Annotated in this window: 55 protein-coding genes, 1 tRNA gene and 1 riboswitch (1 of these 57 running past the window's edge); of the genes, 31 read left to right on the top strand and 25 right to left on the bottom strand. The window is 60.9% G+C overall.

The annotated features are described in order from the left end of the window. The 4 genes in view from purC to dapA are tightly spaced (at most 28 nt apart) and all read right to left on the bottom strand, a layout consistent with a single transcriptional unit that may run on beyond the window. Window positions 1-214, bottom strand: the 5' end (the start) of a protein-coding gene (purC, locus tag SOP85_RS08625; RefSeq protein WP_274073525.1) for a phosphoribosylaminoimidazolesuccinocarboxamide synthase. 500 nt of this gene lie to the left of the window's left edge; only the first 214 of its 714 coding nucleotides appear in the window; it begins with the start codon at window positions 212-214; its stop codon lies beyond the left edge, outside the window. 28 nt (window positions 215-242) lie between these two features. Beyond that, window positions 243-1,001: an MBL fold metallo-hydrolase gene (locus tag SOP85_RS08620; RefSeq protein WP_274073524.1), complete on the bottom strand. Its 759-nt coding sequence runs from the start codon at window positions 999-1,001 to the stop codon at window positions 243-245. A 4-nt stretch (window positions 1,002-1,005) separates the two neighbouring features. Further along, a complete protein-coding gene (gene bamC / locus SOP85_RS08615; protein ID WP_274073523.1) occupies window positions 1,006-2,121 on the bottom strand; it encodes an outer membrane protein assembly factor BamC in 1,116 nt (371 codons plus the stop codon). Window positions 2,122-2,138: 17 nt separating this feature from the next. After that, on the bottom strand, window positions 2,139-3,017 hold the full coding sequence (dapA, locus tag SOP85_RS08610) for a 4-hydroxy-tetrahydrodipicolinate synthase (protein ID WP_110752523.1): 879 nt from the start codon (window positions 3,015-3,017) through the stop codon (window positions 2,139-2,141). A 330-nt stretch (window positions 3,018-3,347) separates the two neighbouring features. On the opposite strand from dapA, the gene SOP85_RS08605 reads away from it, so the two are divergent. After that, window positions 3,348-3,908, top strand: coding sequence for a glycine cleavage system protein R (locus SOP85_RS08605; protein WP_008055980.1), 561 nt, complete (start codon window positions 3,348-3,350; stop codon window positions 3,906-3,908). Window positions 3,909-3,918: 10 nt separating this feature from the next. Next, window positions 3,919-4,392: a peroxiredoxin gene (locus SOP85_RS08600; RefSeq protein WP_274073522.1), complete on the top strand. Its 474-nt coding sequence runs from the start codon at window positions 3,919-3,921 to the stop codon at window positions 4,390-4,392. A gap of 109 nt (window positions 4,393-4,501) precedes the next feature. On the opposite strand, the gene SOP85_RS08595 is transcribed toward SOP85_RS08600, so the two are convergent. Both SOP85_RS08595 and SOP85_RS08590 read right to left on the bottom strand, forming a co-directional pair. Beyond that, window positions 4,502-5,572 (bottom strand): AI-2E family transporter, encoded by a 1,071-nt coding sequence (locus SOP85_RS08595; RefSeq protein ID WP_323626692.1) that lies wholly within the window; start codon window positions 5,570-5,572, stop codon window positions 4,502-4,504. A gap of 31 nt (window positions 5,573-5,603) precedes the next feature. Next, window positions 5,604-5,843: a sulfurtransferase TusA family protein gene (locus tag SOP85_RS08590; RefSeq protein ID WP_274073520.1), complete on the bottom strand. Its 240-nt coding sequence runs from the start codon at window positions 5,841-5,843 to the stop codon at window positions 5,604-5,606. A 98-nt stretch (window positions 5,844-5,941) separates the two neighbouring features. Here SOP85_RS08590 and SOP85_RS08585 point away from each other — a divergent pair, with 98 nt between their 5' ends. Further along, window positions 5,942-7,375 (top strand): M48 family metalloprotease, encoded by a 1,434-nt coding sequence (locus SOP85_RS08585; protein WP_323626691.1) that lies wholly within the window; start codon window positions 5,942-5,944, stop codon window positions 7,373-7,375. 64 nt (window positions 7,376-7,439) lie between these two features. Here SOP85_RS08585 and SOP85_RS08580 read toward each other — a convergent pair whose 3' ends face one another. The 4 genes from SOP85_RS08580 to rpoE form a co-directional block, all read right to left on the bottom strand. Next, window positions 7,440-8,870, bottom strand: a complete 1,431-nt coding sequence (locus SOP85_RS08580; protein ID WP_274073518.1) for a DegQ family serine endoprotease — start codon at window positions 8,868-8,870, stop codon at window positions 7,440-7,442. Window positions 8,871-9,048: 178 nt separating this feature from the next. Further along, window positions 9,049-10,008, bottom strand: coding sequence for a MucB/RseB C-terminal domain-containing protein (locus SOP85_RS08575; RefSeq protein WP_323626690.1), 960 nt, complete (start codon window positions 10,006-10,008; stop codon window positions 9,049-9,051). 8 nt (window positions 10,009-10,016) lie between these two features. Next, window positions 10,017-10,604, bottom strand: coding sequence for a sigma-E factor negative regulatory protein (locus tag SOP85_RS08570; protein ID WP_077184187.1), 588 nt, complete (start codon window positions 10,602-10,604; stop codon window positions 10,017-10,019). 31 nt (window positions 10,605-10,635) lie between these two features. After that, on the bottom strand, window positions 10,636-11,217 hold the full coding sequence (gene rpoE / locus SOP85_RS08565) for an RNA polymerase sigma factor RpoE (RefSeq protein ID WP_003172477.1): 582 nt from the start codon (window positions 11,215-11,217) through the stop codon (window positions 10,636-10,638). Window positions 11,218-11,774: 557 nt separating this feature from the next. On the opposite strand from rpoE, the gene nadB reads away from it, so the two are divergent. Then, complete coding sequence (nadB, locus tag SOP85_RS08560; protein WP_323626689.1) at window positions 11,775-13,391, top strand: L-aspartate oxidase; 1,617 nt, start codon at window positions 11,775-11,777, stop codon at window positions 13,389-13,391. On the opposite strand, the gene SOP85_RS08555 is transcribed toward nadB, so the two are convergent. Further along, window positions 13,360-13,812 carry a protein YgfX gene (locus SOP85_RS08555; RefSeq protein WP_274073515.1) on the bottom strand — a complete coding sequence of 151 codons (453 nt, stop codon included), beginning with the start codon at window positions 13,810-13,812 and terminating at the stop codon, window positions 13,360-13,362. The two genes, nadB and SOP85_RS08555, sit on opposite strands and share 32 nt — an antisense overlap. Next, window positions 13,796-14,050, bottom strand: coding sequence for an FAD assembly factor SdhE (locus SOP85_RS08550; RefSeq protein WP_007898624.1), 255 nt, complete (start codon window positions 14,048-14,050; stop codon window positions 13,796-13,798). Before SOP85_RS08550 ends, SOP85_RS08555 begins: the two co-directional genes overlap by 17 nt. Before the next feature lie 148 nt (window positions 14,051-14,198). Here SOP85_RS08550 and ygfZ point away from each other — a divergent pair, with 148 nt between their 5' ends. After that, a complete protein-coding gene (gene ygfZ, locus SOP85_RS08545) occupies window positions 14,199-15,140 on the top strand; it encodes a CAF17-like 4Fe-4S cluster assembly/insertion protein YgfZ (RefSeq protein WP_323626688.1) in 942 nt (313 codons plus the stop codon). A 34-nt stretch (window positions 15,141-15,174) separates the two neighbouring features. Beyond that, window positions 15,175-15,996: an HDOD domain-containing protein gene (locus SOP85_RS08540; protein WP_323626687.1), complete on the top strand. Its 822-nt coding sequence runs from the start codon at window positions 15,175-15,177 to the stop codon at window positions 15,994-15,996. Window positions 15,997-16,108: 112 nt separating this feature from the next. Here SOP85_RS08540 and SOP85_RS08535 read toward each other — a convergent pair whose 3' ends face one another. Continuing rightward, window positions 16,109-17,497, bottom strand: coding sequence for a sensor histidine kinase (locus tag SOP85_RS08535; RefSeq protein WP_323626686.1), 1,389 nt, complete (start codon window positions 17,495-17,497; stop codon window positions 16,109-16,111). After that, window positions 17,490-18,161: a response regulator gene (locus SOP85_RS08530; RefSeq protein ID WP_008055965.1), complete on the bottom strand. Its 672-nt coding sequence runs from the start codon at window positions 18,159-18,161 to the stop codon at window positions 17,490-17,492. The genes SOP85_RS08535 and SOP85_RS08530 overlap by 8 nt, the downstream gene beginning before the upstream one ends. 390 nt (window positions 18,162-18,551) lie before the next feature. Here SOP85_RS08530 and SOP85_RS08525 point away from each other — a divergent pair, with 390 nt between their 5' ends. The 4 genes from SOP85_RS08525 to SOP85_RS08510 are packed head-to-tail and all read left to right on the top strand — an operon-like array spanning window position 18,552 to window position 22,589. Beyond that, window positions 18,552-19,529 (top strand): Bug family tripartite tricarboxylate transporter substrate binding protein, encoded by a 978-nt coding sequence (locus SOP85_RS08525; protein ID WP_323626685.1) that lies wholly within the window; start codon window positions 18,552-18,554, stop codon window positions 19,527-19,529. Between the two features lie 58 nt (window positions 19,530-19,587). Beyond that, window positions 19,588-20,046: a tripartite tricarboxylate transporter TctB family protein gene (locus tag SOP85_RS08520; RefSeq protein ID WP_274073510.1), complete on the top strand. Its 459-nt coding sequence runs from the start codon at window positions 19,588-19,590 to the stop codon at window positions 20,044-20,046. Between the two features lies 1 nt (window position 20,047). Beyond that, window positions 20,048-21,562: a tripartite tricarboxylate transporter permease gene (locus SOP85_RS08515; protein WP_323626684.1), complete on the top strand. Its 1,515-nt coding sequence runs from the start codon at window positions 20,048-20,050 to the stop codon at window positions 21,560-21,562. After that, entirely contained in the window at window positions 21,555-22,589 is a 1,035-nt protein-coding gene (locus SOP85_RS08510) for an AbrB family transcriptional regulator (RefSeq protein ID WP_274073508.1), read from the top strand. Before SOP85_RS08515 ends, SOP85_RS08510 begins: the two co-directional genes overlap by 8 nt. A 98-nt stretch (window positions 22,590-22,687) precedes the next feature. Here SOP85_RS08510 and ung read toward each other — a convergent pair whose 3' ends face one another. After that, window positions 22,688-23,380: a uracil-DNA glycosylase gene (gene ung / locus SOP85_RS08505; protein WP_323606735.1), complete on the bottom strand. Its 693-nt coding sequence runs from the start codon at window positions 23,378-23,380 to the stop codon at window positions 22,688-22,690. A gap of 133 nt (window positions 23,381-23,513) precedes the next feature. Between ung and SOP85_RS08500 the strand changes: the two genes are divergently transcribed. Beyond that, window positions 23,514-24,626, top strand: coding sequence for an enoyl-CoA hydratase/isomerase family protein (locus SOP85_RS08500; protein ID WP_323626683.1), 1,113 nt, complete (start codon window positions 23,514-23,516; stop codon window positions 24,624-24,626). A 118-nt stretch (window positions 24,627-24,744) separates the two neighbouring features. Here the strand turns inward: SOP85_RS08500 and SOP85_RS08495 are convergent, their stop codons facing one another. Beyond that, window positions 24,745-25,167, bottom strand: coding sequence for a hypothetical protein (locus SOP85_RS08495; protein ID WP_323626682.1), 423 nt, complete (start codon window positions 25,165-25,167; stop codon window positions 24,745-24,747). Between the two features lie 336 nt (window positions 25,168-25,503). Further along, window positions 25,504-25,604: riboswitch (guanidine-I (ykkC/yxkD leader) on the top strand. 60 nt (window positions 25,605-25,664) lie between these two features. Here SOP85_RS08495 and SOP85_RS08490 point away from each other — a divergent pair. The 18 genes from SOP85_RS08490 to SOP85_RS08405 all read left to right on the top strand — a co-directional run bounded on the left by SOP85_RS08490 (window position 25,665) and on the right by SOP85_RS08405 (window position 45,911). Further along, window positions 25,665-26,732 carry a putative urea ABC transporter substrate-binding protein gene (locus SOP85_RS08490; protein ID WP_274073504.1) on the top strand — a complete coding sequence of 356 codons (1,068 nt, stop codon included), beginning with the start codon at window positions 25,665-25,667 and terminating at the stop codon, window positions 26,730-26,732. 15 nt (window positions 26,733-26,747) lie between these two features. Continuing rightward, a complete protein-coding gene (locus SOP85_RS08485; protein WP_323626680.1) occupies window positions 26,748-27,563 on the top strand; it encodes an ABC transporter permease in 816 nt (271 codons plus the stop codon). Continuing rightward, entirely contained in the window at window positions 27,560-28,348 is a 789-nt protein-coding gene (locus SOP85_RS08480; RefSeq protein WP_323626679.1) for an ABC transporter ATP-binding protein, read from the top strand. The genes SOP85_RS08485 and SOP85_RS08480 overlap by 4 nt, the downstream gene beginning before the upstream one ends. 12 nt (window positions 28,349-28,360) lie before the next feature. Then, window positions 28,361-29,086: an urea amidolyase associated protein UAAP1 gene (locus tag SOP85_RS08475; protein ID WP_323626678.1), complete on the top strand. Its 726-nt coding sequence runs from the start codon at window positions 28,361-28,363 to the stop codon at window positions 29,084-29,086. Window positions 29,087-29,097: 11 nt separating this feature from the next. Next, window positions 29,098-29,739 carry an urea amidolyase associated protein UAAP2 gene (locus SOP85_RS08470; protein ID WP_323606729.1) on the top strand — a complete coding sequence of 214 codons (642 nt, stop codon included), beginning with the start codon at window positions 29,098-29,100 and terminating at the stop codon, window positions 29,737-29,739. A gap of 253 nt (window positions 29,740-29,992) precedes the next feature. Then, complete coding sequence (uca, locus tag SOP85_RS08465) at window positions 29,993-33,619, top strand: urea carboxylase (RefSeq protein ID WP_323626677.1); 3,627 nt, start codon at window positions 29,993-29,995, stop codon at window positions 33,617-33,619. A 24-nt stretch (window positions 33,620-33,643) separates the two neighbouring features. Further along, window positions 33,644-35,422, top strand: coding sequence for an allophanate hydrolase (atzF, locus tag SOP85_RS08460; RefSeq protein ID WP_323626676.1), 1,779 nt, complete (start codon window positions 33,644-33,646; stop codon window positions 35,420-35,422). A gap of 190 nt (window positions 35,423-35,612) precedes the next feature. Continuing rightward, the gene (locus SOP85_RS08455; protein WP_323626675.1) at window positions 35,613-37,106 is read left to right on the top strand and encodes a sensor domain-containing diguanylate cyclase; all 1,494 of its coding nucleotides are present in this window, start codon (window positions 35,613-35,615) and stop codon (window positions 37,104-37,106) included. Then, window positions 37,093-37,311 carry a cysteine-rich CWC family protein gene (locus tag SOP85_RS08450; RefSeq protein WP_323606725.1) on the top strand — a complete coding sequence of 73 codons (219 nt, stop codon included), beginning with the start codon at window positions 37,093-37,095 and terminating at the stop codon, window positions 37,309-37,311. Before SOP85_RS08455 ends, SOP85_RS08450 begins: the two co-directional genes overlap by 14 nt. A gap of 35 nt (window positions 37,312-37,346) precedes the next feature. Beyond that, window positions 37,347-38,039, top strand: a complete 693-nt coding sequence (locus SOP85_RS08445; RefSeq protein ID WP_323626674.1) for a pseudouridine synthase — start codon at window positions 37,347-37,349, stop codon at window positions 38,037-38,039. A 312-nt stretch (window positions 38,040-38,351) separates the two neighbouring features. Next, a complete protein-coding gene (locus SOP85_RS08440; protein WP_046816730.1) occupies window positions 38,352-39,236 on the top strand; it encodes an alpha/beta fold hydrolase in 885 nt (294 codons plus the stop codon). A 173-nt stretch (window positions 39,237-39,409) separates the two neighbouring features. After that, window positions 39,410-39,483: transfer RNA gene (locus SOP85_RS08435), tRNA-Gly, on the top strand. A gap of 145 nt (window positions 39,484-39,628) precedes the next feature. Beyond that, complete coding sequence (locus SOP85_RS08430; RefSeq protein WP_323626672.1) at window positions 39,629-41,053, top strand: IS1182 family transposase; 1,425 nt, start codon at window positions 39,629-39,631, stop codon at window positions 41,051-41,053. Window positions 41,054-41,396: 343 nt separating this feature from the next. Beyond that, a complete protein-coding gene (locus SOP85_RS08425; RefSeq protein ID WP_323626671.1) occupies window positions 41,397-42,944 on the top strand; it encodes a Fic family protein in 1,548 nt (515 codons plus the stop codon). A gap of 806 nt (window positions 42,945-43,750) precedes the next feature. Beyond that, window positions 43,751-43,930: a type II toxin-antitoxin system HicA family toxin gene (locus SOP85_RS08420; protein WP_077184214.1), complete on the top strand. Its 180-nt coding sequence runs from the start codon at window positions 43,751-43,753 to the stop codon at window positions 43,928-43,930. 35 nt (window positions 43,931-43,965) lie between these two features. After that, a complete protein-coding gene (locus SOP85_RS08415) occupies window positions 43,966-44,373 on the top strand; it encodes a type II toxin-antitoxin system HicB family antitoxin (RefSeq protein WP_274073492.1) in 408 nt (135 codons plus the stop codon). A gap of 412 nt (window positions 44,374-44,785) precedes the next feature. Then, on the top strand, window positions 44,786-45,055 hold the full coding sequence (locus tag SOP85_RS08410; protein ID WP_323626670.1) for a short-chain dehydrogenase: 270 nt from the start codon (window positions 44,786-44,788) through the stop codon (window positions 45,053-45,055). 127 nt (window positions 45,056-45,182) lie between these two features. Beyond that, a complete protein-coding gene (locus tag SOP85_RS08405; RefSeq protein ID WP_323626669.1) occupies window positions 45,183-45,911 on the top strand; it encodes a class I SAM-dependent methyltransferase in 729 nt (242 codons plus the stop codon). Between the two features lie 8 nt (window positions 45,912-45,919). Here the strand turns inward: SOP85_RS08405 and tam are convergent, their stop codons facing one another. Further along, complete coding sequence (gene tam, locus SOP85_RS08400; protein ID WP_323626668.1) at window positions 45,920-46,690, bottom strand: trans-aconitate 2-methyltransferase; 771 nt, start codon at window positions 46,688-46,690, stop codon at window positions 45,920-45,922. 354 nt (window positions 46,691-47,044) lie between these two features. Between tam and SOP85_RS08395 the strand changes: the two genes are divergently transcribed. Next, window positions 47,045-47,455, top strand: a complete 411-nt coding sequence (locus tag SOP85_RS08395; RefSeq protein WP_323626666.1) for a low affinity iron permease family protein — start codon at window positions 47,045-47,047, stop codon at window positions 47,453-47,455. A 45-nt stretch (window positions 47,456-47,500) separates the two neighbouring features. On the opposite strand, the gene SOP85_RS08390 is transcribed toward SOP85_RS08395, so the two are convergent. From SOP85_RS08390 to SOP85_RS08375, 4 genes are all read right to left on the bottom strand, one after another. Continuing rightward, complete coding sequence (locus SOP85_RS08390; RefSeq protein ID WP_323606677.1) at window positions 47,501-48,004, bottom strand: DUF4142 domain-containing protein; 504 nt, start codon at window positions 48,002-48,004, stop codon at window positions 47,501-47,503. A gap of 74 nt (window positions 48,005-48,078) precedes the next feature. After that, complete coding sequence (locus tag SOP85_RS08385; protein ID WP_077184220.1) at window positions 48,079-48,234, bottom strand: KGG domain-containing protein; 156 nt, start codon at window positions 48,232-48,234, stop codon at window positions 48,079-48,081. Between the two features lie 160 nt (window positions 48,235-48,394). Beyond that, a complete protein-coding gene (locus SOP85_RS08380) occupies window positions 48,395-49,033 on the bottom strand; it encodes a LysE family translocator (protein ID WP_323626665.1) in 639 nt (212 codons plus the stop codon). After that, window positions 49,030-49,983 carry a LysR substrate-binding domain-containing protein gene (locus tag SOP85_RS08375; protein ID WP_323626663.1) on the bottom strand — a complete coding sequence of 318 codons (954 nt, stop codon included), beginning with the start codon at window positions 49,981-49,983 and terminating at the stop codon, window positions 49,030-49,032. The genes SOP85_RS08380 and SOP85_RS08375 overlap by 4 nt, the downstream gene beginning before the upstream one ends. Before the next feature lie 77 nt (window positions 49,984-50,060). Here SOP85_RS08375 and SOP85_RS08370 point away from each other — a divergent pair, with 77 nt between their 5' ends. Beyond that, the gene (locus tag SOP85_RS08370; RefSeq protein ID WP_323626662.1) at window positions 50,061-50,549 is read left to right on the top strand and encodes a DMT family transporter; all 489 of its coding nucleotides are present in this window, start codon (window positions 50,061-50,063) and stop codon (window positions 50,547-50,549) included. A 75-nt stretch (window positions 50,550-50,624) separates the two neighbouring features. Here SOP85_RS08370 and SOP85_RS08365 read toward each other — a convergent pair whose 3' ends face one another. The 4 genes from SOP85_RS08365 to SOP85_RS08350 form a co-directional block, all read right to left on the bottom strand. Further along, window positions 50,625-51,956 carry an MFS transporter gene (locus SOP85_RS08365; RefSeq protein WP_323606673.1) on the bottom strand — a complete coding sequence of 444 codons (1,332 nt, stop codon included), beginning with the start codon at window positions 51,954-51,956 and terminating at the stop codon, window positions 50,625-50,627. 173 nt (window positions 51,957-52,129) lie between these two features. After that, window positions 52,130-53,056: a hydroxymethylglutaryl-CoA lyase gene (locus SOP85_RS08360; RefSeq protein WP_323626661.1), complete on the bottom strand. Its 927-nt coding sequence runs from the start codon at window positions 53,054-53,056 to the stop codon at window positions 52,130-52,132. After that, the gene (locus SOP85_RS08355) at window positions 53,053-54,246 is read right to left on the bottom strand and encodes a CaiB/BaiF CoA transferase family protein (protein ID WP_323626660.1); all 1,194 of its coding nucleotides are present in this window, start codon (window positions 54,244-54,246) and stop codon (window positions 53,053-53,055) included. Before SOP85_RS08355 ends, SOP85_RS08360 begins: the two co-directional genes overlap by 4 nt. Before the next feature lie 222 nt (window positions 54,247-54,468). Then, on the bottom strand, window positions 54,469-55,377 hold the full coding sequence (locus SOP85_RS08350; RefSeq protein WP_323626659.1) for a LysR family transcriptional regulator: 909 nt from the start codon (window positions 55,375-55,377) through the stop codon (window positions 54,469-54,471). Window positions 55,378-55,408: the final 31 nt, after the last annotated feature.

The raw sequence follows: 55,408 nt of genomic DNA, 5'->3' as shown, positions 1-55,408 counted from the left end.
TGTCGAATTGGGTCGGTACGCCGGCTTCTTCGAGTTTCTGCATGATGAAGGCGTTGAACTTGTTGTTCACCATGCCTTTGCGGTCGAGCTGTTCGATGCGCTTGCCGTCGAACGCCGAAGTGTCGTTGCGAAACAGCAGGATCAAGCGGTTGGCGTCGTCGGTCTTGTAAACCGATTTGGCTTTGCCGCGGTAGAGTTCTTCACGTTTTTCCATGATGGGCTCCGCTTGCTAAGTAGGTGGGCTAGGCGATGTGTCGCCAGTCGAGCCCTGAATCTTGATCGGCCAGTTGCAGCCAGTCCGGGTCGCACCCGAGGGTGTCGACAAAACATTGCCGGGCCAGCCGCGGCAGGTTGTTCTTGCTGCTCAGATGGGCCAGGACCAGGTGTTGCAGGTCTTTCCAGCCCAACTCGGACACCAGGAATGCCGCCTGATGGTTGTTCAAATGTCCCAGCTCACCGCCCACCCGCTGCTTGAGAAAGTAGGGGTAATGACCGCGAGCCAGCATGTCCCGGCAATGGTTGGCCTCGATCATCAATGCATCGAGGTCGCGATAGCCTTCCAGCACCTTGTCGCAATACGAGCCCAGGTCGGTCAACAGGCCGAAGCGCCGCTCACCGTCACTGAACACGTATTGCGTCGGCTCCTGCGCATCGTGGGCCACGGCAATGACACCAATGCTCAGGTTGCCGATCTGCAGTTGTTCGCCACCGGCCAGGAAGCCCGCGGGTTCGACCGGTTTGCGCATCCCGCGCAGGGTGCCGCGACTGAGGTAGACAGGCAGATTGTAGCGCCGAGACAGCAAACCCACGCCATGCACGTGGTCGGCATGTTCGTGGGTCACGAGTATCGCGCTCAGCTGCGCAGGGTTCACACCCAGGCGCAGCAAGCGTTTTTCGGTTTCCCGCAGGGAGAAACCACAATCCACCAGCACGTACGTATCAGCGCTGGCTATCAGCGTGCCATTCCCTTGGCTACCGCTGCCGAGAACGGCAAAACGCATGTGATCAGCCCAGATTGTCCTGAATCACGCTCAACACTTTGCGCGCCACGTCAGCCGGCGCCACGGTGTTGATGTTTTTCTCGACGGTGACCTGGACGCTTTCGCCGACCTTGCTCAGGCGAACCTGATAACGCTCGGCACGGGACTCGACTTCTTCCTTGCTCGGCGCACTGCCGAACAGGCTGCTGAAGAACCCGGGCTTGTCGTCTTTTTTCTCGGCTTTTTCAGCGAGGTTGATGTAGTACAGGCCCAGGCTGCGGTTGATGTCTTCAACACGCCATTCGCCCTGCTCCAGCGCACGGCCGACGCTCGACCAGGCACGATCCAGGTCGGTGCCGACGTTCAGCACCGGGTTGCCGCTGCCGTCTTCGCTCAGGCTGATGCGGCTTGGCGCGTCGAAATCGCGAGAAGCCAGCATGGAGACCGAACCGCCCTTCTCGGAGATGCGGCTCATGCTCGCCAGCATGTCGTCGACCAGTGCCGCGTCCAGGCCAGTGTTGACCGAACGGTTGGTGAAAGCGACGTCGGCCGTGCTGCCGGCAGGACGCTCGGCGGTGACCACGTAGATCTCACTGGTATTGCGCTGCACACCCGGCTCGATACGTACCCGGGCACGGATTTCGCTGTCAGAGGCGACGCCGGCTGCGCTCAGGCGCTTGGCCATGGCTGCGGACAGTTCGTCGGAACGCTGCCAGGTGGTGGTGAATTCGCCAGTCTGAGGGCGCTGTTCGTCCAGGCGGAAACCGTTGTCCTGGAAGAACTGTACGGCCACGGGCCAGGCTTCCGCAGGCGGGTTCTGCGCCAGGATCGAACGCGTATCGCCGCTCTTCTGCAGCGAGTAGGCACTGGCGTCGGCGGCAGCGGTCAATGGCTGCGGACGAGGCACGATGTATTCGCCCTTGGCGGTGTCATCGGCGACGTTGCGCGGAATCGGCAACAGCGGATCCAGACGCTTGGCGGTGGTGATATCCGGTGGCAGTTGCATCGGTGCGGTCTGTTGCGCTTCCAGGTAGTCGCTACCACGGTCACGGAAATAACCATCCGGGCCCCACAGCCATCCACAGCCACTGGTGCTGGAGATGATCAAGGCAAGCGCGGAAAGTCCGGCCATTCGCTTCATGCGTTGTACTTCCTCAATTAAACCAGGACGCCGGACTGGCGCATGGCCTGCCGCAGCGGTTCGTGACATTCGGCGCTGAGCCAGGTGAGCGGCAGACGGATTCCGTCCGGCATCAGGCCCATCTCATGCAGCGCCCATTTCACGGGAATTGGATTGGACTCGATAAACAGGGTTTTATTGAGTGGCATCAGTTTTTGGTGAATGGCGCGCGCCTTCTCGGCTTCGCCGTTCAGCGCGGCAATGCACAGGTCGGCCATGTCACGCGGGGCGACGTTGGCGGTCACCGAAATATTGCCCTTGCCGCCCAGCAGGATCAGCTCGACCGCGGTGGCATCGTCACCGGAAATGACCAGGAAGTTGCTGTCGACGCCGTCGATGATGGCCTTGGCGCGCTGCAGGTCGCCCGTGGCTTCCTTGATCCCGATGATGTTCTTGACGCTCGACAGGCGGATCACGGTCTCGGCCAGCATGTCGCAGGCGGTGCGGCCTGGCACGTTGTAGAGGATCTGCGGGATATCGACGGCTTCGGCGATCGCCTTGAAGTGCTGGTACAGGCCTTCCTGGGTCGGCTTGTTGTAGTACGGTGTGACCAGCAGGCAAGCGTCGGCGCCGGCGGTCTTCGCATTGGTGGTCAGCTCGATCGCCTCGCGAGTCGAGTTGGCGCCGGTACCGGCGATGACCGGAATGCGACCGTTGACCTGCTTGACTACGCGACGGATCACTTCGATGTGTTCGCTCACATCAAGGGTGGCCGATTCACCTGTAGTGCCGACCGCCACGATGGCGTGGGTGCCGTTTTGCAGGTGAAAGTCCACCAGTTTGCTCAGGCTGTCCCAGTCGAGACGACCTTGTGCATCCATGGGTGTGACCAGTGCCACCATACTGCCCGCAATCATGCAACCGCTCCTGCCGGAAAAAGAGAGCCGTAATGGTACTGGCGCCAAGATGCTTGTACAAGCGAAGTACTGCGCTGCCGCCATTCCCCTTGGCGCCGCTTTTCGCTACCCTTCAGACTTTGATCGATACTGCTAAGCTCGTATTTCGGGTTTGCGCCTCCACTTTCGACATCCCAAGCCCCCGATCCAGGGTTGCCACCCCCGCTCCTGCTACTCTGGAGCCACGTTGCGACCTTGTGCCCGAAGCTTTGGGAGTTCGCATGCGCAGGCTCGCTCCCGGCAAAACCAGCCGATAGAAGTACCGACCGCTCATCGCTTTAGGAATGCTGCATGTCCACCCCCACAGTTCGCGAACAATTCCTTGTCATCAGTGCCCTCGGCGCCAACCCCATGGAGCTGACTAACGTCCTGTGCCGCGCCAGCCATGAAAATCGCTGCGCCGTGGTCACCTCCCGCCTGACGCGTCATGGCGAGTGCAGTGCGCTGGTCCTCGAAATCTCCGGCAGCTGGGACGCCCTGGCTCGCCTGGAGGGCAGCCTGCCGACCCTGGCAAAACGCCACGCCTTCACCGTCAACGTGGTGCGCAGCGCCGCCCTGGAGAACCGTCCCCAGGCCCTGCCCTACGTGGCCTATGTCAGCTCGGCCTACCGCTCGGACATCATCAACGAGCTGTGCCAGTTCTTCATGGACCACAACGTCGAACTGGAAAACCTGACCTGTGACACCTACCAGGCCCCGCAGACCGGCGGCACCATGCTCAATGCCACGTTTACCGTGACCTTGCCGGCCGGTGTGCAGATCAGTTGGTTGCGCGACCAGTTCCTGGACTTCGCCGACGCGCTGAACCTCGACGCCCTGATCGAACCGTGGCGTCCACAGAACCCAATGTAAGGAAGCATTCATGGCCGTTGCACTCGACCAACCGGTTGCCGACTTCGAAGCACCCGCCACCAGCGGGCAAACCGTGCGCCTCGCCGACCTCAAGGGCAAGCAGGTAGTCATCTACTTCTACCCCAAGGACAGCACACCGGGCTGCACCACCCAGGGCCAGGGTTTTCGCGACCAGCTGGACGCTTTCAAGGCGGCCAACACCGAAGTGTTCGGCGTGTCCCGCGACAGCCTCAAGTCTCACGAGAACTTCAAGGCCAAGCAGGCCTTCACCTTCGAGCTGATCAGCGACAAGGAAGAAGCGCTCTGCCAGCTGTTTGATGTGATCAAGCTGAAAAAGCTCTATGGCAAGGAATACATGGGCGTGGATCGCAGCACGTTCCTCATCGACAAGGACGGTGTGTTGCGTCAGCAATGGCGCGGCGTGAAGGTGCCGGGGCATGTGGATGCGGTTCTGGCGGCCGCCCAGACCCTTAACCAAGCCTGATTAATTGGGTGTCTGTTCTGACGCCTTCGCTGGCAAGCCAGCTCCTACAAGGTACGCGCGACCATTGTAGGAGCTGGCTTGCCAGCGAAGAGGCCCTCAGAGCCAGCATTCAAAGCAGCGGCGCCACCACCGGCTCTTTACGCGGCCAGGCATCCAGCACGGCCTTGAACAGCGTCGCCAGGGGAATCGCAAAGAACACTCCCCAGAAGCCCCACAACCCGCCAAACAACAACACCGCGCAGATGATCGCCACCGGATGCAGGTTCACCGCTTCCGAGAACAACAGTGGTACCAGCACGTTGCCGTCCAGGGTCTGGATGATCCCGTAGACCGCCATCAGATAGATGAACTGATCGCTCCAGCCCCACTGGAACAGCGCAATCAGGAACACCGGCACGGTCACCACCACCGCCCCGACGTAGGGCACGACCACCGAGATGCCCACCAGCAAGGCCAGCAGCGCCGCATAATTGAGTTCCAGGACGACAAAGGCGATGTAGGTCACCCCGCCGCAAATGAAAATCTCGATGACCTTGCCACGAATGTAGTTGGCGATCTGCCGGTTCATTTCATGGGCGACACGGGTGATCAGCGCCCGCTCACGGGGTAGGTAGCCGCGCACCCACTCGCCGATCATTTGCCGGTCCTTGAGAAAGAAGAACACCAGGATCGGCACCAGTACCAGGTAGATCATGATATTGACCAGCAGCGGCAGGCTCGACAGCGAAAACGTCAGCGCCCATTGACCGAACTTGCCGATCTCGCCCCGCGCCACTTCAATGGCCTGCAGCACCTGCTCGTCGGACACCAGGTGCGGATAACGCTCCGGCAACAGCAGCAACAGGGTCTGCCACTTGGCGAGCATGCCGGGCAATTCGTTGAACAGGGTGATCAGCTGATGCCAGAGCAACGGCACCACGACCACCATGAACACCAGCAGCAGCCCCATGAACAGCGCGAAGACCAGCCCCACTGCGACGCCACCCGGCACCCGCAGGCGCTCCAGGCTCACCACCAGACCCTGCATCAGGTAGGCCAGCACCATCCCGGCCAACACCGGCGCCAGCATGCCGCCCAGGGTCAACACCGCGGTGAACGCCAGGAACAACAGGACCGCCAGTACCACGGCTTCTTCGTCGGAGAAGTAGCGCTGAATCCAGTCGCGCAACACTTTGAACATCAATAATCCTTAGTAACGAACGCAGCTGGTTTCAGGCTTTTTTCAACCAGTAACGGTAAATGCCCGCTTCATCTTCTTCACGCAGCAGCGTATGACCGGCCAATCGGGCAAAGGTGCGGAAATCACGCTGCGAGCCTGCATCGGTGGCGATGACCTTGAGCACCGTACCACTGGACATCTTATTGAGTTCCATCTTGGCCTTGAGCAACGGCAAGGGGCAATTGAGGCCACTGGCGTCCAGTTCAACGTCATGGGCTACAGCGTCGATCATTGCATCACTCCGGGTCAGGTGGCTGAGTTGCCTAGAATATCTGGTCGCAGGGCTGGTGTCCGGCTACAGTAAGCTCTTTGTCGACTAAGGCTTTGTGCATGACTTTTTTGCGCCCTACCCTGCTGACGCTCGCTTGCCTGCTTGCCTCACCGGGCTTCGCCGACGACCTGCCGTCACTCGGCGACGCCAGTTCTGCCATTGTCTCGCCGCAACAGGAGTATCAGTTGGGTCGCGCCTGGCTTGCCCTGTTGCGCAGCCAGGTAGCTCAGCTCAATGACCCGCAGCTCAAGGACTACGTCGAGTCCAGCGTCTACCGCCTGGTGGAGACCAGCCAGGTCAATGACCGGCGCCTGGAATTCATCCTGATCAACAGCCCGCAGCTCAACGCGTTCGCGGCGCCCGGCGGGATTGTCGGGGTCAACGGCGGCCTGTTCCTCAATGCGCAGACCGAAGGCGAGTATGCCTCGGTACTGGCCCACGAACTGGCTCACTTGTCGCAGCGCCACTTTGCCCGTGGCGTCGAGGCCCAGCAGCGCATGCAGGTACCGATGATGGCCGCGCTGCTGGCCGGTATCGTGATTGCCGCGGCAGGTGCCGGCGATGCCGGTATTGCGGCGATTGCAGGGACACAGGCGGCAGCCATCCAGGAACAACGGCGATTCTCGCGCCAGAACGAACAGGAAGCCGATCGCATCGGTATCCTCAATCTGGAAAAGGCAGGCTACGACCCCCGCTCCATGCCTACCATGTTCGAACGCCTGGGGCGTCAGTACCGCTTCGATGCCAAGCCGCCGGAATTCCTGCTGACTCACCCGGTGACCGAATCGCGTATCGCCGACACCCGCAACCGCGCCGAGCAGGCCCGGCAGGGCGGCATCGAAGACACCCTGCGTTATCAGTTGATTCGTGCCCGGGTCCAGCTGATCTATGAAGAAACCCCAGGCCTGGGCGCCAAGCGCTTCCGCGCCCTGCTGGATGAAAACCCGAAAAGCGATGTGGCGCGCTATGGTCTGGCGATCGCCCAGATCAAGGGCGGACAGCTGAACGAAGCACGGGAAAACCTCAAGCAGTTGCTGGCCAAGGCGCCGAACGAGATCATCTACAACCTCGCCCAGGTCGACTTGGACATCACCAACAATCGCCTGCCGGATGCACAGTCCAGGGTTGACCGCCTGCTGACGCAATACCCCGGCAACTATCCACTGAACCAGGTTCGCGTCGACCTGCTGCTGAAACAGAACCGCGCCGCCGATGCCGAAAAGGCCCTCGAAGGCCTGCTCAAATCGCGCCCGGACGATCCGGACGTGTGGTATCAGGTGGCCGAAACCCGCGGCCTGTCGGGCAACATCATCGGCCTGCACCAGGCGCGCGCCGAGTATTTCGCACTGGTGGGGGACTATCGCCAGGCCATCCAGCAACTGGATTTTGCCAAGCGCAAGGCCGGTAGCAATTTCCCGCTGTCGTCGCGAATCGATGCCCGCCAGCGCGAGCTGATGGAGCAGGAACGCATGATCAAGGACATGATGGGCTGACGTTTTCAGCGACAAAAAAAACCGCCTCATTCGAGGCGGTTTTTTTATTCAACCAACAGGCGGGTTATTCAGCCAGCTTGAAGGTGATGAAGCTCGCGCGGTTCTGGCGCAGTACACGCATCGATACCGAGCGATTCTTCGGCAAGGCCTTGGCAATGTCCGTGAACTCCTTGGCCGAACCGATCGCCTGATTGTTCAGGTGAGTGATGATATCGCCCGGCTGCAGGCCGATCATCGACGCAGGACCGTCCTGAACTTCCTTGATCAGCACGCCACCCTTGAGGTCGTAGGTTTTCTTCTGTTCGTCCGTCAGTTCGACTACCGAGACGCCAAGGCGGTTGCTGCTGCGCTCGATGCTCGACTGCGGCAGGTCATCAAGCTCCTTGCCTTCTTCCGGGATAGCGCCAACCGTCAGCTCGACGTTCTTGCGCTTGCCTTCGCGGATCACTTCCAGATTGGCCTTGGAGCCGGCCTTCAATGCGCCCACCAGGTGTGGCAGATCGGCGGACATGATGATCGGCTGACCGTTCATGGTCAGGATCACGTCGCCTACCAGCAGCCCGCCCTTGGCAGCCGGGCCGTCATCCTGGATCTGCGCGACCAGCGCACCGGCTGGTTTTTCCAGGCCGAACGATTCGGCCAGGTCCTTGTTCACTTCCTGGATCACTACGCCCAGCCAGCCACGGCTGACCTTGCCACCGCTTTTGAGCTGATTGGAAACGTCCATGGCCACGTCGATAGGGATCGCGAACGATACGCCCATGAAACCACCGGAACGGGTGTAGATCTGCGAGTTGATACCGACTACCTCACCGTTGAGGTTGAACAGCGGCCCACCCGAGTTACCCGGGTTGATCGGCACGTCGGTCTGGATGAACGGCACGTAGTTTTCATTCGGCAGGCTGCGACCGACGGCACTGACGATGCCCTGGGTCACGGTATGGTCAAAACCGAACGGCGAGCCGATGGCCACGACCCATTGCCCGGCTTTCAGATCCTGGGATTTGCCCAGCTTCAGGACCGGAAGATCCTTGCCTTCGATTTTCAGCAGCGCCACGTCGGAGCGCGGATCGGTGCCGATCAGCTTGGCCTTCATTTCACTGCGGTCGGACAGACGCACGAGGATTTCGTCGGCATCGGCGATCACATGATTGTTGGTCAGGATGTAGCCGTCAGGCGAAATGATGAAACCCGAACCCAGGGATTGCGCCTCGCGCTGGCGGTCGCCACGGGGGGATCGAGGTTGCTGTGGCGGCATGCCACGTTCGAAAAACTCGCGCAGCATCGGCGGCAAGCCTTCGAGGTCAGGCATCTGCTGGTTGACTCTGCGGTCAGGCAATTTTTGCGTGGTACTGATGTTTACCACCGCAGGCGATGCCTGTTCGACCAGTTGCGTGAAATCAGGCAATTCGACCGCCTGGACAGCGGCCGCCTGACCGAGCACCAGCACGGTGGCAAAAATGGAGAGGTAAGACTTCAAGCGTGGTATCGACATACGGCTCCCGTTACGACGAGCATGGTTAAGCGATATGGAGCAAGGAACACCGGGAAAGATACGCCGGTATTTTTGTTCCGGGAACAACAAACAAGGCCAGAGCCGAGGGGCTCTGACCTATAAAAAATATTGGGGGGATTTGCAAATTGAAATGCTCACTAAACATTTCGACTTCAAGTCACTGCTGGGTTGCAGTAGCGTCGGTGCGCATGGACAAGGCGATCCGTTCAGCGGTGCCGATCGGGATCTCACCCACCACAGTCACCATCATCTCGCCTTGCGGCGTGCTCAAGCGCCGGGAGACGGCGGCGGTTGGGCCCAGTTGCGTACGGGTGTCGGTGGTACCTGCACCGCTCAAGGGCTCGAGGAACACTGAAAAACGCGCCAGACCATCGTCATACAGCAGGCTGTTGACCTGGGCCTTGGTCTCTGGATCCTTGCGGGTCGTACTGCTGGTCAGCTCGAAACCCGGTGGCAACCAGTCCGAATGCCAGACCCGGGCGTCCTTGACCGCCGAAGCCTTGTCGCTGTCGAGCTTGACCGCCTTGCAGTCAGCGCCCGGTTGCAGGTCATTGTCGGTGGGAACCGTGGCGGGATCGAGTCGAGTGAACTGGAAGCGCTCGAGCAGACGGCCCTTGTCATCGATCAGCAATGACTTCAGGGGCAGGCCGGTTTCCTGATCAAGATGCAGTTCAAAACCGTAACGATGCTGGTCACGGGGTGTCAGGGAAACAATCACTGCCGGGCGACCGGCCACGCGCGACTTGCCGATGACAGCAAGGTCATACCAATTCTTGAGCTTTTGTGGATCGAGTGCACGAGCGGTGGAGTTGGAGGTATCCCCCAGCCCTGCCATCAGGTTGCCGCTGACGCATTGAGTATGCCCATCAATGCGTACAACCTCCTGAGCGGAGCCGTCGAGCTGGATCAAACGCTCGCGGACCTTGCCATCCTGGACGCGGTGCCAGATGTTGTGGGTAGAGAAACTACCGTTACGCTCGTAGACAAAAGTACCTTGGAAGCTTTGCTTCTGCTCGGCCTGGCCCAGACGGGTCAACCAGTCTTGAGCCTGATCGGCGTGGGCTGGAACAACGAACCAGCCACTGAGCAAAAGTGTAAGTAGAGGTATGGCGCGCATGATCCTCCTTAACGGTTTTCCAGGCTTGCTGCACGCGCGTAAGGCAGAGCGCTCTCGGTACCTTTCAGTGCAGCCTGTTGAGCATGTTGGCGCAAGTAGCCTGGCAAACGTTGATCGTTCCAGCCTGGCTGACCTTGCAACACACCATTGGCCATGGGACCAGTGGCTTCTGAACTCTCATTGTAGCCTGCCAGAACAGCCGGGCCCTTGACTTGTGGAACCGCCAGGCCAGGTTGGGTGGATTGCTGTGCCAGCTCGACGCCAGCGATCTCGTCCTGGTTGTACAGACGAACACCTGCCAGCACCGCCAGGGTTACCGATGCGGCAACGGCCAGTCGACCCAGGCTGCGCCATGGACCACGGGTGGCTTTTGCCGGTACGGCTTCGTCGGCCAATGCAGCAGAAACAGCCGCGGCAATGTCCAGGCGTGGAAGCAGCAGGTCCTTGTGCATCACTGCCCGAGCGATCTGATAACGAGCCCAGGTTTCACGGGTTTCAACATCGTCACAGGCACTGAGTACCCGACGCAATTCCAATTCGTCCGCTTCGTTATCCATCACTGCGGACAGCGATTCCTGCAGGGCTTCACGACTCATGGCGTTCCTCTCTTGGCTGTCGCCGCTGTCTTTAGTTTTCCTGCAACAAAGGCTGCAGGGCTTTATCGATGGCCTCCCGGGCGCGGAAGATCCGGGAGCGCACGGTACCCACCGGACATTGCATGACGCTCGCAATGTCCTCGTAACTCAGACCATCGAATTCACGTAAAGTTAAAGCCGTACGCAAATCTTCTGGCAGTTGCTGAATGGTTCGATGGACGGTGCCTTCGATCTCATCCCGCAGCAAAGCCCGTTCTGGCGACTCGAGATCCTTGAGGCCATGATCGCCATCGTAGAACTCTGCATCCTCGGAACTGACATCGCTATCCGGCGGCCGACGGCCGCGTGAAACCAGATAGTTCTTCGCCGTGTTGATGGCGATGCGGTAAAGCCACGTATAAAACGCGCTGTCTCCGCGAAAATTACCAAGTGCGCGGTAGGCCTTGATGAAGGCTTCCTGCGCTACATCCTGGGCTTCATGGGTGTCGTGCACGAAACGCACGATCAACCCGAGAATTTTGTGCTGATATTTCAGCACTAACAGATCGAATGCACGCTTGTCGCCGCGCTGAACGCGTTCGACCAGCTGCTGATCCTCTTCCTGGGTTAGCATGAACACTCCTCGATAAGCTTGGAGGAGGCTTGCATTACTAAACGACCGGGCTTGCAAACATAGACTCGGGCTTTTCGCAAAAGTTCTCCCCCTCCAGGCAAGTTTCCTGCGGGCTCTGATTCGGCACGCACGAAAAACGCAGCTCGAGATTCCCCGGCTGCGCGAATAATCTTGTCATCGGTCTGACCGCCAGGGATCCAACCGCGATCCTGCGATGAAACCGACACTGTCCCTTGATTCAGGCAACCGTCTATTGATCTTGGGCCTTTGGCAAAAGTTCCAAATATTTATAGCTGCACAGAATCGACATTGTGCAACCCTGAAGCGAAAAAGAGTGTTAAATCCACGATACAGTTCGCTTGTCGCCGAACCGGTGGAAAAAACATCCGACGAAGCGTCGGCAGATTTCCGTCACAGTAGTTTCACAATGCCATATCGGCTCGGCTATTGTGCCGCTCCCCCCCTCTATATACTAGTGGGCTGTGCGGTTGCCGGGCATGCCTGTCCAGATGTCTGGCGCCTACCCCGACCCGGGTCGCTTTGAGCGGAATCCTGAAATGAGCCAACAGTTTCAACACGATGTCCTGGTAATTGGCAGCGGTGCTGCCGGCTTGAGCCTTGCGCTGACCTTGCCCGGTCACTTGCGCATTGCCGTATTGAGCAAAGGCGACCTCGCCAATGGCTCGACGTTCTGGGCCCAGGGAGGGGTCGCCGCCGTACTGGATGACACTGACACCGTCGAGTCGCACGTCGACGACACCCTCAACGCCGGTGGCGGGTTGTGTCACGAAGATGCCGTGCGTTTTACCGTCGAGCACAGCCGGGAAGCGATTCAATGGCTGATCGACCAGGGCGTGCCGTTCACCCGCGACGAACAGTCCGGCACGGAAGACGGTGGATTCGAGTTCCACCTGACCCGTGAAGGCGGTCACAGCCATCGGCGCATCATCCATGCCGCCGATGCCACCGGCGCCGCGATTTTCAGGACGCTGCTCACCCAGGCCCAGCAACGGCCCAACATCGAGTTGCTGGAACAGCGGGTCGCGGTCGACCTGATTACCGAAAAGCGCCTGGGCCTTGAGGGCGATCGCTGCCTGGGTGCCTATGTGCTCAATCGTGGCACCGGGGAAGTCGACACCTACGGCGCCCGTTTCGTGATCCTCGCCTCCGGCGGTGCCGCCAAGGTCTACCTCTATACCAGCAACCCCGATGGCGCCTGCGGTGATGGCATCGCCATGGCCTGGCGCTCGGGCTGCCGGGTGGCGAACCTGGAATTCAACCAGTTCCATCCCACCTGCCTGTATCACCCGCAAGCCAAGAGTTTCCTGATCACCGAAGCCCTGCGCGGAGAAGGTGCGCACCTGAAGCTGCCCAATGGCGAACGCTTCATGCAGCGCTTCGACCCCCGCGCAGAACTGGCGCCCCGGGACATCGTCGCCCGGGCCATCGACCATGAAATGAAGCGGCTCGGCGTCGACTGCGTCTATCTGGACATCAGCCACAAGTCCGAAGATTTCATCAAGACGCACTTCCCGACGGTGTACGAACGCTGCCTCGAATTTTCCATCGACATCACCAAACAGCCGATCCCGGTGGTACCGGCGGCACACTACACCTGCGGCGGCGTGATGGTCGACCAGCAAGGTCGCACAGACGTGCCAGGGCTGTACGCGATTGGCGAAACCAGCTTCACCGGCCTGCACGGCGCCAACCGCATGGCCAGCAACTCGTTGCTGGAGTGCTTTGTCTACGCGCGCTCGGCGGCGGCGGACATCCTGGAGCAATTGCCACAGATATCGGCCCCTGTCGCCCTCCCGGCTTGGGACGCCAGCCAGGTGACCGATTCCGATGAAGACGTGATCATTGCGCACAACTGGGACGAATTGCGCCGCTTCATGTGGGACTACGTCGGAATCGTGCGCACCAACAAGCGCCTGCAACGGGCCCAGCACCGGGTGCGCCTGTTGCTCGACGAAATCGACGAGTTCTACAGCAACTACAAGGTCAGCCGGGACTTGATCGAATTGCGCAACCTGGCCCAAGTGGCCGAGCTGATGATCCTGTCAGCCATGGAGCGCAAGGAGAGTCGCGGCCTGCACTACACCCTCGACTACCCGAACATGCTACCTGTCGCCATGGACACTATTCTGGTGCCGCCCACCTACGCCGAGTGAACTTGAGCCGCACCCGCAGGCGTCGGTGCAGATCCGCCGCCTGCGAGTCCCGGGGCACGCAGATTGTCCTGACCCGCCGCTCACCGCGCAGACGAAAGCGCAGCACCACGATCAACGGCAACGCCAGGCTGTCCGGGCGCAACTGCACCGGCTGCCACCCCTTCGCCTGACTCCACAGCTGCCAGCCATCGGCGTCACGACGCAAGCCGCGAAAAGCCTGTGGGTGGGTCAGTAGAATCTGGCGAGGCAACGCCCAGGCGCCGTGCAACAGACAGCACAAGGCACCGGGCAGACTGGCCCAGAGCGGTATGGCGAGCAGGAACAAGGAACCCAGCGCGAACGCCTGGGCCAAAAGGTACGCCGCCAGCAACTGCCGTGAGGCATGCCAGCGGCATTCGAACCCGTTACTTGGGCTGGACACGATCCAGGATCATGCGAACCATGCGCTGAAGTTCCGGATCTTCCGATTCGGCGCGCTCCATGAACCAGCCGAACATGTCCTGATCTTCGCATTCGAGCAGCCTGACGTAGCAGGCGCGATCCACTTCGTTGAGGTGCGGATAAACCTCTTTCACAAACGGCACCAGCAACACGTCAAGCTCAAGCATGCCGCGGCGGCTGTGCCAGTAGAGGCGATTCAGTTCAACATCTTCGACCATGGAGCGCTCCTCAAATAGGCCGCAAGTATACAGCCCCGCGCCCCATCGAACAGTCGGCTTTGGTCGGGCACGACGATCCTTTGTGAACTACCCATTTCAGGGGCAGCCCCTTATCATGTCTGCCAGACTCTTTACCCTGCGATGACCCATGGCCGATTCCGCTTTTTTCTGCACGTTGTCTCATGAAGGTGTCCTGGCGGTCCGCGGCGCGGACGCCGGCAAGTTCCTGCAAGGCCAACTGACCTGCAACCTCAATTACCTGAGCGACAACCGGGCCAGCCTCGGCGCGCGCTGCACGCAGAAAGGCCGGATGCAGTCGAGCTTTCGCATCCTGCTCGAAGGTGATGGCGTACTCCTGGCCATGGCCAGCGAGTTGCTCGAACCGCAATTGGCGGACCTGAAGAAGTACGCGGTGTTTTCCAAGTCCAAACTGACCGATGAAAGCGCTGCCTGGGTTCGCTTCGGCGTCGAGCAGGGCGATGAGGCATTGAAAAGCCTCGGCCTGGAACTGCCGGCAGAGACCGACAGCCTGGTGCGCCATGACGGTTTGATCGCCCTTCGCGTCTCGCCCGAACGCGCCGAACTCTGGGTTGCCGCCGATCAGGCCGATGGCATCAAGGGCAAGCTGTCCGCCCTGCTGCCTGAAGGTGAACTCAATCAATGGTTGCTGGGCCAGGTCCGTGCCGGTATCGGCCAGGTGATGCCAAGTACCCGCGAGCTGTTCATCCCGCAGATGCTCAATCTGCAAGCGGTCGGCGGCGTGAGCTTCAAGAAAGGCTGCTACACCGGCCAGGAAATCGTCGCGCGCATGCAGTACCTCGGCAAACTCAAGCGCCGCTTGTATCGCCTGCAACTGGATGCCGGCGAACTGCCGGAACCCGGCACCCAGCTGTTTGCCCCGAGTCACGGCAGCTCGATCGGTGAGGTGGTGCTGGCCGCCAATGCCGCCAATCAGATTGAACTGTTGGCCGTGTTGCAAGCCGAAGCTGCAGAAGGCGGCGACATTCACTTGGGCGCACTCGACGGCCCGGCCCTGAAGTTGCTCGACCTGCCGTATGAACTGGACCGCGATAGCGAAATCCAGCGTTAACCGCGGTATTTTTTGCAACACCTAGAGAAGCGTAATGAGTGAGCTGGCGGAAAAGGTCCAACAGGATTTGGTTGAGGCCATCGATAACGATGACCTGGTTCTGCCAACGTTACCGGAAGTGGCCTTGCAGATTCGCAGGGCCGCTGAAGACCCGGAAATCAGTATCGGTAGCCTGAGCAAAGTGATTGGCCGCGATGCCGCGCTGTCGGCGCGCCTGATCAAAGTGGTCAACAGCCCACTGCTGCGCGCGGCGCAGGAAGTCACCGATCTGCACACGGCGATCACACGCCTGGGCATCAATTACAGCAGCAACCTGGCCATCGGTCTGGTCATGGAACAGATTTTCCATGCCCGCTCTGCGGTGGTTGAACAGAAAATGCGCGATGTCTGGCGCAAAAGCCTGGAAATCGCCGGCGTCAGCTATGCGCTGTGCCGCAACTACACCCAGCTCAAGCCCGATCAGGCGGCCCTTGGCGGGCTGGTGCACCAGATCGGGGTCTTGCCGATCCTGACATACGCCGAAGAGCACTATGAACTGCTGGCCGATCCGGTCAGCCTCAACCATGTGATCGACCGCATTCATCCGTTGCTCGGCGATAAACTGCTGCGGGTCTGGGAGTTTCCGGAAAAATTGGTGCAGGTGCCGCAGCTCTATCTCGACTTCAAGCGACAGTCCGCGCGAGTCGATTATGTCGACCTGGTCCAGGTGGCCAGCCTGTACTGCCACAAAGGCACCGACCACCCGATTTCGCGCATCGACCCCTTCGGTGTACCGGCCTTCGTCAAGCTGGGGATCGATCCGGACAACAAGGCGATGTGTGCTGACCTGGAAGACACCCGCTTGATGTTTTATTGATTGAAGACCGCGTCGCGCCCATCGCCAGCAGGCTGGCTCCCACAGGGATTTATGTAACGCCACAGATCCTTGTGGGAGCCAGCCTGCTGGCGATATGGCCAGAACAGGCACATCACTCCCCTGCATTAAAACTCACCCGCACTTTCAACCCCGCCTTCTCCCCATCATGCAGGCTGATCTGCGCCAGGTGCGCCCGACAAATTTCGCCAACAATCGCCAACCCCAACCCTGACCCCGCCACCTGCTGATTGCGCCGGTAGAACCGTTCAAACACCCGATCCCGCTCATCAAGGGGAATCCCCGGCCCATCATCCTCGACCTCCAGCACCGCCGGGGCTGACACCCGCAAGATCACGTTGCCGCCCGCAGGCGTATGGGCCAGGGCGTTATCCACCAGGTTGCTCAACAGTTCGTTGAGCAGCGTCGGTTCGCCCCGCAACCACACCGGTTCGTCCGCTTCCAGCGCCAGGGCCACGCCGCGCTTGTGGGCCAGCGGCGCCATGGCCATGCCCAGCTCACGGGCCAACTGACTGAGGTCGAGCAATTGCGCGCCGCCCTCGGCAATCGCCCTGGCACCGTTTTCCACCCGGGCCAGCGAGAGCAGTTGATTGGCCAGGTGGGTCAGGCGATCCGTGCCCTGGGCGGCGGTTTCCAGCGTACTGCGCCAGGTTTGCGGTTCGCTCGAGCGCAAGCCCAATTCCAGCCGGGCCTTGAGTGCCGCCAACGGCGTGCGCAGTTCGTGGGCGGCATCGGCGATGAATTGCGCCTGTTTCTCGAACTGCCCGCGCAGACGCTCGGTGAAATGATTGAGTGCGCGCACCAGTGGCCATAGTTCGCGCTGCACTTCGACCAGGGGCAACGGCCGCAGGTCATCGGGCTGACGTTCCTCCACCGCGGTGCGCAAACGCTCCAGCGGACGCAGCGCCGCACTGACCGCAAACCACACGATCATCAGGGCCCCGATCGCCAGCATGCCCAGGCGCAGCAAAGTATCGCCGGCCAGACTGCGGGCCATGCTGACGCGGGCCTCGTCGGTCTCCGCCACGCGGATTTCCGCCATGCCGTTCATGTTCGGCTCGCTGACCGCCTTGAGCAGGCTGACCACGCGCACGTTCTGCCCCTGGTAAGTCGCATTGTAAAAACGCGCCAGCGCCGGGTAGTCGTCGGTGCGGGGAGTGCCGGGTGGCGGTGGTGGCAGGTTTTCGTAGCCGGAAATCAGCTTCTGGTTGATGTCGTTGACCAGGTAGAAAATCCGCCCCGCACTGTCGTAGGCGAACGTGTCGAGGGCCACATAAGGCACGTCCAGGCTGAGGCTGCCATCGCGCTCGGACAGGCCGGCGGCGATGGTCCGCGCCGAGGCCAGCAAGGTCCGGTCATAGGCCGTGTCGGCCGCTTCGCGCCCGTTCCAGTAAGCGCTCAAGCCACTGGCCAGCATCAATACCACCAGCAACAGCGCCAGGTTCCACAGCAACCGCCAACGCAGGCTGCTGGCCTTATGCATCACGACTTTCCAGCAGATAACCGAGACCGCGGAACGTGACGATGGCTACCGGGTGGCCGTCGAGTTTCTTGCGCAAGCGATGTACGTAGATTTCGATGGCGTCGGGACTGGCCTCCTCGTCCAGGCCGAAGACCTGCGAGGCCAGTTGTTCCTTGCTCATCACCCGGCCGGGACGGGCGATCAGGGCTTCGAGTACCGCCTGCTCGCGGGAGGTCAGGGTCAGCAATTCTTCACCGAGGGTAAAGCGCCGGGTCTCCAGGTCGTAGGCCAGCACACCACAGCGCTGCAGGCGTTCGCCACCCAGCACGCTGCGGCGCAGCAAGGCCTTGACCCGGGCTTCGAGTTCGGTGAGCTCGAAAGGCTTGGCCAGGTAATCGTCGGCGCCCAGGTTCAGGCCATGGACCCGATCCTTGACGTCGCTGCGGGCGGTGAGCATCAACACCGGAAGGTTCTTGCCGCGGGCACGCAGGCGCGCCAGCACCTCGAAACCATCCATGCGCGGCAGGCCTACGTCGAGAATCGCCATGGCGTATTCCTCGCTACCCAGCGCCAGGTCGGCCGCGACACCGTCGTGCAGCACATCCACGGTCAAGCCGGTGCTCTTGAGCGCCTGGGCGACGCTTTCGGCGAGCTGCAGATGGTCTTCGACGAGCAGGACACGCATGGATCATTACCTCGTTCAGGGATGGTCGACGCCATTGTTTGGCGCGGAGTTTACAGCGGCATTCACCTCTGTGAAGCCCGAAAAACCTTGAAACCCCGATGAAAGGTTAGCGAAAGGTTCGACCGTTAGAGTCGACCCACGGATGGTTTCGATCGCAGCCATCGATCCTGCTTTGAAATGTAGCTCCCGAAAAACGCCTCGATGCGTTTTCGCCAATAAGAACAATAACGAGGTACTTCGCCATGCTGTCCACCCAGCGCCAGATTTGCCCGCCCCGCCCCTTTTCCCGCTCCCCATCGTTTACGCTTGCCGGCGCCGTCATCGGCTGCGCGAAGCGAAACCGCCGCATCTGAAACATCCCCAAAAACAACAACTCCCGTGGAGACAATAATGAATCGATCACTGCGCCGTTTCGCCCTCGCCGCCAGCGTCATGCTGTTTGCCGGCCAACTGATGGCCGAGCCCAAGCGCCCGGAATGCATCGCCCCGGCCTCCCCCGGCGGCGGTTTCGACCTGACCTGCAAACTGGCGCAGAGCGCACTGGTCAACGAAAAGCTGCTGACCAAGCCGATGCGCGTGACCTACATGCCCGGCGGTGTCGGCGCGGTGGCCTACAACGCAGTGGTCGCCCAGCGCCCGGCGGATGCCGGCACGCTGGTGGCCTGGTCCAGCGGTTCGCTGCTGAACCTGGCCCAGGGCAAGTTCGGTCGTTTCGATGAAACCAACGTACGCTGGCTGGCCGCCGTCGGCACCAGCTACGGCGCCATCGCGGTGAAAAGCGATTCGCCCTACAAGAACCTCGACGATCTGGTGCAGGCGCTGAAGAAAGATCCGAGCAAAGTGGTGATCGGTTCCGGCGGCACCGTCGGCAGCCAGGACTGGATGCAGACCGCCCTGATCGCCAAGGCCGCCGGGATCAACCCGCGTGACCTGCGTTACGTCGCCCTCGAAGGCGGCGGTGAAATCGCCACCGCCCTGCTCGGCGGCCACATCCAGGTCGGCAGCACCGACATCTCCGACTCCATGCCGCACATCCAGAGCGGCGACATGCGCCTGCTGGCAGTGTTCTCCGACAAGCGCCTGGACGAGCCGGAAATGAAAGACATTCCGACCGCCCGCGAGCAAGGCTACGACATCGTCTGGCCAGTGGTGCGCGGTTTCTACCTCGGGCCAAAAGTCAGCGATGAAGACTACGTCTGGTGGAAAGATTCCTTCGACAAACTGCTGGCCTCGCCCGAGTTCGCCAAGCTGCGCGATCAGCGTGAACTGTTCCCGTTCGCCATGACCGGCCAGGAGCTGGACACCTACGTGAAGAAGCAGGTAGCGGACTACAAAGTGCTGGCCAAAGAGTTCGGCCTGATCCAGTGATCGTCTCTGTCTAGCGGCTGCGGCTCCGTCTGGCGGAGCCGCGGCACAGGAGTTCCCCATGCTCTTACAACGCATTTTTGCTTCGGTGCTGTTGCTGGCCTGTGTCGGCCTGGCGCTGATGGCCTGGCCGTATCAAGCGGCTTTTTCCTACGAACCGGTGGGGCCTCGGGCCTTTCCGCTGTTGATGCTGGGCCTGATGGGCTCGGCGCTGTTGTACATGGTGTTCCGTCCGGCACCGATCAAGCACAGTGATGACGAGCCGCCGCTGGATCGCGAAACCCTGACCAAGATCGGTATCTGTGTGGTGCTGTTGCTGGTGTTCGCCGGCACTTTCGAACCCCTGGGGTTCATCGTCGCCAGCATCCTGATCGGCGTGCCCATGGCCCGTCTGTACGGCGGTCGCTGGGTGCCAAGCAGCGTGATCATCAGTCTGATGGCCGTCGGCCTCTACCTGCTGTTCGACAAGTTGATGGACGTGCCGCTGCCCCTGGGCGTGCTCGACGTTCTGGAGAACTGATATGGATACTCTTGGCTATTTGGGTCAGGGCTTCGGCGTCGCGCTGAGCCCGTACAACCTGGTGACCGCCTTGTGCGGCACCCTGATCGGCACCGTGGTCGGCCTGTTGCCGGGCCTGGGGCCGATCAACGGCGTGGCGCTGCTGATCCCCATCGCATTCGCCCTCGGCCTGCCACCTGAATCGGCGCTGATCCTGCTGGCGGCGGTGTACCTGGGTTGCGAATATGGCGGGCGGATCAGCTCGATCCTGCTGAACATTCCGGGCGAAGCCTCCACCGTGATGACCACCCTCGACGGCTACCCGATGGCCCGCAAAGGCCTGGCCGGTGTGGCGTTGTCGCTGTCGGCGTGGAGCTCGTTCATCGGTGCCTTCATCGCCACCTGCGGCATGGTGCTGTTCGCCCCGCTGCTGGCGAAATGGGCGATCGCCTTCGGCCCCGCGGAATACTTCGTGCTGATGGTGTTCGCGATTGTCTGCCTTGGCGGCATGGCTGGTGATCGACCGTTGAAAACCTTCATCGCGGCGCTGATCGGCCTCTTCCTGTCGACGGTCGGCATCGACGCCAACAGCGGCGTGTACCGCTTCACCGGGGACAACATCCACCTGACCGACGGCATCCAGTTCGTCGTGCTGGTGCTGGGCCTGTTCTCCATCAGCGAGATCCTCCTGCTGCTGGAGAAAACCCACCACGGCCAGGAAGCGGTGAAAGCCACCGGGCGCATGATGTTCAACTTCAAGGAAGCGGCATCGGTGTTCGTGGTGAACATCCGTTGCGGCGTGCTGGGTTTCATCATGGGCGTGTTGCCCGGTGCCGGTGCAACCCTGGCCAGCGCCGTGGCCTACATGACCGAAAAACGCATGGCGGGCGCCAAGGGCACCTTCGGCCAGGGCGACATGCGCGGCCTCGCGGCCCCGGAAACCGCCATCGGCGGCGCGGCCTGCGGTGCGCTGGTGCCGATGCTGACCCTCGGTGTTCCGGGCTCGGGTACCACGGCGGTGATGATCGGTGCCCTGTCGCTGTACAACATCACTCCGGGGCCGTTGCTGTTCCAACAGCAACCGGACATCGTCTGGGGCCTGATCGCGTCGTTGTTCATCGCCAACGTGATGCTGGTGATCCTCAACATCCCGATGATCCGCATCTTCACCCGTATCCTCGCCGTGCCGAACTGGGCGCTGGTGCCAGTGATCGCGATCATTACCGGGATCGGCGTCTACGCGGTGCACGCCACCACCTTCGACCTGTTCCTGATGATCGGCATCGGCATCTTCGGTTACATCCTGCGCAAGCTGGACTTCCCGCTGTCGCCAGTCTTGCTGGGGTTCATCCTCGGCGGCCTGATGGAACAGAACCTGCGCCGCGCCCTGTCGATTTCCAACGGTGCGCTGGACATCCTCTGGTCGAGCCCGATCACGTTCGGTTGCTGGGTCCTGACGGCGATCATGCTGTTGATGCCGATCATCCGCATCTGGCGCAAACGCGCGACCGCGCAACGCGTTATCGCCGATGTCTGATAGGTCTCCCTTCAAACTCTGGTGGGGAACCCCGCTGGTCGGCCTGCTGGGCGGTTTCCTCGCCAGCCAGGTCGGCTGGCCTTTGCCGTGGATGGTCGGCTCGTTGCTGGCGATCATCCTCGTGCGCTGCCTGACACCCTGGCAACTGGCGGAAATCCCTGGCGGGCGCAAGTGTGGTCAGTGGATCGTCGGCATCGGCATCGGCCTGCACTTTACCCCGGTGGTGATGGAGCAGGTACTGAGTCATTTCGGCCTGATCTTCTTCGGCGCCCTGGTCACCAGCCTGTCGGCGGTGGTCGGGGTGTGGTTGATGCGCCGTACCGGCGAAGATCGCGCCACGGCATTTTTTTCCAGCATGCCCGGCGGCTCCGGGGAGATGGTCAACCTCGGTGCGCGCAATGGCGCAGTGCTCAGTCGAGTGGCTGCCGGGCAAAGCCTGCGGGTGCTGGTGGTGGTGCTGTGTGTACCGGCGGCGTTCAAATATCTGTTGGGCGACGGTGCGCCGATTTCCCACGCGGGCAGCATCGATTGGTACTGGCTGGCGTTGTTGTTTCCGGCGGGGGCGCTGGCGGCCTGGATCTGGGAGCGCCTGCGCCAACCCAATCCCTGGTTGTTCGGCCCCTTGCTGGTGAGCGCAGCGGTGAGCATCGGTTGGGACCTGCACATCGGCTTGCCCAACGGCGGCAGCCAGATCGGCCAATGGCTGATCGGCAGCGGCCTTGGCTGTCACTTCAACCGGCAGTTTTTCCGGCGTGCGCCATCGTTCATGGGGCGGACATTGATCGGTACGGTGCTGACCATGCTGATCGCCACGGCGGCGGCGCTGGGCTTGAGTGCGCTGACCCACCTGGATTTGCGTTCACTGACATTGGGCATGATGCCCGGCGGGATCGCCGAGATGAGCCTGACGGCGGAAACCCTGCAACTGTCGGTGCCGCTGGTGACGGCGATGCAGGTGATGCGGTTGTTGTTTGTGTTGTTTCTGGCGGAGCCGTTGTTCAAGTACTGGAACCGCAATCCAGAGTAAAGACCGCGTTGAATTCATCGCCAGCAGGCTGGCTCCCACCTTGATTGTGTGAACACTGAAGATCCAGTGTGGGAGCCAGCCTGCTGGCGATGCTTTTTTCAAATCGGCGGCAACCGCCACTCGATCGGCGTCTCGCCATTCTGTTCCAGGAACTTGTTGGTCCGGCTGAAGTGCCCGCACCCGAGAAAGCCACGATAGGCCGACAGCGGTGACGGGTGCACCGAGGTCAGCACCAGGTGCTTGGTGGCATCGATCAGCTTCTGTTTGCTCTGGGCATGGGCGCCCCACAGCATGAACACCAGGTGCGGTTGCTGCTGGCTGACCACTTCAATGATCCGGTCGGTGAAAAACTGCCAGCCCTTGTCCTTGTGCGCATTGGCGTTGGCACGCTCCACGGTCATGGTGGTATTGAGCATCAACACGCCCTGCTCGGCCCAGCTTTGCAGGTAGCCGTGGCTGGGGATGTCGATGTTCAGGTCGCGCTTCAACTCTTTATAGATATTGACCAGCGACGGCGGCGCCGGCACGCCCGGTTGCACCGAGAAGCACAGGCCGTGGGCCTGGCCCGGGCCGTGATAGGGGTCCTGGCCGAGAATGACCACCTTGACCTTGTCCAGCGGCGTGGAATTGAGCGCGTTGAAGATCATCGGGCCCGGCGGATAGATTTCCTTGCCCGCCGCCCGCTCGTCCTGGAGGAATTGTCGCAACTCTGCCATGTAGGGCTGGTCGAATTCGGCACGCAGTGCCTCCTTCCAGCTCGGTTCGAGTTTGATACGGTCGTCAGCAGTCATGGTTACATCCGGCAAAAACAATGGGGCGAACCCTAGGAAAGCCCATCACGCTTGTCAATTGATCTGACGCAGATCCGGCACTTTCCCACACAGCGATCATACTTACCCCTCAAATTCCCCAGCGAGGTCACCGATGAATCTGCACTTCGAAGAACTCACCGGCACTGACGGCGCCCGTATCGGCATTGCCACCCTGGATGCCGAGCAATCGTTGAACGCCCTGTCCCTGCCGATGATCAACGCCCTGCGCGACAGGTTGGACGCCTGGGCCAAGGAACCGCAAATCGTTTGCGTCCTACTGCGCGGCAAAGGCATCAAGGCCTTCTGCGCCGGCGGTGAAGTGCGCAGTCTGGTCGAGGCCTGTCGTGCCCATCCGGGTGAAGTGCCGCCCCTGGCCGCCAACTTCTTCGCCGCGGAGTATCGGCTGGACTTCAGCCTGCATACCTATCCAAAACCGCTGATCTGCTGGGGGCACGGTTATGTGCTCGGCGGCGGCATGGGGCTCTTGCAGGGGGCGAGCATCCGGATTGTCACGCCGAGCAGCCGGCTGGCCATGCCGGAGATCACCATCGGCCTGTACCCGGACGTCGGCGCCAGTTGGTTCCTGTCACGCTTGCCCGGCAAGCTCGGATTGTTTCTCGGCTTGACCGGTGCCCACATGAACGGTCGCGATGCGATCGATCTGGACCTGGCTGATCGTTTCCTGCTCGATGAGCAGCAGCCACAGCTGATCGAAGGCCTGCTGCAGTTGAACTGGCAGGAACAGACGCCGATGCAGCTCAACAGCCTGCTCAAGGCCTTGCAGCAGGAGGCGGTTGCGCAGATGCCCGAAGCCCAGTGGCTGCCACGCCGCCAGCAGATCGATGAACTGCTGGATGTCAGTGATGTGCGTTGCGCCTGGAAGGCCATCAGCACGCTGCGCGATCACGCCGACCCGCTGCTCAACCGCGCCGCGCGCAACCTGATCGAAGGCTCGCCGCTGACCGCGCATCTGGTCTGGGAACAGATCAAACGCGCCCGCCACCTGTCGCTGGCGCAAGTCTTCGAGATGGAATACACCCTGAGCCTCAACTGCTGTCGCCATCCCGAATTCAGCGAAGGCGTGCGCGCGCGGTTGCTCGACAAGGACCAGAAACCCCACTGGCACTGGCCGGACGTCAACAACGTGCCGGATGCGGTGGTGGAGGCGCATTTCCACAAGGTCTGGGAAGGCCGTCATCCACTGGCGGATCTGTCGGATTACTGAACCAAATGTGGGAGCGGGCTTGCTCGCGAAGGCGGAGTATCAGTCGACATTACCGTTGTCTGACACTCCCTCTTCGCGAGCAAGCCCGCTCCCACAGGTGTTGCGTTAATCCAAGGGACTAGCGGTGGTTGCCGCGACCGTTGTGGTCACCTCGACCACCGTGGTTGTTGTTGCGTCCACCCCGGTTATCGTTGTTCCAGCCGCCGCGGTTACGGCCGTCCCAACCATGCGCCCGGTAGTCTGGGCGAGCCTGGTAATAGCGAGGTGCCGGTTGGTAATAGCGTGGCGCCGGTTGATAAACCCGCGGCTGGTGGTAATAGCGCGGCGTTGGCTGGTAATACCGGGCAGACGGCGCGTAGTACCGGCGTGGTGGTGTGTAATAACCACCGCCGTTGGAATAATAGGAGCCTCCACCGGCGTAATAAGGCGCTGGCGAGGTATAGACCTCGGACCTGTAGTAACCGGCTCCTCCATCGGAATAAGGCACACAACCACCCAGGAACAAACCCAACACGGCAATGAGAAGAATTTGTCGATGCATAGCGGCCTCCTGGACCGCGAATGAGCCAAACCAGCGACGCTGGCAGGCGACAGCCAAATGTTCCAACTGTCGATAGATCAGACCTCGAATTCGAGATCTGGTGCGTCCCTGCAACACGTTGAAACATGTCGCCGATGAAAGGTTTTTCATCTATTAACGCTGGCCAGCACGTCCCATTGCGGTGCACCCGCGCACCATCACAAGGCAGGCGCAAGCAACCTTGCTAGCGCTTCAGTCAATCAATCCCGCATGCCAGAGCGCTTCAACCGACTTGGCACGGCTCTCGCTTTAGCAAATGCGTGCAGGAGTCAACACAGGTTCGCGGCACCACAATTTGCAATGGCTGACTAGGGTTCCGGCTCGCAAGCGCGAGTGGCTGGTCCGAGAGTTGGCGACCTCCAGTTGAGGTTACACGGCGGGACAAAAGCCCGGGAGACAAGCCACCGTTCGCGGTGCCGCTGCCTTCCTGTCCGCCCTTGATCAACTGGAGAACCACCATGTCCCAGCATCGTTTACCCGCCCTGCTCGCCGCTGCCTTCGCAGCCCTGGTGAGCCTCTCGTCCCCCGCCGCCCAGAAAGACCAGTTCAGCGTCTGCTGGACGATCTATGCCGGCTGGATGCCCTGGGAATACGCCGGCAGCCAAGGCATCGTCGACAAGTGGGCGAAGAAGTACGGCATCAAGATCGATGTGGTCCAGCTCAATGACTACGTCGAATCGATCAACCAGTACACCGCCGGCCAGTTCGACGGCTGCACCATGACCAACATGGATGCGCTGACCATTCCGGCCGCTGGCGGCGTCGACAGCACCGCGCTGATCGTCAGCGACTTCTCCAACGGCAACGACGGCATCGTGCTCAAGGGCGAAGGCAAGAAAGTCGCCGACCTCAAGGGCACCGATGTCAATCTGGTCGAGCTTTCGGTGTCGCACTACCTGCTGGCCAGGGCCCTGGATTCGGTGGACCTCACCGAGAAAGACCTGAAAGTGGTCAACACCTCCGACGCCGATATCTCCGCCGCTTTCAACACCGATCAGGTCAGCGCCGTCACCACCTGGAACCCGATGCTTTCGGACATCAAGGCCCAGCCCGGGGTGACCGAGGTGTTCAATTCCAGCCAGATCCCCGGCGAGATCATGGACATGATGGTGGTCAACTCCCAGACCCTCAAGGACAACCCGGCCCTGGGCAAGGCGCTGACCGGCGCCTGGTTCGAAGTGGTCGAGTTGATGAATGCGAAAAACGCCGCGGGCAAAGCCGCACTGGAGCACATGGCCAAGGCCTCGGGCACCGACCTGGCCGGTTTCCAGGCGCAACTGGACACCACCAAATTGTTCGCCACCCCGCAGGAAGCCCTGGCGTTCAGCACCAGCAAACAACTGCCGGAAACCATGCGCAAGGTGGCCGAGTTTTCCTTCCAGCACGGCTTGCTCGGTGAAGGCGCCAAAGACACCAGCGCGGTGGGCATGGCCTTCGCCAACGGCGTGACCAGCGGTGACAAGGGCAACCTCAAGCTGCGCTTCGACCCCAGTTACGTGCAGATGGCTGCCGACGCCAAGTTGTAACCAGAGGACTTGGCCATGCGCCTGATCAATCGCCACCCGGATCGCCCGAGCCGCCTGTTGCTGGTGATCCTGCCGTTCGCCCTGCTGCTGTTCGCCTACTTCATGGGCTCGGCGGAGCGCCTGGCGGACAACCCCAACGACAAACTGCTGCCCAGCGCCGTACAGATGAGCGACGCGGTGCAGCGCCTAGCCTTCGTGGCCGACAGCCGCACCGGCGACTACCTGCTCTGGCAGGACACAGCGTCCAGCCTGCGACGCCTGGCCATCGGCCTGGGCATCAGCGCGCTGGCCGGCCTGTGCCTGGGCATCGCCGCCGGCACGCTGCCGTTGTTCGGCGCGCCGTTGTCACCCTTGCTGACCGTGCTGTCGATGGTGCCGCCGCTGGCGATCCTGCCGATCCTGTTCATCGTCTTCGGTTTGGGTGAGTTGTCGAAAGTGATGCTGATCGTGATCGGCATCACACCGGCCCTGGCCCGCGACCTGGAACAGCGTGCCCGGGAAATCCCCGTGGAACTGCTGATCAAGGCCCAGACCCTAGGAGCATCGACCTGGACCCTGATGCTGCGGGTGGTGCTGCCGCAATTGCTGCCACGCCTGCTGATCTCGCTGCGCCTGATGCTGGGTTCGGCGTGGCTGTTCCTGATCGCCGCCGAAGCCATCGCCTCCACCGATGGCCTCGGCTACCGGATTTTCCTGGTGCGCCGCTACCTGGCGATGGACGTGATCCTGCCGTACGTGGTGTGGATCACCCTGCTTGCCTGGCTGATGGATTGGGGCCTCAAGTACCTCACCCGCCGTGCCTTTCCCTGGTATGAGGGGGCCGCAAAATGAGCTTCATCACCGTTAAGAACGTCTGGCAGCAATACGCCGATCAAGTGGTGCTCGAAGGTCTGAATCTGAGCGTCAACGAAGGTGAGTTCTGCACCCTCGTGGGTGCATCCGGTTGCGGCAAATCGACCTTCCTGCGCCTGCTGCTCGGCCAGGAAAAAGCCAGTCGCGGCGAGATCCTGCTCGACGGCCAAACCCTGGCCGGCGAACCGGATTCCAGCCGTGGCGTGGTGTTCCAGCGTTATTCGGTGTTCCCGCACCTGAGCGTGCTGGACAACGTCGCCCTTGGTCTCGAACTGCCCCGCTCGCCATTGCTCGGGCGCCTGTTCGGCAGCGCTAAAAAAGAGGCTCGCGAACAGGCTTCGGTGCTGCTGCACAAAGTCGGTCTCGGTCATGCGCTGGACAAGTACCCGGCGCAACTGTCCGGCGGCATGCAACAACGCCTCGCCATCGCCCAGGCGCTGATCATGAAGCCGCGGGTGTTGCTGCTCGACGAACCCTTCGGCGCCCTCGATCCGGGCATCCGCAAAGACATGCATGCCCTGCTGCTGGAGCTGTGGCGCGAGACCCGACTGACGGTGTTCATGGTCACCCATGATCTGTCCGAAGGTTTCAGCCTCGGCACTCGCCTGCTGGTGTTCGACAAGGTCCGCCTCGACCCGCACGCCCCAGGTGCCTATGGCGCACGCATCACCTACGACATCCCTTTGAACAGCGACCGCCGCACCTGCCGTGCCGCCGTCGACGCCTTGCCCGTGCAACTGGCAAGCACGCTTCGTATCGCTTAGAGGAATATGAAAATGACCGACTCGACTCAACTGTTCCCGCCCTTCGCCGAAGAAATGCTGCCCGGCGGCGGCCACCGTTCCTTCGTGCTCAAACGCGGCCAGCTGTTGCGCCTGACCGACCTGCGCGGCGGCGCCAACGTCAGCCTGACGTTGCTCAACGCCAACGAAAAAACCGAACGCCTGAACCTGCCCGACAGCCTCAAGTGCCAACACACCGCCAAGCTCACCGCCGGCCATTGCCTGTACTCGGACATGGGCCGCGTGCTGGCCGCCATCACCGCCGACACCTGCGGCTGGAGCGATAGCCTTGGCGGCGTGCTCTGTGCTGAAGAAGTGGCAGAAAAGTACGGCCTGGGCCGCTATCAGAAACTGCGCAACGGCTTCTTCCGCAACGGCACGGACAACCTGCTGGTGGAGTTGGGCAAGTGGGGGTTGGGGCTGTCCGACCTGCTGATGACCCTCAACCTGTTCAGCCGGGTCAACGTCGACGACGCCGGGCGCTTTCACTTCGTCGAGGGCAACTCCAAGGCTGGCGACTACATCGAGTTGTACGCGCCGATGGACACCCTGGTGGTGCTCACCGCCCTGCAGCATCCGATGGACCCGTCGCCGGAATACGCACCTAAACCCTTGAAGCTCAGCTGGATGAACGCCGACCCCAGCGTCGCCGAACACTGCCGCACCTCGCGCCCGGAAAACGAGCGCGGCTTCATCAATACCGACCGTCTGTTCGCCTGAGGATCGCTGCCATGTCACTCGCTATCGCTACCGCTCCACAGTCGCCTGAAACGGCCGTCTACCGCGCCACCATCCCCGCCGGCGAACCCTGGTTGATGGAGGTCAAGGCCGGCCAGACCCTGCGCATCCTCGACCTGGAAGGCAACCAGGCGGTCGACACCCTGTTCTACAGCGTCGCCAATCCCAAGGAACGCTACGACGTGCAGCGCACCCTGCGCCGCCAGAACAGCGTGTACCTCACCACCGGCAGCGTGCTGTATTCCAACCTCGGCAAACCGATGCTGACCATCGTCGCCGACACTTGCGGCCGTCACGACACCCTCGGCGGCGCGTGCGCGCAAGAGAGCAACACGGTGCGCTACGCCCTGGAAAAACGCCACATGCACAGCTGCCGCGACAACTACCTGCGCGCCTGTGTGCATGACGGGCGCCTGGGCAAAGGCGACATCGGGCCGAACATCAATTTCTTCATGAACGTACCGGTCACGGCGGACGGCGGGCTGACCTTCGAAGACGGGATTTCCGCACCGGGTAAGTACGTCGATCTGCGGGCCGAGATGGACGTGATCGTGCTGATCTCCAACTGCCCGCAACTGAACAACCCGTGCAACGCCTACAACCCGACCCCTGCGGAGCTGCTGGTATGGAACTGAAATTCCCGAAATTGCGCCGCTGGTTGTTTGCCCTGTGCCAGGCCCGCTCAAGCCAGTGCCTTGTAGGAGCTGGCTTGCCAGCGAATGGGCCAGCACATTCAACAATGGTGTGACTGACACACCGCTTTCGCTGGCAAGCCAGCTCCTACAGGGGGCGGTGGTGTTTGAAGAAAGTTGATTTTCCCGTCGGGGACGACCCTGGCGCTCATCGAAAAACTGCGGGACGGCCCGCATCCCCTCCAGGGGTTATGCCATGTTCGAAAAAGTCCTGATTGCCAACCGTGGCGCCATCGCCTGCCGCATCCTGCGCACCTTGCGCGAACTGCAGGTCGCAGGCGTTGCCGTGTATTCCGAAGCCGATGCCGCGAGCCTGCACATCCTGCAAGCCGACGAGGCCCATTGCCTCGGTGAAGGCGCGGCCGCTGGCACCTACCTCGCGGTGGAAAAAATCCTCGCCATCGCCAAAGCCACGGGCGCCACCGCAATCCACCCCGGCTACGGCTTTCTCTCGGAAAACGCTGCCTTCGCCGAAGCCTGCGAAGCCGCCAACATCGCCTTCATCGGCCCGACGCCAGAACAACTGCGGGTGTTTGGCCTCAAGCACACCGCCCGCGCCCTGGCCAAACAACACGGCGTGCCGATGCTCGAAGGCACCGAGCTGCTCGACAGCCTCGACGCAGCGCTGATCGCCGGCGAACAGGTCGGTTACCCGGTGATGCTCAAGAGCACCGCCGGCGGTGGCGGCATCGGCATGCGCGTGTGCCGCAGCGCGGCCGAGTTGAGCGAATCCTTCGAGGCGGTCAAGCGCCTCGGGCAGAACAATTTCAGCGACGCCGGCGTGTTCATCGAGAAGTACATCCAGCGCGCCCGGCACCTGGAAGTGCAGGTGTTTGGAGACGGCCGTGGAGAGGTGATAGCCCTCGGCGTGCGCGACTGTTCGGTGCAGCGGCGCAACCAGAAAGTCCTCGAGGAAACCCCGGCGCCGAACCTGCCCGAGGGCATGGCCGATGAACTGTGCGCGGCGGCGATCAAGCTGGCCAAGGCGGTGAACTACCGCAGCGCCGGCACCGTCGAGTTCGTCTTCGACAGCGATGCCCAGCGTTTCTACTTCCTGGAAGTGAACACCCGGTTGCAGGTGGAGCACGGCGTCACCGAGCAAGTCTGGGGCGTCGACCTGGTGCGCTGGATGGTGCAACTGGCCGCGGGTGATCTGCCGCCGTTGAGCGAGTTGAGCCGAGGTTTGAAAGCTGACGGCCATGCGATTCAGGCACGACTTTATGCCGAGGATCCGGGGCGGGAGTTTCAACCGAGTCCGGGCTTGCTGACCGCCGTTGATTTTCCCGTCGCCGACGGCAAACAGCTGCGCATCGACACCTGGGTCGAGGCCGGTTGCGAGATCCCGCCCTACTTCGATCCGATGATCGCCAAGGTCATCAGCTGGGCACCGACCCGCGAACAAGCGGCTGCCGATCTGCATCAAGCCTTGGGCGACAGCCTGCTGTACGGGGTGGAAACCAACCGCGATTACCTGCGGCAGATTCTGCTCGATGCACCCTTCGCCAGCGGCCAGCCGTGGACCCGTTGCCTGGAAAGCCTGGAGTACCGGGCCAATACCTTCGAAGTGCTCAGCGCCGGCACCCAGACCAGCGTCCAGGACTATCCCGGCCGCCTCGGCTATTGGGCGGTCGGCGTGCCGCCATCGGGGCCGATGGACAGCCGTGCGTTGCGCCTGGGCAACCTCCTGCTGGGCAATGACGAAGGCGCCGCAGCGCTGGAAATCACCATGAGCGGGCCGTTGCTGCGGTTCAATTGTGATGCGGTGGTGGCGGTAACCGGTGCGATGATTCCGTTGACGCTGAACGGTGAAGCCGTGCCGATGAACACCGCGCTACTGGTTCCGTCCGGTGCTTCTTTGAGCCTCGGCACGATCGCCGGCGCTGGTGCGCGCAGCTATCTGTGCGTACGCGGTGGCTTGCAGGTTCCGGATTATCTGGGGAGCAAAAGCACCTTTACCCTCGGTCAGTTTGGTGGGCATGGCGGTCGTGCCTTACGGGCGGGTGATGTGTTGCATCTGCCGGCGTTGAACGACCGTAGCGTCGGTGCGCAACTGCCTGAAATCGCAGAGTTGCCCGCCGTACGGCAAATCCGCGTGATCTACGGCCCACACGGCGCACCGGAATACTTCACCGAAAACTACATCGGCACCTTCTTCGCCACGCAGTGGGAAGTGCACTTCAACTCCAGCCGCACCGGCGTGCGCCTGATCGGGCCGAAGCCTGAGTGGGTGCGTGCCGACGGTGGTGAAGCCGGGCTGCACCCTTCGAATATCCACGACAATCCATATGCCATCGGCGCTGTGGATTTCACCGGTGACATGCCGGTGATCCTCGGCCCGGACGGCCCAAGCCTGGGCGGTTTCGTGTGCCCGGTGACGGTGATCGAAGCGGATCTTTGGCAGCTGGGCCAGCTCAAGGCTGGGGACAAGGTGCAGTTCCACCCAGTCGATCTCAAGACCGCCCGCACCCTCGCCTTGAAATGGAAAACCTGTAGGAGCTGGCTTGCCAGCGAAGAAGTTGATGCGGTGTCAGGACTGGCCCCTTCGCTGGCAAGCCAGCTCCTACAGGGGGTTGTGTCGCCTGTGGTGCTGGATTTGGGTCAGGGGGATACGCGACTGGTCGCGAGGCTGTCGGGGGATACTCATCTTCTTCTCGAAATCGGCGCCCCCGAACTCGACCTCGTCCTGCGCTTCCGCGCCCACGCCCTCATGCAAGCCCTGGAAAGCAAACACCTGCACGGCGTGATCGACCTGACCCCGGGCATCCGCTCGCTGCAAGTGCACTACCAACCCGAGCAACTTCCGCTCGCCGATCTGCTCGGCATCGTCGCCGGCGAATGGGACGCCGTGTGCGCCGCCAAGGACCTGCAGGTGCCCTCGCGCATCGTCCACCTGCCGCTGTCCTGGGACGACCCGGCCTGCCAGTTGGCGATCGAAAAATACATGACCACCGTGCGCAAGGACGCCCCCTGGTGCCCGAGCAACCTGGAGTTCATCCGTCGCATCAACGACCTGCCGAACCTCGATGAAGTGCAACGCACGGTGTTCGACGCCAGCTACCTGGTGATGGGCCTGGGTGACGTCTACCTCGGCGCACCGGTCGCCACTCCGCTCGACCCGCGCCATCGCCTGGTGACCACCAAGTACAACCCGGCGCGCACCTGGACCGCGGAAAATTCGGTGGGAATCGGTGGCGCCTACATGTGCGTGTACGGCATGGAAGGCCCCGGCGGTTATCAGTTTGTTGGACGCACTTTGCAGATGTGGAATCGCTATCGCGAAGTCGCCGCGTTCGATGGCAAACCCTGGCTGCTGCGCTTCTTCGACCAGATCCGTTTCTACCCGGTCAGCGCCGATGAACTGCTGCGCATCCGCCGGGATTTCCCCCTCGGGCGTTTCGATCTGAACATCGAGCACAGTCAGTTGAACCTGGCGGATTACCAGGCGTTCCTGGCGCAGGAAGCCCAGAGCATCAACGCGTTTCGCGATCAGCAAAAAGGCGCCTTCAATGCCGAACGCGAGCGCTGGATCGCCAGCGGCCAGGCGCATTTCGACAGCGAAGAGCTGGTTCCAGAAGCGAGCGAAGACGCCCCTCTGGCCAGCGGTCAACAGAGCGTCGACAGCCACATCGCCGGCAACCTTTGGCAGGTTCAGGTCGAAACCGGCAGCCGCGTCGAGGCCGGTGACGTGCTGGTGATCCTGGAGTCGATGAAGATGGAAATCCCGCTGCTCGCGCCGATGGCCGGCGTGGTGCGCGAGATTCGCGTGCAGCCGGGTTCGGCGGTGCGTGCCGGACAACGCGTCGTGGTGCTTGAACTCGACTGAACCCCTTTCGAAAGGACGAATAGCATGAACATCAATCTGCAACTCGACGCCCTGCGCAACGCCTACCGCGACGGCAGCACCACGCCTCGTCAACTGCTATCAAGCCTGCGCGATAAAGCAGCGGCACTGAACCCGGACTATCACCTGTTCATCCATCTGCTGAGCGCCGAAGAACTGGAACCCTACCTCGCCGCCCTCGACGGCCGCGACATCGACAGCCTGCCTTTGTACGGCGTGCCGTTCGCGATCAAGGACAACATCGACCTGGCGGGCATCACGACCACGGCGGCCTGCCCGGCATTTGCCTACGTGCCGCAACGTTCGGCGACCATCGTCGAGCAACTGCTGGCCCTGGGCGCCGTGCCGCTGGGCAAGACCAACCTCGATCAATTCGCCACCGGCCTCAACGGCACGCGCTCGCCCTATGGCGCGTGCCCCAATAGCGTGTTGCCGGAGTATCCATCGGGTGGCTCCAGCGCCGGTTCCTCCCTGGCGGTGGCGCTCGGTGTCGCGAGTTTTGCCCTGGGCACCGACACTGCGGGCTCCGGGCGCGTGCCGGCGGCGTTGAACAATCTGGTGGGGATGAAAGCGACCAAGGGCCTGATTTCCACCGCGGGCGTGGTGCCGGCCTGTCGCACGCTCGATTGCGTGACGACCTTTACCGCGACCGCCCGGGAAGCGAGTCAGTTGCTCGCATTGACCGCCAAACTCGATCCACGGGACGAGTACAGCCGCGCTAATCCGCTGTGGAATGACGGCTCGGCGTTCGGCGCAGTGCGTGGGTTCCGTTTCGGTGTGCCCCGTGCGCAAGACCTGGAATTTTTCGGCTGCGCTGAAGGCCCGCAGCTATTTTCCGATGCGATCGATCGACTCAAGGCCCTGGGTGGCGAAGCGGTGGAACTGGACCTGTCGCCCTTTCTCGAAGCGGCGCGTTTGCTCTACGAAGGCCCGTGGGTGGCCGAACGCTACAGCGTGGCCGGCGAATTGATGGAACACAATCCCGAGGCCGTACTGCCTGTCATTCGCGCCGTATTGGCCAAGGCCCCGGCCGTCACGGGCGTGCAGACCTTCCGCGCCCAATACCGGCTGCAAGCGCTGAAAGCCTTGTGCGACAAAGCGCTGCAAGGCCTCGATTGCGTGGTCACGCCGTCCATTGGCCGCCCGGTCACCCTGGCAGAACTCGACGCCGAACCGGTACAGCGCAACTCCGAACTGGGCTACTACACCAACTTCATGAACCTGCTCGACTACGCCGCCGTCGCGGTGCCCAGCGCGTTCATGGACAACGGCTTGCCCTGGGGCGTGACCCTGTTCGGGCGGGCGTTCACCGATCAGTATCTGTTGAGCCTGGCCGATGGATTGCAGCGCCAGCAAGGACTGGCGGCCCCGGCACCGACCGCCGTTGCGCGCCATGACCGCGCGCGGCTGGTGGTCTGTGGCGCGCACCTGGATGGCCTGGCGTTGAACTGGCAGCTGAAACAGCGCGGCGCGCGCCTGGTGGAAACCACGTTCAGCTCGGCCGATTATCAGCTGCATGCGTTGGCCGGTGGCCCGCCGTTGCGTCCGGGCATGGTTCGGGTCAAGCACGGCGGCGTGGCGATTGCCGTGGAAGTCTGGGAATTGCCAAGCAGCGAACTGGGCTCGTTCCTCACCGGCATCCCGGCACCGTTGGGGCTGGGCAAGGTGCAGCTGGCGGATGGTCGCTGGGAAAGCGGGTTCATCTGCGAGGCCTATGGGTTGGAGGGCGCGGTGGACATCAGCCATCTGGGCGGATGGCGCGCCTACCTCAAAACTCTAGCCTGACCCCGCCCCCTGTAGGAGCTGCCGCAGGCTGCGATCTTTTGACTTTGTTTTTGATCGCAGCCTGCGGCAGCTCCTACAGGGATTGTTTGCGTCATGCATGGGAACGACCATTCGCGACGCACATGGAGCAGTTATTTCCCGCGCCAGCCCTTAGAATGCTTGCCATCGGATTGCTGACAATGGAACTGCCATGCCACTTCGTTCGCCGCTGTATTCCCAACGGTCGTTGGTCCTCACGCTGATCGCGTTGCTGGGCGCAGGCTTCCTGGCCACTTCCTTTCTCAGTTACTACGCCTCGCGAGCGTCGATCCGCGACAACATCGTCAACACCGAGCTGCCGCTGACATCGGACACCGTCTACTCGGAAATCCAGAAAGACCTGGTCCGGCCGATCCTGATTTCCTCGATGATGTCCCGCGACACCTTCATGCGCGACTGGGTGGTCAACGGCGAACGCGACACCGGGCAGATGACCCGCTACCTCGACGAGGTCATGACCCACTACGGTGCCTACACGGCGTTTTTCGTCTCCGACGCGAGCCTCACCTACTACCACGCCAAGGGTGTGCTCAAGCAGGTCAGGGTCACCGAACCCCGGGATGCCTGGTACTTCCGAGTGCGTGACATGAAGGATCCCTACGAGATCAACGTCGATCCGGACCTCGCCAACAAGGACAACCTGACCGTCTTCATCAACTACAAGGTCTACGACTACCACAACCGCTTCATCGGCGCCGCGGGTGTCGGGCTGACGGTGGATGCGGTGATCAAGCTGATCGACAAATACCAGCAGCGCTACCAGCGCAGCGTCTACTTCGTCGACACCTTCGGCCGCCTGGTGCTCACCGGGGCCGAGGGCGGGCCACAAGGCGCCCTGGCCGGGCAGACCCTGGCCGAGCTCGACAGCATGAAAAACCTGCTCAGCCAACTGCCCAAGCCCCACAGCGGCAGCTACGAATATTCCGGCCAGGGCCAGGGCCATTTCCTCAACGTGCGCTTCATCCCGGAGCTGAACTGGTACCTGTTCGTCGACAAGCGCGAAGACGGCGACCTCAGCGACATCCGCCGCTCGCTGTACCTCAACCTGCTGATTTGCCTGATCGTCACACTGATCGTGCTGGCCCTGCTCAACCGCGTGATCAAGCGCTACCAGGGACAGATCCAGACCCAGGCCACGCTCGACAGCCTGACGGAACTGCCCAACCGCCGCGGCTTCGACCTGCTGGCCGCGCAAGCGATGCAAGAAGCCCAGCGTGAACCCAGGCCGCTGACGGCGCTGCTGCTGGACCTGGACCACTTCAAGGCCTTGAACGACACCTACGGCCACCTGGCCGGCGATCAAGTGCTGATCGGCTTCGCCCGGGACCTGGAAAGCTGCCTGCGCCACTCCGACATCGTCTGTCGCTGGGGCGGTGAAGAATTCATCGTGCTGCTCAAGGACACCGACGGTGACGGCGGACAGGTGATCGCCGAGAAAATACGCCAGCATGTGGAGCGACAGCCCTATGCGTACAATGGCAACCGCTTGCAACTGACCGTCAGCATCGGCCTGACCACCCTGCAGCCCGATGACACCTTGCACACCCTGCTGTCCCGGGCCGATCATGCGATGTACCGGGCCAAACAATCGGGCCGCAACCGAATCTGCGTGGAACTGCCTCAACCTGCCTATGAAAAAGCCTGACCTCTGCCCCGCCTGCGGCGCAGCCAACGACTGCACCCTGGCCGACCCGCGAACCGCTGACCGGGCCTGCTGGTGCTACGGCGTCAGCATCGACCCGGCGGTGCTCCAGGCGCTGCCCGCCGAACTGCGCAACACAGCCTGCCTGTGTCCGCGTTGCGCCGAGGTTGAGGCGCAGTTGCAAGCAACGCCGCCGTCGATCAAGTAAGATGCGCGCCCCCTTTATTCACTGATCCTCACGTCATGCGCGTCGACCGTTTTCTCAGCAACCTGCCCTGCTTCAACCGCAAGCAGGTGCGCCTGTTGCTGGTGGAAAAACGCGTCCGGATCGACGGCAAGACCGTCAGCGATCCCCACGCCGACGTGCGCGAATTCAGCCGCGTCGAAGTCGACAACGAAGTGCTGCAAGCCGGCAAGCCGCTGCGCCACTTCATGCTCAACAAACCCGCCGGCTGCGTCAGCGCCACCCGCGACCCGCAGCACCCCACCGTCCTCGACCTGATCGCAGAACCGCACAAGGATGATCTGCACATCGCCGGGCGCCTGGATTTCAACACCACCGGCCTGATGCTCATCACCAACGACGGCAGTTGGTCGCGACGCCTGACCCAGCCGCAGACCAAACTGGCGAAGGTCTACTACGTTGAAACCGAGCAGGACATCGGCCCCGAATACGCGATCACTTTCCGCGAGGGGCTGTACTTCGCCTTCGAAGACCTCACCACCCAACCCGCCGGGCTGGAGCTGCTGGGCCCGAAATGCGCACGCCTGAGCATCGTCGAAGGCCGCTACCACCAGGTCAAGCGCATGTTCGGTCACTTCGACAACAAGGTGCTGCGCCTGCATCGCGAATCCATGGGCCCACTGGTGCTCGACAACGCGTTGAAACCGGGTGAATACCGCCCGCTGAGCGTTGATGAGATCGAATTGATCTAAGCAGCCTACCGCTGAGCAGAAGTTGTCGAACAATTTGCCAAAGGCACTTGCGCGATGACGTGACCCCTGCTTGAATCAGGAGGTCGGCCGAAATGTGACCGATGAGTCACAAGCTGTATCTAAGAAACTTTTTGCCGGTAGGGACCCTAGGGTTCCGGCCTCACCCGGCAAACTGCCCGCCAATAACAATACCCGTCGACCGGACTGCATTGGATCGACATGGGCTAACAATTTCCAGGGCGTATGCCTACCTGTCACAAAGCTCGTGCAATCTCTTTTGCGCGCATACCCGCTTGCCAGGAGTCTTATGACATGAGGCCAGAAATCGCTGTGTTGGATATACAGGGTCAGTATCGGGTTTACACGGAGTTCTATCGCGCAGACGCCGCAGAGAAGACCATTATCCTGGTCAACGGCTCGATGGCCACGACTGCGTCGTTTGCTCAAACCGTGAAGAATCTCCACCCGCAGTTCAATGTGGTCTGCTACGACCAGCCCTACGCGGGCCGGTCCAAAGCCCACAACCTGCACGAGAAATTGCTGACCAAGGAAGTCGAAGGGCAGATCCTCCTGGAGCTGATCGACCACTTCGCCGCCGAACACGTGCTGTCGTTTTCCTGGGGTGGCGCCGCGACCCTGGTCGCCTTGGCCCAACAGCCTCGGCGCATCGAAAAAGCCGTGATCAGCTCGTTCTCCCCGGAGATCAATGCGCACATGCTCGACTACCTCGAGCGCGGTGTGGATTACCTGGGCAGCCGTGACGGTGACCGGGTCGGCAACCTGGTCAACAGCACCATCGGCAAACACCTGCCGACGCTGTTCAAGCGCTTCAACTACCGCCACGTCAGCAGCCTGGCCGATCACGAATACGGGCAGATGCACTTCCACATCAGCGACCTGCTGCACAGCGACCGCCAGTGCTTCTTCAAGGCGGCGCAGAAAATCAACGTACCGGTGCTGTTCATGAACGGCGAATGGGACGAATACACCGCCGCCGATGGCGCCCGGTTGTTCGCCGACCACGTGCAAGACGCCACCTTCACGACCCTGGGCGCTACCGGCCACTTTCTCGACATGGAACACAAAGCCGCCTGCCGAGACAGCCGCAACGCATTACTGGGGTTCCTGAAGCCGGCACAGCACGATAGCCGACCGCGTTACCACTACGTTCAGGACCACCATGCATTGTCCCTCTGAAACAGCGTCATCGCGAGCAAGCCCCGCTGCCCTTACGTGATCCGTAGGCGCGAGGCTTGCCCGCGAACGACCGTCACAGGGTCCGTGCATGTGCTTCACCCGCGCTAAAGCCATCAAACGCAAAGAAAAACTTCATTTCCACGCGCACATCTGGTACAAAGTCTCCGCTCTGAGCGGGTGTCGTATAATGGCATTACTCCAGCTTCCCAAGCTGATAACGAGGGTTCGATTCCCTTCACCCGCTCCAACCGTATTCTTGTCTCACGTTGTTTGTTGACGGGGGATGCAGGTAAAGAAAAAACCGGCTTAGATCAGGCTGTGTGAAAACCTAGCAATCTGCGCGGCACTCAAAGAAAATGCTTCGTATCGAAAGATACGGAGCATTTTTCGTTATGGCCTACATCCAAGGACAGTCCCGCAGCCAGACCAGCCTATTTCCGGTCTCGCTGGAAGAGTTGATCCCCGAGGATCACCTCGTTCGCGTTATCGACCTTTACGTCGCCAAGCTGGATCTGGCGCGACTGGGCTTTGATAGAGCACTTCCTAAAAGTACCGGCCGGCCCTCTTACGATCCAGCCGATCAGCTAAAACTCTACCTCTACGGTTATTTCCAGCGGATCCGTTCATCACGGCGCCTCGAAGCCGAGTGTCAGCGCAATATCGAAGTGATGTGGCTGATCAATCGACTCAAGCCCGATTTCAAGACCATCGCCGACTTTCGTAAAGACAACAAACCCGCTTTCATCGCGACGTGCCGGGCCTTCGTCCAGTTTTGCCGCACGGCGGGTTTGATAACCGGCGAGTTGGTGGCCATTGATGGCAGCAAGTTTCAGGCGGTCGCCTCTTCACGGCGTCATACGAATTTGAAGCGGCTCCAACATCAAGAGCAGAAGCTGGAGAAGCGCATCGCCCAATATTTGGCAGAGCTGGACGAGGCAGATAAAACCGAAGCCGGCGAAAAGATTAACCGTAGTGCGATCAGAACGACTTTGACGCAACTTGAAGTCAGGCATTCCAATAACTTGACGTGCCAGTCGCTGATGAAATCGATGGAGCTTGAGCAATTCAATACCCACGAAAGCGATGCGCGAATGCTGCGAACGCACAAAGGGCCTCGGGTCGGGTACAACGTACAGACAGCCGTGGACGCTGAGAACTGCATGATCGTGCACCATGAAGTGACTCAGGACAGCGATGATCGCAAGCAACTTGAACCGATGGCCAAGGCCGCCAAGGAACAACTTTCGCAAGATGAACTGACGGTCACCGCGGATGCGGGCTACTCCAATGGCAAGCAGTTCCAGGCATGTGAGGATGAGAACATCACCGCTTATGTGCCTGTGGCGCGATCACTCAACTCCTGCGGCAAGGAACAGGCATTTTTCGATCGAACAGCATTTGCCTACGATGCGTCGCAAGATCGATATCAATGCCCTGCCGGAAAATGGCTGATCTTTAAACAGATCAGCAACAAAGGTCGGATCTATCAGTCGGCGCTCAGCGACTGTGCAAGCTGCCCGTTAAAAGCGCAATGCACCGAAGCCCAGCGCCGATACATCTCACGCCATCTGCACGAAAAGGCATTCGAGCGAATGGAGCAGCGAATGCAGGCGCATCCCGAAATGATGGTCAACCGCAGATCCATCGTCGAACATCCCTTCGGCAACCTTAAACAGTGGTTATTTGGTAACGCTCGCTTCTTGCTGCGACAGCTTGACGGCGCGAGAGCTGAAATGGCCTTGGCAGTGAACGCCTACAACCTGAAAAGAGCGATTAACGTATTAGGCGTGCGCCAGATGATGGCGTTGATGGGCTGAAAGGCCTTTTTTCGTCTGCTGTGAGCACAAAAGCAAACGCCCCGAACAAGTCGGGGCGTTTGTTGGAACCGTCATCAGCGTGTTTTCACACAGCCTGTAGATGGCCGGTTTTTTTGTGTCTAATATTTGGTGAAATTCAGCGTTTCATTTCCACTAGTCGATAAGCATGTAACCCCACCGCTGTAGTGACTAATCTGGACTCGTTAGCGTTTTTTTCTCACAATCCGGTTTTAGTATCATTTTTCATCAAGCATTAGCCTTTTCACACCTGCATAAATTAGCGTTTTCGCATAGGATCGACGTTCTGTTAGCGTTTTTCTTTCCTCAGTAAAGGATCTCGTCAATGCAAGTCGGTTTTAACACCCTCGCGAACCGCTACGACATCGCATTGGCGCAGCCTCTGCGCGTCGAGTCCACGATCGGCAGCACACGGGTCAGCCGCGAAAGCGACGGGCATGTGGAGAACCGGTATCCGCCAAGCTACCGACCCGCAGACGACTTTGCAGGACATTTCGAATTCGGCCTCAAGTACGAAGACATTCATCTCGAATTTTTTGCCCGCCTGTTTGCGGTCGTAGGGCCGCAGCCTGTCGAAGACTGGTGTCGACGAGAGCCTTTCGGCCAGTACGCCCGTCGCACAGGATTCCTTTATGAATGGCTGACAGGTGAACACCTGGATGTGCCGGACGTGACCAATGGTGCCTACGTTGATGCACTTTCGCCAAAAAAATACCTGACTCGTCGCCAGTCGTTACGAATTCGGCGTTGGCGAATCAATAACAATCTGCCGGGAACGGCTCAGTTCTGTCCCTTGGTTCGTCGAACAGCGCCCGTGCAGGACGCTCTGCAATTTGATCTGCGCGAAGCATTGGCCGAGTTGGATCAGGCCTTTGGCGCCGACATCCTGATGCGTACGGCCAGTTGGCTGACGTTCAAGGAGTCGCGTGCAAGCTTTCTGATCGAAAAGGAAGCCGACCAGGCTGATCGTATCCAGCGGTTTGCCCATGTCATTGCCCAATACTGCGGTCATATCGAAAACTCGTTGAGCAACGACAGCCTGCAGTCCCTGCAAGTCGGCATTCTGGGACATGACGCCATCGGCCTGGGCTTGCGGCGCTCTCCTGTATTTGTGGGGCAAGCCACGATGCGCGAGGACATCGTGCACTACATTGCGCCCCACTCCAGGGACCTTGACTCACTACTGGCGGGCCTCAACGAATTTGAGATTGCAACACGTGGTGCGGAATCGCTGGCGCGTGCCGCTGTGTTGGCATTTGGCTTCGTCTATATCCATCCCATGCGCGATGGCAATGGTCGGATCCACCGTTTCTTGATCAACGACACCTTGATTCGAGACAAGGCAGTGCCCGATGGCGTCATTCTGCCAGTATCAGCCACCATCACCAGCTCGATCGACTTCCGGGCCGGCTACGACCGTACGCTCGAAGTGTTCTCGCGACCTTTCATGCGCCGTTACGCGACGGCGTATCGCTTCGGCGAACTGGTGACCGACGAGGACGGGACCCTCAGCAACTTCATCTTCGATGAATATGAAGATGGCTGTTTTGCCTGGCGGTATCCGGACCTGACCGAACACGTCCTGTACACCGCGCGCGTTGTCGAGCACACGATTCGCACGGAAATGGCGGATGAAGCGCGCGTACTGTTGATCTTTCAGCGAGCACAGGAGCAGTTGAAAGAGGTGCTGGAGATGCCCGACCAGGATGCGAATCGCATCATCCGCTCCATCAAGGAGAATGGTTGGGTGGTTTCGGGCAAGCTGAAGAAAGGGTATCCGCAGCTTGAGGATGAGCGCATGGCGGAACGAGTTGTGGAGGCTGTGCGTTCGGCGTTTGAAGATCGCGAGATGGGAAGCAGTGAAGAGAAATAAATCCGTCCCCTGTCCCTTTTCGAGGGCAAGGAATTTTGGCTCTGGGTACGGGAGCGTCAGGCTTGCTGCTCGGTGCCGCGGCAATTGCAAACCCTGCCTCGGTAATAGCACCCGTTCTGGCGGGTGCGAGTGTTACAGCAGGGGCAGCCACCATAACGCTGGCTTTCAGAACGGCAAGAGAAGCAACGGCAAGAAGCACTCAATGGTTTCAGACGGTGGCTAGGGTCCTGGATCGTCCGCCTCGATATTCAACTTTGTCATTGCCGGGTTTGCCGCCATCGTTCTCCACCTTGAACCTTGATCCACCGCCACCATACAGTCAATCGATAGCCCTGACTCCCATTGCCCCCATACATTCGACTGCACGCGGTGCATCACCTCAAGCTGGACGTCTATCGCAAAGCACACGGTTTGCGAGAGACCAGGAGAACCTCTTGAATCAACCCGAGCTTCCCACAGCCCGGATGAGTGAGCTTTCGCAACTGCAATTCATAGATGAAACTAATTCCGCAGCCAGGACAATCAGACGCTCAAGCTAAGACGTGGATTTGCTCTCGAATCTCATCAGGCATTAGCCTTTCCACAAGCACTGGATCTATAGGTGCCGGCTTGTTGGCTCCTGCACGCAAAATCTCGCAATACACCCAACCCTCTCCTTTCAGGCTTGCCCAAAGCCATGTCTGCAGCGGCCTTCTAGACTCGATTCCTATCGCTGTCCCACCGAGCCAGGACGACTTGGTGGTTATAGTGTTGATTAAAAACAACCAGTAGGTATAGTAACCACAAGCACACCACAGGGAGGTGATGTGAATAGCCGATTTTTGATAAGCCAACTCGTTGCGGACGGCTGGTATCTGGTACGAATCAGAGGCAGCCATCATCACTTCAAGCATCCGACCAAACCGGGGCTGGTGACAGTCCCTCACCCGAAGAAAGATCTTCTCAAGAAAACGGCCATCAGTATTTTGCAGCAGGCGCTGCTCTGACAGACACTGTGCCGAGTCCTCGGAGGACAATGACAATGCTTTACCCGATTGCGATTTCAATGGGAGATGAGGAGCACGCCTGGGGCGTTGAAGTCCCTGACATCCCGGGCTGCTTTTCCGCCGGGGAAGATCTGGATGATGCGATGGCGATGGCCCGAGAAGCCATAGAAGGCCATTTCGAGATCTTGGCCGAAGGGGGTTCAGCCATTCCCCCCGCAAATAAAGTGACACTGCACGCAGCCAACCCAAAGTACGCGGGATGTGCGTGGGCTCTGGTGGACATCGACGTTACCAAATATTTGGGCAAGGCCCAGAAGCTGAACATCACACTGCCTGGGTACCTGCTAAACCGTATCGATGAATACGTGCTGCACCATCCGGAAGAGAAAAGCCGTTCGGGCTTTCTGGCTTCGGCAGCACTCAAGGTATTGCAGCAGAGCTGATAAGCTTACTGCAGCGATCTATCAACCGGCCCGAGTGGCCGGTTTTTTGTGGCCGGAATTTAATGAATGTTGGATCTCAGGCGACACCATTTCTAAAAAAAGCAACGTCCTACAAAAGTCTGGGAAATGTCCGTACACTCGCGCATTGCTGTGCCATTGTCATGAGATCTATAGTCCGAGCGCGCCCCAAATGGCGTATCGGGTTTGGCGACTCGATGGCAAGGCACAGAAATCTCCGGCCAGCTCGGAGCGTTTCTGAACGCACTTGGCTACCTGTTTTTTGGTGGCTGTGCGTGGGAGATCTTCGGGTCTGCCGGTTTGTGCCTTGTCCGGTTCGCCAACCCGCGTACAGCTACCACCCTTTGTTTGGCGACGATGAGTGGTAGTTCACCTAACTTCAAGGTAATCACTCATGAAAGAATATGTGGCTCTAACCAGCAACGCCGACGACCTCCCCTCGTTTTACGTCAACACCACTCAACCGCTGCACTCGCTGCTCAGCAGTGCCCGTTACCGAATCGGTGCCGTGACGCAGGTTCTCGAAAACCTCGCGATGCGAGGTGAAATCAGCACCGACTCGGTCATCCTCAGCGACTTCGCATTGTTGTGTTGCATTCCTTTGCGCGATGGCTGCGATGTGCTGGACGTAATTGCTCGGCACATGGACGCCGAACCGTCCTGACGTAACACCTTGCTCACGATGTGGTCTGGCAGGCAACACGGATGTGACTGTGCGACCGTCATCGCGAGCAGGCTCGCTCCCACAGGGTTTGCGATAACCCAAACCATCTCAGCAGAGCACCACTACCATGACTCAAAACATCTACGACGATCCCGGATTTTTCCACGGCTACAGCCAGATGGCCCGCTCGATTGGCGGCCTCGATGCCGCACCGGAATGGCCGGCGCTGCAGTCGATGTTGCCGCTGATGCATGGCTTGAAGGTGGTGGATCTCGGTTGCGGTTACGGCTGGTTTTGCCGTTGGGCCAATGAGCAAGGCGCCCACAGTGTGTTGGGCCTGGACGTTTCGCAGAAAATGCTCGATCAGGCTCAAAGCACAACGTCTGCCAGCAATATCCGCTACGAACGCTCAGACCTGGAACAGCTCGATCTGCCGGCAGACAGTTTCGACCTGGCCTACAGCTCTCTTGCGCTGCATTACATCAAGGACTTGCCCGGGCTGTTCGCGAATATCCACGCAGCGCTCAGACCCGGTTCACGTTTTGTGTTTTCCATCGAGCATCCGATCTTCATGGCGCCGCGTAATCCCGGCTGGATCACCGATGCCGAAGGCTGCAAGAGCTGGCCGGTCGATGGTTATCAGAGGGAAGGCGAGCGTGTGACCAACTGGTTGGCCGACGGCGTGATCAAGCAGCATCGCACCCTCGGCACCTTGCTCAACACATTGATTGGCGCTGGTTTCAGCATCCAGCATGTCAACGAATGGGGCCCCACGGATGCCGAGGTTGAAGCGCAACCGGCATTGGCCGAAGAGCGGGAGCGACCGATGATGCTGCTGGTCGCGGTACAGCGCTGATAGATGAATCAGCGCGTCGCCACCAGAAACAAACGCGGGAACGGCAGCAATACCGAACCATCGGCCAATGCCGGATAGGCCTGCTCGATTGCAGTCTGATACTGCTGCAGATACTGCGCGCGTTGTGCCTCATCCAATGGTTCGAGGAACGGCCGCAAGCCGCTGCCCTTGAACCACTCCACCACACCCGACGCGCCGCCCGCCAGCGGATGATGGTACGTGGTGCGCCATACATCGACGCGGGTGCAACAGGCTTTGAGCATTGAGTAATACGCGCTGGCATCGGCCATTTCGGTCCGTTGTGCGGCGACGCTCGCCAGTTTTTCGGCCCACGGGCCTTGTGCCGCGACTTCGCGCATCAAGCGGTGCGAGGGTTGATTGAGGTTGTCCGGCATCTGGATCGCCAGGCTGCCACCGGGGGTGAGCTTGCTCACCAGCGCAGGCAGCAATGTTGCGTGATCAGGTACCCACTGCAGCACGGCGTTGGCGAAGATCACGTCGAATGGGCCGGTGTCATTCCAGGTGTCGATGTCCGCGATGTCGAACTGCACCTGGGGCAGGCGCTTGCGTGCGGCCTCGATCATGTCGGTTGAACTGTCCAGCCCGCGCACCGTGGCGTCGGGGAAGCGTTCCACCAGCAACTCGGTCGAGTTACCGGGACCGCAACCGATGTCGATGGCCGAGCGCACTGATCCAGCGGGGATGGCGGCCAGCAGGTCGCGAGCGGGACGGGTGCGTTCATCTTCAAAAGCGACGTATTGTTTGGCGGACCAACTCATTGCGTTCTCCTGTTGGTGCGTTGTCTGGGGCTTGGCTGACAACGGGTTCGCTACGATACATCGACTGGTGGGTGGTGCTCTATTGCACCTTGAACATTGCGGTAGTCTTTCGGCCGCCTTCGCTGGCAAGCCAGCTCCTACAATGGATCGGGTGCGGCCGGTAGAGATGGGGCGGCCATGAGGGTGCTTTCGCTGGCAAGCCAGCTCCTACAGTGGATTGGGATGCGGCCGGTAGAGATTGGTCGGTTATGAGGACGCCTACGGGATTTTCCATTGGAGCGGGTAAAAAGCCGAATTTTCATCTCGCCACCGATGTCTGAATTTCAGGTGCATCCCCAATAAGGAAAAACGGCCATGAAATTCGCAAAAATCGCCCAGAAACTGGCTCTCTGGACCGGCAGCCCCACGACGTTCCTCGGGGCGATTATCCTGATTTTAGTGTGGGGGGTGAGTGGGCCGATTTTCGGTTTCAACGATACCTGGCAGCTGGTCATCAACACCTCGACCACCATCATCACCTTCCTGATGGTGTTCCTGATCCAGAACACCCAGAACCGCGACACGGACATCCTGCATCTGAAGGTCGATGAGTTGCTGCGGGTAACGAAAGAGGCGCAGAACGCGATGCTCGGGCTCGAGGCGCTGGACCTCAAGGAGCTGGAAGCCTTGAGAAAACACTACCGCAGCCTCGGCGAAGGCCAGACCATTTCCATCGACGGCACCGTGGTCCAGGAGAAAGGTAAACAGGATCTGAATAAATGCTGATCGATGTTACGCGGGTGACCCAAGGTCACCCGCGTATGCGAAGGGTCAGCGACTGGCTTGCAGGGCCCTGGCCATCTGCAGGTGATTTTGCAGCTTTGGCAGGGTCTCTTCAGCGAACGCCTTGATCTGCGGCACGTCGGTGGTCTGCGCCGTTTGCTCGAGCTGCTCGATGGCTTGCTCGGTGGTCTTGACCTGACTGGCCGCGTAAGCCTCATCGAAGGACGCACCTTCCGAGACTGGTGGCATCAGGGCCTTGGCTTTTTCCACTACCTCTTCGCGCGGTGCCACCGGCAGATCCAGTTGCTTGGCGATTTTCGCCAGATGCTGGTTGGCGGTGGTGCGATCGTTGATCACCACGATGGTGTAGTCCTTGACCTCCTTGGACTCGGACTTCTGGTGCGCCAGGCGACTGGCTTCGATGTCGGCAATGCCCTGGGCCGACGCATCGTTGATGAATTCGGTGGGGCTCTGGGCGAAGGCGCTGGTGGCACACAGGCCCAGTAATGCGGCCAGGCCGCCATTGCGTAATCGGGTGGCCATGCGGTTCATGGTCGCGCCCTCCTCGGTAAAAATTCAAACGGGAGCTTTCGCTCCCGCTTCTCGATCAAAACCACCTGCATCGATTACTTGGACTTCTGTCCAGGCTTGCGGCCCATCGGTTTCGTAGGCTCTTTATCGACGGTCGTGGTAGTGGTTTTCCCACCTTTGCGACCGGCTTCAGACGCCTTCGTTCGATCATTGGCGAAGTTTCCCGAGTTCGAGTTTCTTGAGTTAGGCATGATTCTCTACCTCTTGATGATGATCTCGGCGAGCTGTAGCCCGCATAGAATCTGAATTTGCGCGCATCAAAAGGTTTAGAAAACCTGGAATCGTCTCGACGAACGGTGGCGAAATTTTCAGACGAGTCGCAGTGCAACTGACGCGTCCCTACGTCCAGCGTCAAGCCTTGTTCGTCACCAGCCCAGGCAGTGCATGCGCCAAGGCGTTGATGGCAAAACCGATAAACATTACCCCGCACAAGCGGGTGATCGCCAACTCATGGCGTTGATACAAGGTGCGTACCTGGCGCGCACCGACGATGCCGATGAGGATAGCGTAGGCCATCAGGCCGCCGACGAAGCTCAACACGATCAGCCACGGCAACATCGACCAGGTCAGCAACTCTGCCCGGCTGGACAATAGCGCCGTGAAAGTGGCCACAGCCACCGGGTAGGCTTTCGGATTGGTCAGGCCAAACAGAATGCCGTGCCAGAACGGCCGCCGCGCCGGCCCCTGCGGCGCCTCGACACCCCGTTGACGCGCGCGCACCGCACGCCAGCCGAGCCAGAACAGGTAGAGCCCGCTAAGCACGCCCAGCACATCGAACGCGGTGCTGCCGATTTCCCGCGCACCGACGATCGCTATCAGCGCGGTGCTGCACCAGACCACGTCGCCCAACAAATGCCCGCAGAGAAATCCCGCTCCCGCCCGCCGCCCGTGCGCCGCGCCGATACCGAACACCGCCAATACGCCCGGCCCTGGCGTGATGCCATAAATGAAGCCCGAGGCGAGAACGGCCATTAGCAGTGAGGGGGTCATGGGGAGTCCTTATGAGTTGTTTTGCTGAATGGGCGCCAGTCTATATCACCTGCGGCGCGCTCGATTTGTGCATTCAACCAGTTCAGGGCCTGATCCCCGCCTCGCCGCTTGTGCCACACCAGGACAAAGGTGAACGACGGAATGTGAAACGGTGGCGGGACGACGATCAACGACGACTCGTCGATGTCGCGCAAACCCCGGGAAGCGACGGTGAGGATCAGGTCGGTGCCGCTGATGAATTGCGGCGCGACGCTCCAGTGCGGCAGGCTGATCGCGACGCGACGGCGCTCGCGCAAGGTGGTCAGGGCTCGTTCGATTTCCGGGGTGCCGCTGCCGCGCATTTCCAGCAGAACATGGGGCCGCGCCAGATAGCTCGGCAGGTCGAGGACAGCGTCAGCGGGGAGGCTGTGGCGGTCCACCAGGCAGGCGTAATGCTCCTCGAACAGCGCCGTGCTGCGCAACTCATTGGGCATTTCCGGAAACACCCCGGCGGCGACATCGATATCGCCGTTGAGGACTCCATCGAGCATGCCTTCACGGCTGCCATGACTGATTTGCAGGTCGATGCCAGGCGCTTCGCGACGCAGCGTACGGATCAACCCTGGCAGGACGATGGCGGCGCCGTAATCGGACATCGCCAGGCGAAAGGTTCGTTTGGCCGTGGCCGGATCGAAGGTGTTCGGAGCCAGCAGCGATTGCACCTGGGCCAGGGCCTCGGCCAGCGGCGCCGTCAACTCCAGCGCTCTTGGCGTCGGCACCAGGCTAGCGCCGGCGCGCACCAGCAGCGGGTCGTCGAGCAGATCACGCAGCCGCGCCAATGCATGGCTGACGGCAGGCTGGCTCAGGTGCAGGCGCTCGGCCGCACGGGTCACATGTTGCTCGTTGAGCAAGGCGTCGAGGATCACCAGCAGGTTGAGATCGATGCGGCGCAGATCATTCATCTGATGCATGTTCTGGATAGTAAAACGGAATTTAAATCTGCGCGACGAATACTCTAGAGTCCAGCAAAACCTGTTGGAGAATGACCATGAGTACGTTGCATTGGGCGGGCCTGTTGCTGCTTGCCGCGTTCGCCGGTGCGGTAGTGCCGTTTCAGAGTGCGATCAATGTCAATCTCGGGCGCGGCCTGGGTCATCCGTTGTGGGCGACCCTCGCTTCATTGGTGGTGAGCATTTTGGTGTTGCTGCCGATCATGCTGGCAATGTGCTTGCCGTTGCCATCGCTGGCGTTCATCGCCAGGGCGCCGATGTGGATGTGGGCTGGCGGGGCGTTTGGGGTGTGTTTTATTTCGTTGGCGCTGGTGTTGCTGCCCAGGCTAGGCGCTTCAGGGTTCATGGCGTTGGCGCTGGCGGGGCAAGTGGTGGCGTCGCTGCTGCTGGATCACTTCGGGTGGTTTGGGTTGGTGGAGCGGCAGGTGACATTGCCCAAGCTGTTGGGGGCGGTGTTGTTGATCGCCGGTGTGGTGTTGATTCAGTTTGGTGATTCGGCTGGAAAAGCGATGACTGCGACGTCTTGAGGATCAAAAGATCGCAGCCTGCGGCAGCTACAAGGATGCGTGGTCCTTGTGGGTGCTGCCGTAGCCTGCGAATCGTTAAAACTTGTCGAGGGTGCGCAGCTTCTGCGGCAGGCCCCAGAGCAACAGCGCCACGGCGATCAGCGCGCAGACACCGATGACGTACAGTGCCGGTGTGGTGCTGCCGGTCAGGTCCTTGATCCGTCCGACCATGACCGGGCTGACGATGCCACCGAACTGCCCCAGGGTGTTGATCACCGCGATCCCGCCCGCCGCACCTGCGCCGGCACCGGCCAGCAGTTTCGGCGGCAGGGTCCAGAAGCTCGGGATGGAGGCGATGATGCCGGCACCGAGCAAGCCCAGGGCGACGATCAGGAAGGTCGTGTGGTTGGCGAAGATACCGGCACAGAAGAACCCAATTGCGCCGACGGCGACCAGACCGGCGACAAACTTGCGTCGCTCGCCAGAGGCATCGGACAGGCGCCCGATCACCACCATGCTGATGGCGCCGCAGATGTACGGGATGGCCGTCAGCAGGCCGATCATCACCGGGCTCTCGGTACCCGCGCTGCGGATCAGTTGCGGCGCCCAGAAGTTCAGGCCGTAGGACGCCACCTGGATCAGGAAGTAGATCAGGCCGAGGGTCAGGAAGCCCGGAATCCGCAGCGCGGCGAGCAGCGAGCCGCCACTCTTGTGCGGTTCATGGTGGGCGATGCGACTGGCCAGCAGGGTCTTCTCCGACGGGGTCAGCCAATGGGCGTCTTCGATGCGGTCCTTGAGCAAGGTCAGCACCAGCAGGCCGAGGCCGATGCACGGCACGCCACCGAGCAGGAACAACCAGTGCCAGCCACGCATGTCCAGGAAGCCATCAAGGTGTTGCAGCACCAGACCGGAGAACGGTGCGCCAACCAGGCCGGCGAAGGCGGAGGACAGGAACAGCATCGAGGTGATGCGCCCGCGATAGTGCTGCGGGAACCACAGCGTCAGGTAATACAACACGCCCGGGGCAAAACCCGCCTCCATCGCGCCGATCACGAAACGCAGGGCGTAGAACTGCCATTCGCTGTTGACGAAGACCATGAGCGCGGTGGCCAGGCCCCAGGACATCATGATCCGGGCAATCCAGCGCCGGGCGCCGACCTTGTACAGCATCATGTTGCTCGGCACTTCGAAAATCACATAACCGACCACGAACAACCCGGCGCCGAGGCCGTAGGCGGTGTCGCTCAGGCTCAGGTCGGCCTGCAACTGAAACTTGGCGAAGCTGATGTTGATGCGGTCGAAAAACGCGAACAGGTAGCAGACCATGATCAGCGGCATCAAGCGCCAGGCGACCTTGCTGACCAGGGCTTTTTCTTCATCGTGGCTAACGGCCGGGCTCGCCCCGGCCTCCAGTGCATTGAGGCTCATTGCGGTTCTCCAGGCGGACTGCCCTTGGGGTGTCCGATTGTTTTTGTTGTCTGGTTGGTGACGATGTTCTTCTGTAGGAGCCGGCTTGCTGGCGATGTGGTGGGTCAGTCGACATTGATTTTGACTGGACGGGCCTCATCGCTGGCAAGCCAGCTCCTACAGGTTCGCGGTGGTCAGGAGGGCACGGGGTGCAGGTCGCAATTGCGTCCGGCCTTGGCCAGCTGGCCCGGCACTTCGTGGCCGAGCAGCGCCGGCAATCCTCGGGACAGCTTGAGCAACAGCGGCAGGTCGATGCCGGTCGTTATGCCGATTTCATCGCACAGGTTCACCAGGTCTTCAGTACAGATATTCCCCGAAGCGCCCGGCGCAAACGGGCAGCCGCCAAGACCACCCAGCGCCGCGTCGAAACGTCGGGCACCGGCCTCGTAGGCGGCCAGCACGTTGCACAGGCCCAGGCCGCGGGTGTTGTGGAAGTGCAGGGTCAGGTCCGCTGGCGATACCCGCTGCAACACCCGCCGCACCAGGCGCTCGACCTGCCGCGGATTGGCCATGCCGGTGGTATCGGCCAGGGTGATGCCGTGGATGCCAAGCTCCTGATAGGCCTCGACGATCTGCAACACCCGGTCCTCATCGATCTTGCCTTCGAACGGGCAACCAAAGGTCGTGGCGATACTCGCGTTGAGGCGCACAGGCGTGCCCTGCGCAAACTGGACGATCTCGCCAAACGCCGCCAACGAGTCTTCGCAGCGCATGCGCATGTTCGCCAGGTTGTGGGTCTGGCTGGCGGACATCACCAGGTTCAATTCATCGGCACTACAGGCCAGTGCCCGTTGCGCGCCCTTGAGATTGGGGATCAACGCGACATAGATCATCCCCGGTTGGCGGGTGATGCCCTTGAACACCAGTTCTCCGTCACGCAATGCCGGAATGGCCTTGGGCGACACGAACGAGCCGGCCTCGATACGGCTGAACCCGGCCAGCGACAGTTGATCGATCAACGCGATCTTGTCGACGGTTTCCACCCAGGTCGGCTCGATCTGCAAGCCGTCGCGCGGGGAGACTTCCTGAACGATCAGGCGCTCGGAATAATCGGTGATCATTGCACCACTCCTTCGACTTTCAGGCGTTCGATGTCCGCCACGGTGAGGCCCAGTTGAGCAAGGATGCCGTCGGTGTGCTGGCCCAGTCCCGGGCCCGACCAGTTGACGCCACCGGGGGTCTCCGACAATTTCGGCACGATGCCCGGCATCTTCACCGTGGCGCCGCCCGGCAGTTCGGCATTGAGCAGCATGTCCCGCGCCTGATAATGCGGATCGGCGACGATGTCGGCCACCGAATAGATACGTCCGGCCGGCACTTCGGCGGCTTCCAGCGCTGCCAGTACGTCGTTGATCGGCAGGCTGCTGGTCCAGTGGGTGATCGCCGCATCGAGCAGGTTGCTCTTGGCCGCACGGCCGTCGTTATGGGCGAATTCGGGGGCGTCGGCCAGGTCCTGGCGGCCGATGGTCAACATCAGGCGCTTGTAGATCGGGTCGCTGTTGCCGGCGATCACCACGTAGGCGCCATCGGCCGTGAGGTAAGTGTTGGACGGTGCGATGCCCGGCAAGGCACCGCCACTGCGCTCACGCACATGGCCGAGCATGTCGTATTCCGGCACCAGGCTTTCCATGACGTTGAACACGCTTTCGGCCAGCGACACATCGACGATCTGCCCACCACCCTGCCCGGTCTTGACCCGCAGCAGCGACATCAGCGCGCCGATTACCGCGTGCAGCGAGGCCAGGGAATCGCCGAGGCTGACGCCCACCCGCGCCGGTGGCGAACCGGGGGTGCCGGTGGTGTAGCGGATGCCGCCCATGGCCTCGCCTATGGCACCGAAACCCGGACGATCGCGGTACGGACCGGTCTGGCCGTAACCGGAAATCCGCACCAGGGTCAGGTTGGGGTTGAGGGCGTGCAGCACGTCCCAACCGAGGCCGAGTTTTTCCAGGGCGCCGGGACGCAGGTTTTCGATCAGCACGTCGGCGCTGGTCGCCAGTTGCTTGACCAGTTCGATGCCTTCAGGGGATTTGAGGTTCAGTGCCAGGGACTTCTTGTTGCGCGATTGCAGGTACCACCACAGCGAGGTGCCTTCGTGCAGCTTGCGCCATTTACGCAGGGGATCGCCCTGGCCCATGGCTTCGATCTTGATCACTTCGGCGCCGAACTCGGCGAGCATGCGCGCGGCGAACGGCGCGGCAATCAGCGTGCCGATCTCGATCACTTTGATCGCACTCAAGGGGGCAGTCATCGCGGGGTACCTCTTGTTCTTGGAATATGCGCCAAGGCTAGAGGACAGGGAGCTTGGGAATCCAACCTTCAGTTGGCAACGGGCGTTCGCGAAACGCGAATGCTTTGGGAGATTGTCGTGACCTCAGGCCGCCTTCGCGAGCAAGCCCGCTCCCACATTTGAATGCATTTCCCTGTGGGAGCGGGCTTGCTCGCGAAGACGCCGGCCCGGCCAATGAACAACTCAGAGTTGCTCCCGCAAATGCTCAAACAACATCCGGCTCACCGGCGACAGCAGTGCTTCATCACGCACCACCACGATCAAGGCGCGATCCGACCACTCATCGGTCAATGGCACGGCCGCCAGCCCAAGGGCCCGACCAAACAATTCATAGGCCCGCTGCGGGAGAACGCCAATCCCCATGTTGGCCTGGACCATGCGGCACATGGCGTCGAAGCCCGGCACATGGATCCGCACCCGCAGCACCCTGCCCGCCTCACGCGCCGCCGCATGGGTGCGCATGTTGATGGAACTGGCGGCGTGCAACCCGACGTAATCGCTGTCCAGCGTATCGGCAAACGCCAGGCTCGACCGGCTCGCCAATGGATGATGCGGCGGCATCAACACCACCAGTTTGTCCTGGCGATACAGCACGCTGTGCAGGCCCTTGATGTCGCTGTCAGCGGAGCAGATGCCGAGATCCGCCACACCGTCCAGGACACCCTGGATCACCCCGGCACTGGGCCGTTCCTCGAGATCGGTCTTGACCTGCGGATGACGCTCGGAAAAATCCCGCAAGTCTTCCGGCAGGAATTGAATGATCGCCGACAGATTGGCGAGCATCCGTACATAACCGCGCACACCGTGGCTGTGCTCCCCCAGTTCCAGGCCCATTTTCTCGACGTTGAACAACATCTGCCGGGCATGGTGCAGTAAGGTTTCACCCGCCGGCGTCAGCGTCATGCCCTTGGCCTGGCGCACGAACAGGCTGATACCCAGCGCCTCCTCCAGCTCCATCAAGCGCTTGCTCGCCGCCGACACCGCAATCGCCTCACGCGCGGCAGCACGAGTGAGCGTGCCCTCCTCGTGGACCGCGACAAACAGTTGCAGGGTGATCAGGTCGAGACGGCGGATCAGGCTTTTTTGCAGCATCGGACACTCGGCTAAGGCGGCTCGGGCGAAA

Source organism: Pseudomonas sp. YuFO20 (genome assembly GCF_035064975.1).
Lineage (GTDB): Bacteria > Pseudomonadota > Gammaproteobacteria > Pseudomonadales > Pseudomonadaceae > Aquipseudomonas > Aquipseudomonas putida_AE.
This window is presented reverse-complemented; position numbering and strand designations above follow the sequence as displayed.

Coding starts and splice junctions, on each gene's coding strand:
- SOP85_RS08620 (WP_274073524.1), bottom strand. CDS start 1,001: ATGCGTTTTGCCGTTCTCGGCAGCGGTAGCCAAGGGAATGGCACGCTG.
- bamC (WP_274073523.1), bottom strand. CDS start 2,121: ATGAAGCGAATGGCCGGACTTTCCGCGCTTGCCTTGATCATCTCCAGC.
- dapA (WP_110752523.1), bottom strand. CDS start 3,017: ATGATTGCGGGCAGTATGGTGGCACTGGTCACACCCATGGATGCACAA.
- SOP85_RS08605 (WP_008055980.1), top strand. CDS start 3,348: ATGTCCACCCCCACAGTTCGCGAACAATTCCTTGTCATCAGTGCCCTC.
- SOP85_RS08600 (WP_274073522.1), top strand. CDS start 3,919: ATGGCCGTTGCACTCGACCAACCGGTTGCCGACTTCGAAGCACCCGCC.
- SOP85_RS08595 (WP_323626692.1), bottom strand. CDS start 5,572: ATGTTCAAAGTGTTGCGCGACTGGATTCAGCGCTACTTCTCCGACGAA.
- SOP85_RS08590 (WP_274073520.1), bottom strand. CDS start 5,843: ATGATCGACGCTGTAGCCCATGACGTTGAACTGGACGCCAGTGGCCTC.
- SOP85_RS08585 (WP_323626691.1), top strand. CDS start 5,942: ATGACTTTTTTGCGCCCTACCCTGCTGACGCTCGCTTGCCTGCTTGCC.
- SOP85_RS08580 (WP_274073518.1), bottom strand. CDS start 8,870: ATGTCGATACCACGCTTGAAGTCTTACCTCTCCATTTTTGCCACCGTG.
- SOP85_RS08575 (WP_323626690.1), bottom strand. CDS start 10,008: ATGCGCGCCATACCTCTACTTACACTTTTGCTCAGTGGCTGGTTCGTT.
- SOP85_RS08570 (WP_077184187.1), bottom strand. CDS start 10,604: ATGAGTCGTGAAGCCCTGCAGGAATCGCTGTCCGCAGTGATGGATAAC.
- rpoE (WP_003172477.1), bottom strand. CDS start 11,217: ATGCTAACCCAGGAAGAGGATCAGCAGCTGGTCGAACGCGTTCAGCGC.
- nadB (WP_323626689.1), top strand. CDS start 11,775: ATGAGCCAACAGTTTCAACACGATGTCCTGGTAATTGGCAGCGGTGCT.
- SOP85_RS08550 (WP_007898624.1), bottom strand. CDS start 14,050: ATGGTCGAAGATGTTGAACTGAATCGCCTCTACTGGCACAGCCGCCGC.
- ygfZ (WP_323626688.1), top strand. CDS start 14,199: ATGGCCGATTCCGCTTTTTTCTGCACGTTGTCTCATGAAGGTGTCCTG.
- SOP85_RS08540 (WP_323626687.1), top strand. CDS start 15,175: ATGAGTGAGCTGGCGGAAAAGGTCCAACAGGATTTGGTTGAGGCCATC.
- SOP85_RS08535 (WP_323626686.1), bottom strand. CDS start 17,497: ATGCATAAGGCCAGCAGCCTGCGTTGGCGGTTGCTGTGGAACCTGGCG.
- SOP85_RS08530 (WP_008055965.1), bottom strand. CDS start 18,161: ATGCGTGTCCTGCTCGTCGAAGACCATCTGCAGCTCGCCGAAAGCGTC.
- SOP85_RS08525 (WP_323626685.1), top strand. CDS start 18,552: ATGAATCGATCACTGCGCCGTTTCGCCCTCGCCGCCAGCGTCATGCTG.
- SOP85_RS08520 (WP_274073510.1), top strand. CDS start 19,588: ATGCTCTTACAACGCATTTTTGCTTCGGTGCTGTTGCTGGCCTGTGTC.
- SOP85_RS08515 (WP_323626684.1), top strand. CDS start 20,048: ATGGATACTCTTGGCTATTTGGGTCAGGGCTTCGGCGTCGCGCTGAGC.
- SOP85_RS08510 (WP_274073508.1), top strand. CDS start 21,555: ATGTCTGATAGGTCTCCCTTCAAACTCTGGTGGGGAACCCCGCTGGTC.
- ung (WP_323606735.1), bottom strand. CDS start 23,380: ATGACTGCTGACGACCGTATCAAACTCGAACCGAGCTGGAAGGAGGCA.
- SOP85_RS08500 (WP_323626683.1), top strand. CDS start 23,514: ATGAATCTGCACTTCGAAGAACTCACCGGCACTGACGGCGCCCGTATC.
- SOP85_RS08495 (WP_323626682.1), bottom strand. CDS start 25,167: ATGCATCGACAAATTCTTCTCATTGCCGTGTTGGGTTTGTTCCTGGGT.
- SOP85_RS08490 (WP_274073504.1), top strand. CDS start 25,665: ATGTCCCAGCATCGTTTACCCGCCCTGCTCGCCGCTGCCTTCGCAGCC.
- SOP85_RS08485 (WP_323626680.1), top strand. CDS start 26,748: ATGCGCCTGATCAATCGCCACCCGGATCGCCCGAGCCGCCTGTTGCTG.
- SOP85_RS08480 (WP_323626679.1), top strand. CDS start 27,560: ATGAGCTTCATCACCGTTAAGAACGTCTGGCAGCAATACGCCGATCAA.
- SOP85_RS08475 (WP_323626678.1), top strand. CDS start 28,361: ATGACCGACTCGACTCAACTGTTCCCGCCCTTCGCCGAAGAAATGCTG.
- SOP85_RS08470 (WP_323606729.1), top strand. CDS start 29,098: ATGTCACTCGCTATCGCTACCGCTCCACAGTCGCCTGAAACGGCCGTC.
- uca (WP_323626677.1), top strand. CDS start 29,993: ATGTTCGAAAAAGTCCTGATTGCCAACCGTGGCGCCATCGCCTGCCGC.
- atzF (WP_323626676.1), top strand. CDS start 33,644: ATGAACATCAATCTGCAACTCGACGCCCTGCGCAACGCCTACCGCGAC.
- SOP85_RS08455 (WP_323626675.1), top strand. CDS start 35,613: ATGCCACTTCGTTCGCCGCTGTATTCCCAACGGTCGTTGGTCCTCACG.
- SOP85_RS08450 (WP_323606725.1), top strand. CDS start 37,093: ATGAAAAAGCCTGACCTCTGCCCCGCCTGCGGCGCAGCCAACGACTGC.
- SOP85_RS08445 (WP_323626674.1), top strand. CDS start 37,347: ATGCGCGTCGACCGTTTTCTCAGCAACCTGCCCTGCTTCAACCGCAAG.
- SOP85_RS08440 (WP_046816730.1), top strand. CDS start 38,352: ATGAGGCCAGAAATCGCTGTGTTGGATATACAGGGTCAGTATCGGGTT.
- SOP85_RS08430 (WP_323626672.1), top strand. CDS start 39,629: ATGGCCTACATCCAAGGACAGTCCCGCAGCCAGACCAGCCTATTTCCG.
- SOP85_RS08425 (WP_323626671.1), top strand. CDS start 41,397: ATGCAAGTCGGTTTTAACACCCTCGCGAACCGCTACGACATCGCATTG.
- SOP85_RS08415 (WP_274073492.1), top strand. CDS start 43,966: ATGCTTTACCCGATTGCGATTTCAATGGGAGATGAGGAGCACGCCTGG.
- SOP85_RS08410 (WP_323626670.1), top strand. CDS start 44,786: ATGAAAGAATATGTGGCTCTAACCAGCAACGCCGACGACCTCCCCTCG.
- SOP85_RS08405 (WP_323626669.1), top strand. CDS start 45,183: ATGACTCAAAACATCTACGACGATCCCGGATTTTTCCACGGCTACAGC.
- tam (WP_323626668.1), bottom strand. CDS start 46,690: ATGAGTTGGTCCGCCAAACAATACGTCGCTTTTGAAGATGAACGCACC.
- SOP85_RS08395 (WP_323626666.1), top strand. CDS start 47,045: ATGAAATTCGCAAAAATCGCCCAGAAACTGGCTCTCTGGACCGGCAGC.
- SOP85_RS08390 (WP_323606677.1), bottom strand. CDS start 48,004: ATGAACCGCATGGCCACCCGATTACGCAATGGCGGCCTGGCCGCATTA.
- SOP85_RS08385 (WP_077184220.1), bottom strand. CDS start 48,234: ATGCCTAACTCAAGAAACTCGAACTCGGGAAACTTCGCCAATGATCGA.
- SOP85_RS08380 (WP_323626665.1), bottom strand. CDS start 49,033: ATGACCCCCTCACTGCTAATGGCCGTTCTCGCCTCGGGCTTCATTTAT.
- SOP85_RS08375 (WP_323626663.1), bottom strand. CDS start 49,983: ATGCATCAGATGAATGATCTGCGCCGCATCGATCTCAACCTGCTGGTG.
- SOP85_RS08370 (WP_323626662.1), top strand. CDS start 50,061: ATGAGTACGTTGCATTGGGCGGGCCTGTTGCTGCTTGCCGCGTTCGCC.
- SOP85_RS08365 (WP_323606673.1), bottom strand. CDS start 51,956: ATGAGCCTCAATGCACTGGAGGCCGGGGCGAGCCCGGCCGTTAGCCAC.
- SOP85_RS08360 (WP_323626661.1), bottom strand. CDS start 53,056: ATGATCACCGATTATTCCGAGCGCCTGATCGTTCAGGAAGTCTCCCCG.
- SOP85_RS08355 (WP_323626660.1), bottom strand. CDS start 54,246: ATGACTGCCCCCTTGAGTGCGATCAAAGTGATCGAGATCGGCACGCTG.
- SOP85_RS08350 (WP_323626659.1), bottom strand. CDS start 55,377: ATGCTGCAAAAAAGCCTGATCCGCCGTCTCGACCTGATCACCCTGCAA.